Raw genomic sequence first — 43,317 nt, forward strand, 5'->3', positions numbered from 1 at the left:
CTGCATCAATGCGTGCAGCAAGACCGGCGCTGTGTCCGTATTGTCCATGGCAAGGGTTTGGGGTCGCGGAACAAGGAGCCGGTGCTAAAGAACAAGTTGCGCAACTGGCTGGCGCAGCGGGACGAAGTATTGGCCTTCTGCCAGGCACGACCTGTCGATGGTGGTGCCGGTGCCGCCCTGGTACTGCTGCGTGGCCCGCGCCGCTGAGACACGCGGTCACGACTCGGGCTTGGTGCAGCCATCCCTTCGCGCCGTTACCTACTATGGGCTGGCGACTTGCGGGCACGTTCATAACAGACCTGAACCAGCCCGGTATCAAAGGTCTGAACCGAGCTCAGTGTCAGGCGTCGGCTCGATTCCGTGGTGGGAAAGAGCGGAATGCCGCCGCCAAGTATCAGTGGATGAATGGAGACGATCAGTTCATCGATCAGGTCATGCTCCAGGCAGGTCTTGATCAATGCCGCACCGCCGACCAGCCACAGCTTGCCGCCCTCCCCGTGTTTGAGCTGGTTGATGAACTCCCCTACCGGTTCGGCCACGGCCTTCACATCCGGTGTTGCCCATGCCAGCGGGCGGCTGGAAAACACATAGGCGCACTTGCCTGGGTACGGGTAGTCACCAAAGCTGAGTGCCTGATCATAGGTTCTGCGCCCCATCAGTATGCAATCGATCGAATCATAGAAAGCCTGGTAGCCGTAATCCTGGTCGGTGAACAACCAGTCAACGCCACCGTCCGGCCTAGCGATATAGCCGTCGAGACTGGAAGCGATAAAGAGTACGAGCTTGCGCATGGGGGAGTCCTTTCGGTGGGGGGGAGGCCGGCCGCGCGCTGAAATTCGCTATCGCCGAGCTTGTCGACCTGCGAACGAGTGCGGACAATATGCGCCGCGCCAAATAACAATGCCACACAGGGAGAATTGCAGCCATGCTGCTTGCGCTCAGAATCGAAGTCGACAGCCTTTCCGCCGCGCGAGACGCCACACCCAAGCTGGTGGAGCTGCTGCAAGCCTCGGGCGCCAATGCCAGTTTCTTCTTCAATATGGGGCCGGACCGCAGCGCCTGCGCGCGCGGTCCCTTGTTCCAGGTAGGAGAGCATCGCCGGCAGATCCGCCGCAACCATGCCATTAGCCGGCCCCATGGCGCTGCGCGTTTCTACGGCTGCCTGCTACCCGCCCCCGAGCTGGCCAAGCAGGCTGCGGCCGCTATCCAGCTGGCGCAGCAGGCTGGCTTTGAAGTGGGTCTGCGTGGCTGGGACCGGGTGAACTGGATCAAGCGGATTGCTACGGCCGATCAGCAGTGGGTTCGGGAACAGATCGAATCGGCCCAGGGAGCCTTCGAAGGCTTGCTGGGTGCGCCGGCCCGCGCCATCGCCTTGCCGGGCTGGCGGACCAATCGCGCGGCACTTCGTCTGGAGCAGCAGATGGGTTTCGACTACGGCAGCGATACCCGTGGTACCCACCCCTTCTTGCCCGTCGTGGATGGGGAACCCATCCGCGTCGCCCAATTGCCGACAACGTTGCCTACCCTTTCCGAGCTGATCGGCTCGGGTAGCTTTGACGAGATGGCTTCGGTTGAGGCGCTTCTGGCAAAAACCGAGCGTATCCCGCTCACCGGTCATGTCTTTACCATCAATGCGGCAAGTGATGCCGGCAAGCGTTTGCCGTTGCTGCAGCGATTGATTGCCGGTTGGCAAGAGCAGGGGCATGAGTTGGCGTCGCTGGCACGCCTGCACGGCTTGCTCCAGTTGGGCAAGCTACCCTGGCATACGGTCGAGCAGCGCGGATGGCCGGGCTATAGCGGCTTGCTGGCGGTACAGGGCGAGGCTTTCCCGGGCTGAGGCTGGCGGAGCATCATCAGGTGGCCTGAAGCTTGCTTTGTTACTGGTATTACCAGTCGGAGCTGTGCCATGACCACCGCCTACGCTTTCCATGAGCCGCTATCGGTTTTCCTGCAGCCGGCGCCATCACGCTTGCACAAACGCTTGCCTGGCCCGCTTCCGCTAGGCTTTCCCGAAGCCTTTCGCGCCCGGCTGGTGCAATTGGCGAGCGATGCCGATGTGTCTGACGAAACCTTCCAGCGTGTTTACTTCGACCTGATCGTCTGTCCGCAGCTGCACGCCAGCATGCGTCGCATGTACCCCCATAGCAAAGCCTGTGCGGATCAGCCATCCAGTGAGGCGGTGTTCCTTGACCCTGCCTTCTCCTGGGCAGTACATCTGGACGAGCGTTTGGCACGTCGCTGGCGCGAGTGTCTGCTTCGCCATGGCGAAGGTGTCTGGCTGGATGAGGCGCTTGCGCTACTGTCCAGTTTCCGGGTGCTGGCCGAGCACTTGCACTGATTCAGCATCGGCTTGGTACAAAAATGCCCGCGGTGATCGCGGGCTTTGTCATTTGTACGAATGGTCGTGCAAGGCTTGCCGGGATCAGTGCAAGACTCTGGGTACGGAGAGTACGAACTCACTGATGGTGGCGTCGAACGGCGAACCGTCCTCGGCGACGAAATGATAGCTGCCGCGCATGGTGCCTACCGGCGAGCTCAAGGCCACTCCGCTATGGTATTCGAAGCTCTCGCCGGGTTGCAGCCGCGGCTGCTCCCCCACGACGCCCTGCCCCCTAACTTCCTGGGTCTTGCCACCGGCCTCGTTGATGATCCAGTGCCGCGTCAGCAGCTGGGCCGGCTCGGTGCCGGTGTTGATGATGCTGACGTGATAGGCAAAGACATAGCGGCTGGCGGCTTCATCGGATTGGTCGGCCAGATATTGCGGCTGGACTGTCACGGTGATGTCGTACTTGCGGGATTCGCCCATGGATGACCAAGCTTCGGTAGAGAGGTTTGATTACACGCGAAAATGCCTTCGCTCACAAGGCATAGCGTGCTTTACGTTAAAATCGATACTTCCCCGATCTGTGAGTGTGACCGCCATGGCCAAGCCGACCTTCCGCATTGCCCCCTCCATTCTGTCTGCCAACTTCGCCAAGCTGGGTGAAGAGGTGCAGAACGTGATCGCGGCCGGTGCCGACATCATTCACTTTGACGTCATGGACAATCACTATGTCCCCAATCTGACCATTGGCCCGCTGGTCTGCGAAGCGATTCGCCCCTGTACCGATGCCCTGATCGACGTCCACCTGATGGTCAAGCCGGTTGATGCCATCGTGCCCATGTTTGCCAAGGCAGGGGCCAACCTCATTACCTTCCACCCGGAAGCCAGCGAGCATGTCGACCGTACGCTGGGGCTGATCCGTGAGCAAGGCTGCAAGGCCGGACTGGTGTTCAATCCGGCGACGCCGCTCTCCTACCTCGATTACGTCATGGACAAGGTCGACATGGTGCTCCTGATGTCGGTCAACCCCGGCTTTGGTGGGCAGAAATTCATCCCTGCCACGCTGGACAAACTGCGCGAAGCGCGTCGTCGTATTGACGAATACACGGCGAAGTCCGGCAAGGAAATCTGGCTGGAGATCGACGGGGGCGTGAAGGTCGACAATATTGCCGAGATCGCCCGGGCAGGCGCTGATACCTTTGTCGCGGGGTCCGCCATCTACAACACGCCGGATTACAAGGCGACGATCGATGCCATGCGTGCCGAACTGGCCAAGGTCTGAGCATGCGCAGCTATATCGTTACCGGTGCAGCCCGTGGCCTGGGTCTTGGTTTTGCGAAGGCGATTGCCGCGGAAGGCAGCCAGCTCGTCGCACTTGCCCGGCATGAATCGGCTGAGCTGGCAGCATTGGGCGCGGCGCTGCCAGGCTACCGTTTTGTGGGGCTGGACCTCGCGGATACCGCTGCTGTCGGTGATGTTGCCGAGGAGGTATTCGGCTCGCTGGCAAGGTTGTCCTCCGATGGCGTCTACCTGATCAACAACGCTGGCGTCGTCGATCCCATCGCTGCTGCCGGGCACTATGCCGATGAAGCGCTTGCCCGCTGCCTGACGATCAATCTGACCTCGGCACTCCAGCTTTGCAACGCCTTTGTCCGTCATTTCCAGCATCGCAGCGGTGATCGCCGGATACTCAACATCAGCTCGGGCGCTGGCCGCAATCCCTACCCAAGCTGGAGTGCCTATTGCGCCAGCAAGGCTGGTCTGGACATGTATAGCCGTTGCGTTGGGCTGGAACAGGCGGCCTTGCCGGCAGGCATACGCATCGCCTCGATTGCGCCAGGCATTATCGATACTGGCATGCAGGCCACCATACGCGGCACCTCACCCGCCGACTTCCCCCTGGTCGAGCAGTTCCAGACCTATCAGGCAGAAGGTGCACTGGTCGATCCAATGCGTTGCGCAGAAGAGCTGCTCAAGTTGCTGCATACCGACCATATCGGTTTTGGCGACCTGCTCAGCATTCGTGACTTTCGTTAATCAGTCCTTGCCCACTTCTACCCGGATTTCAGATCGCTCCATGCCCATCAAAGCCATCGCCTTCGACCTTGACGGCACCCTGCTCGACACGATTGCCGATCTTGCGTCAGCGGCCAATGCCATGCGCGCCGATTTTTCCCTCCCTGCGCTGGAGCAGGCGCGGCTGGAGAGCTTTGTGGGTGGTGGCATGCAGCAACTGGTACACCGTGCGTTGACGGACCACCATCACGGCGAGGCATCTCCTGAACTGCATGCGGCGGGTGTCGAGTCGTTCAGCCGTCACTATGATCGTCTGCTGGCTGTGCAAACCCACCCCTATGCAGGCGTTGTGCCGGCACTGGCCATGTTTCGTGACATGGGGCTGAAGATGGCGGTGGTGACCAACAAGCCGTATCGCTTCTCGGTGCCGCTGCTGGAGCGTACCGGCCTGGCCGGCTATTTCCTTCTGGTGCTTGGTGGTGACAGCCTGCCGGAAAAGAAGCCCAGCCCACTCCCCTTGCGCCATGTCTGTGCACAGTTCGCTTGCGAACCAGCGGAACTGCTGATGATCGGCGACTCCCATTTCGATCGCGATGCCGCGGTCAATGCGGGCAGCCCCTGCCTCCTGATGACCTATGGCTATGACGACGTGAGTGGCTTGGCATGTGACGGGCATTTGAGCAGCCTTGTCGAGGCGGTCAATTTCGTGAAGAATGCAGCCTCCATTTCGTAGTTCTCCAATACCCTACCGACACTATGACGATTCTGACAATGCATGGCGGGCTGACTTGGCGATGGCGCTGAACGCGTCCTCCCGGTTTTTTATTCCACCTCTTTGCCAGGAAAGCTCGTCATGACCGAACTCGAATTCGACGCACTCGCGCGTCAAGGCTACAACCGTATTCCCGTTGTCCAGGAAGGCCTGGCCGACCTCTACACCCCCCTCTCTGTCTACCTGCGCCTGGCGGATGCACCGTATTCCTATCTGCTGGAATCAGTGGTCGGTGGCGAGCGCTTTGGACGCTACAGCTTTATCGGTCTGCCTGCGCGCACCGTCTTGACCGTGCGCGGTACCCGTACGGAAGTCACCGTCAACGGCGAGGTGGTCGAAGAGCATGAAGGTGACCCGCTCTCCTTCATTGGCGAGTACGAAGCGCGTTTCAAGGTGCCGCAACGTCTGGATCTACCGCGGTTTGCCGGTGGTCTGGTGGGCTACTTTGGCTATGACACAATCCGCCTGATTGAAAAGAAACTGGCCAAGTGCGAGAAGCCTGATCCGATTGGCGCGCCGGATATCCAATTGCTGCTGAGCGAAGAAATTGCCATCTTCGACAATCTCAGCGGCAAGCTCTATCTCGTGGTTTACGCCGACCCCAGCCAGCCGCATGCCTACACGCGTGCACACAGCCGCCTGCATGAGCTGCGCATGCAATTGCGTGATCCAGCCAGAGTACCGAGGACCGAGCCGACACCGACAACCACGGCGAAATCCGAGTTCGGTGAGGCACCGTTCAAGGCTGCGGTCGAGAAGGCCAAGCAATACATCCTGGATGGCGACATCATGCAGGTGGTCCTGTCGCAGCGGATGTCGATGCGCTTCGAGCAGTCGCCCATCACGCTATACCGCGCGCTCCGGTCGCTGAACCCCTCCCCTTACATGTTCTACTACCAGCTGGGCGATACCCATATCGTCGGGGCCTCGCCAGAGATCCTGGTGCGGCACGAACGAGGTACGGTTACCGTGCGGCCGATTGCAGGTACACGGCCGCGTGGCAAGAACCGCGAGGAAGACCTGGCGCTTGAGGAAGAGCTGCTGGCGGATCCGAAGGAGGTGGCAGAGCACGTCATGCTGATGGATCTGGGTCGCAATGATATTGGTCGGGTTGCCAAGACAGGTTCGGTGAAGGTGACCGACAACCGTATCGTCGAACGCTATTCCCATGTGATGCATATCGTGTCCAGCGTGGAGGCCAGCCTCAAGCCTGGCATGAGTAATCTGGACATCCTGCGCGCCACCTTCCCAGCCGGCACGGTATCGGGTGCGCCCAAGGTGCGTGCCATGCAGATCATTGACGAGCTGGAACCAACCAAGCGGGGCATCTACTCCGGCGCGGTAGGTTATTTGGGCTTCAATGGCGATATGGACGTGGCCATTGCCCTGCGCACTGCGGTGATCAAAGACAAGACGCTTTATGTGCAGGCGGGCGCCGGCATCGTTGCCGACTCCGTGCCCCAGTCGGAGTGGCAGGAAACCCAGAACAAGGCACGCGCGGTATTGCGTGCCGCTGAACTGGCGCAAAAAGGTCTGGACGCCTGAGCGAGCTGGGGACTTGCCAACTCGCTACGGCTTGTTGGCCACCAGCTTGCAGTTCCGCAGGGATAGTTCCCCCATGTCCAGCATCGCTTCCGGCCCCTTACCCTGGAAGCGCAGGCCCGGTGCTTCATAGATGACGCCCGAGGCACTCGTCGTTTGTGCAGCCCGAACATATCGGCCATCAAATTCGATCGCGACATCCGGTCCCGGCAGTTCTGTCAGGCTGAACTTCAACCCGCCCTGGCAGACGTATCGATTCTGCTTGAGCGGGGCAAAGCGCATGACGGCGGTCTCTGCCGGCAGGCTCAGCAGCAAGTCAGTATCGGCGGTGGTAGCCTGTACCGCCCGGCCCAGGTCAGCCGTAAATCGGCTTCCCTGCCCGCCTGGTGGGCAGGCCATGCGTGTGGTGGCCACCTGGCCCATGGTCAGCTTCTTGCCATCCAGCGCGTACTTGGCGCTACCCCGATTGCAGTCCGCCGTTACCCTCACATAGCCATCGCCTGCGAAATCCAGCAGGTACAGACCGGTGCGTGGCGCCACCAGCCGGCCACTGGGTGTCGTTGTCTCGGCCCAGGCCCAACGCGTACCGACCAGCTTGGGGCCGCCGCTCAGTGCGCCCAGCAAGGTGGTTTGGCCGCTGTTGGTGGTGCTACTACTACCCCCGCCACCGGTTGACGTGGCGCAGCCTGCAATCACGAGCATGGTGAGCAGAAGCAGGTATTTCATAAGGGCTTTCCTTCCTCTGTTGGGCGCCGTAGGTACGTCTACCAGTCTCGCATCGCAGGGTGAACCTGGACTGAATGCATCGGGAGGCCGGGCAAAAAATTACGGCACCCGAAGGTGCCGTAATTGATTCGAAAGAGCGCGTACTCGCCAGTGTGTTTATTTCCGGGCTTGGCGACGACGGAACCCCAGTGCGCCTACCATGGCCAATCCTACCAATGCCAGGGAACCTGGTTCCGGTACTTGCGACGGTGGTGGCGGTGGCACAACCACGCCAGTTACCGAGGAAAGCTTGATGTAATCATAGCCAGTGCCGGTGACGCTACCGCCGTTGGGGTTGGCAAGCGGGTTGTAGGCACCGATTAACCAGTAGGAGGACACCACACCACCTGCGTTGATGGCCTTTGAGTTAGTGCCCAGATCCGAGTAATTGCCGATGGAGGTCCAGCCGCCTGCCCCAGCCAGTTGACTGTAGGTCTTCCCGGTCAGTGTTGGTGTACCAGCTCCTGTGTAAGCCATGACGGTAACGTCGGAGTCGGTCTGCCACCATCCAAGCAGCATGTCAGTCAACTTGACTGCGCTGGTAAACGTCAACAGCAGCATGTCGTAGCGTTGTTCATTGTCGACCGCATGTTCAGGCGAGGTGCCCTCATTCAGGTCGCAGTACTGCGTCTGGCCGCTAGGGCAGACATCTGCATTGGTAACACCCAAACCGCCGTTGTACCAGACGGTAGTCGCAGATTGTATGGTCTGCAGTGCACCATTGTTAGCCGCATTGGCTGCATTATTGGTCCCACCCGTATTGGCATAGCCCGCAATGGTTACGCCAGCAGTCGGCGTCGGCCCAAGGGTCCAAGTCGTCCCGGCGGATGCCTGTCCAGCCAAAGCCAGCGCAAACATGCCGCATAAAAACTTCATCTGGGTTCTCACGATCAACACCTTTGGGTTAAGCAACATAGTTGGTTCGTATAAAGCAATAATGAAGCCAGCTTGTTAATATCAATGTAAATCAAATGGTTACGAGTGAATTTCTATTGCTGTAAATTGCTGTTGTAAAGTAATTCGACAGTTTGTGTGAGCCTGGACAGCATGAGAGGCTGCGGTGCAGCTTGCTTTTTTTGGTCGACAAACACGACACCATGCATCAATGATCTCTTCTCATTACAACAGTCCCAACTCGCGTTGCAGTGTGATGACAGCTTCCGAGCGATCAATCTTGCCACTGACAGATAGCGCCGCACCAATCTCATCCTTGGCCTCGGCCTTGCGGCCGGTCTTGGACAGTGCATAGGCAAGGTGGTACCGGATCTCGCCATTCTCCGGGCTGCGCAAACGGGCTTCCCGCAGGTAGCGGAGGCCCGCTTCATACTGCCCTTGTTGAACCAGTATCCACCCTAACGTATCGGCGTAAGAGGCATTGTTGGGCGCGAGCTTCAAGGCCTTCTCCGCCTGGGATTGAGCCGCAGGGTCCCTCAGCTTCAGCAATAAGTTGGCGTAATTATTCAGGCTGACGGCGTCATCGGGCTCCAGAACCAGCGCTTTTGCATAGCTTTGCCGTGCTGCAGGCAGTTGGCCAGCGCGGAACTGCGCTTCTGCGAGGGCTTTCAATGTCTGGGCTTCTCCCGGATGCTGCTTTTGCCACGTCTCCAGGAAGCTCACTGCCTTGGCCCCCTCCCCGGCGGAGAGATAGGCCTGGGCCAGCTTGAGCGCATTACCGGTACTCGGCTCACGAGACAGCGCATTGTTGTAGGCGATGGCCGCGGCGGAGAACTGACCTCGCATCATGGCCAGCTCTGCCGTGGCGAGGGCACTCAATACATGCTCAGGATGCTTACTGCGCAGCAGGGCCAGCGCTTCGTCCGCCTTGGCTGCCGAACCCCGGCGGGCCTCGATCTCAACTAGCAGCGCCAATGCTGCCGGATCATCCGGCTTGCCCTGCAGGGCCTTCTGGATGTTGTAGAACGCCCCTTCCGGGTTGCTTGCCGCCAGTTGAAGGCGAGCAATCCCGACCTGCTGTTCAGGATCGAACTCTGCCTGTCGTGTGGCTGCCAGGAAGATATTCCTAGCGCTGGCGGGGTCGCCCACAAGCAGGTAGGCCCGCCCCAGAGCCAGTTGAACGGGCAGGTTTTCCGGGAACCGCGACAACAGCGCCTTGGCAGTGCTTAAAGCCAGCGCCGGTTGTTTCTGGGCCAGATAGATATCGATCAGTACCAGTCCGGCCCGCGTGTCACGGCGCTGTACTTCAGTCGCTTTCTGGAGTGCCCGCAGGGCGTCCGGTATACGACCGGCCTGATACTCAAGCAAACCAAGCTCAAACAAGGCTTCCGGCGCATCCCGACGCTTGGTGAGGTAACTGTTGAGCCGATTGCGAGCGTCGTCGTAGCGCTTCTCGCTCGCGTCGAGCTTCGCCAGGTTCAGTATGGCAGGGGCATAGGCCGGATCCTTGCTTAGGACCTGAGTGAAGGTCATCCGTGCGCCGGCCCTGTCGCCGGCCGCACTCTTTACGGTTCCCAGGAAATTAAGGGCAGTCAGGTTGCCAGGATCCTGCTTCGCGATGCTGTCTGCCGTTTGTACCGCTTTGCGCACATCACCATTACGCATCTGTATGGTCGCCAGGGCCATTGCAGTGTGGGTATCACCTGGATTGGCCGCGAAGGCCTTCTCAAGGTTTTGACGTGCAAGTTCATTCTGGCCAAGCCCCAACTGGCTCAATGCCAGGCTTCGGTTCACCCTGGCAGTAGGTGTGCGCGCAGCTGCGCGCTCGAGCAATTCGCTAGCGTACTGGTAATGGCGCAAGGCCATGTGTACAGAACCCAGCAGGTAGAGTACCTGTGGGTCGTTGCCAATATCCTTCTGTAGCGCCTCCAGCGTGCTCATGGCACGCGGGTAGTCGCGTTTCTCGAAATACAGCGTGGCCAGCAGCTTGCGGGCACCAATATGCCGGCTGTTCTGCTTGATGATGATGTCGAGGTATTCGCGTGCCTTTTCTCCATTACCGAGGCCGTGATGTGCCAGTGCACCCACCATCAGGAGTTGCTCGCGGCGCGCCAGCCATGGTGATGGCAGGCTGTCGATTTCCTTTGCTGCCTCGTTCAGCGCAGCCGCGCTGGCCTTCGCATCGCCTGCCTGACTGGCGATAACCGCTCTTAAATAGGCTGCGCGCGGTTCCTGAGGGGCCTGACTGGCTAGATAGCTAAGATCCTTGCCTGCATCGGCATTGCGCTTCAAATCCATCAATAGCCCAACCCTGGCGATGCGGGCATCGACCAGTTTGGGCTCAAGGGTAAGCGCCTTGTCATAGGCGGTCAACGCGCCCACCAGATCGAGTCTGGCATGGAGCACTGACGCGTACATATTCCAGGCATAAGCATTGCGTGGCGCCACCTCGGTTGCCTGCACGGCAAGTAGCTTGGCCTGCTCGTCCTGCCCGGAACTTAACAATACCGGCACTTCGGCAATCAGCGGTACCGGCGATTTTGGATCAAGGGCTTTTGCCTGGGCAAAGCTCTGTCGGGCGAGCGCAAGCTTGCCGAGCTCCGCATAAGCCGTACCGCGCATGGTGAGCACATCAACCTGCACAGGTGTCACCAGTCCTGAGGCCGGCAGCCGTTCAATCACCAACTGAGGTTTGCCCAGGGCCAGGTAAAGTTGCCCAAGGGTTTCCGCCACCTCCCCGATATTGACCCCCTGTTGCAGCGACTCCTCTAGCGCGGCCTCCGCACTCTTGAGATCCCCTTTCTTGAGCAGTGCCTTGCCCAGCAGCAGGCGTGCGGCCAGCATGCTGTTGTCTTCCTGCAGCGTGTTCTTCAACTGGATGATGGTGCCGGCGATATCACCACGCTCATACCTGCCCAGCGCATCCTCGTAATAACGTCCCGCTTTTTCGACAGTAGCCAGCGCTGGCGTGGCGGAGGCGTAGACAATAAACAAGGCACCGAACAGGGCGGGACGCCAATCCTTGTCTGGCAGTGCAGCCAGTATCTTGCAATTGAGTTTCACGATGACTTGTCTGCTATCAGCGGTCAGGTTGGATCAGGGATTCGATTTCGCTCACACGCTGTTGAACCAGCGCGGGATTTCCCCTGCTTTCGACATTCAGGCGCAGCAATGGCTCGGTATTGGACGCCCGTAGGTTGAGGCGCCAATCCGCAAAGGTCAGGCTCAAACCGTCCACGCGCTCCTCAAGTGGCTGCAATGCGGCGTAGTGTTGTCGGACGCCTTCGATGGCGGTGGCCGCATCCCGTACCTGGTAGTTGATTTCACCACTACATGGGTAGGCATCGATACGAGCCTGCAACAGTTGGGACAAGGGCTGTCCTCGCCGGGAAAGCAGCTCGGTCACCAGCAGCCAGGGAATCATGCCGCTGTCGCAGTAGGCAAAATCCCGGAAGTAGTGATGGGCGCTCATTTCTCCGCCGTAGATGGCGTTCTCCGCCCGCATGCGTTCCTTGATGAAGGCATGGCCTGTCTTGGACTGTACGGGTACGCCCTTCGCCTGTTCGACGACATCGATCGTGTTCCAGGTGAGTCTCGGATCATGAATGATCTTCTCACCCGGGTGCTTGGCCAGGAACACCTCTGCCAGCAGGCCGACGATGTAGTAGCCCTCGACAAAGTTGCCCTGCTCGTCGAACAGGAAGCAGCGATCGAAATCACCATCCCAGGCGATACCCATGTCCGCCTGATGCGCTCGCACCGCCTCCGCCGTTACTCCCCGGTTCTCTGGCAGCAGGGGATTGGGAATGCCGTTGGGAAATGTACCGTCAGGCGCGTGATGCAGCTTGATGAAACGGATCGGTATGCCTTGCTGGACCAGCCTGGCTTCGAGCGCATCGATCACATGTCCCGCCGCACCATTGCCTGCGTTCACGACCAACTGCGTGGGCTTGATTGCGCGCAGGTCGACATAGCCCAGCAGGTGCTCGACATAGGCATCCAGGATGGATTGGTACATGTAGACGCCGCGATGGGACACTGCCGGGAAGTCACCCGCCTCCGCCAGTGCCTGGATGGCCTTCAGACCGGTATCGCCACTGATGGGCTCTGCATTGCGCCTGACCAGCTTCATCCCGTTGTAATCGATAGGATTGTGACTGGCGGTGACTTCGATGCCGCCATCGCATTCCAGGTGGAACGCTGCGAAATAGATTTCCTCGGTGCCGACCATGCCAATGTCGACGACATCGGCGCCGCCATCACGCAAGCCTTCGGCCAGTGCGGCCTTCAAGGATTCGCTGCTGAGCCGGATATCTCCACCGATGATCACTCGCCTGGCTTGCAGGTACAGGGCATATGCACGACCGATCCGGTAGGCAACGTCCTCGTTCAGTTCGGTGCCGAGCTTGCCACGTATGTCATAGGCTTTGAAGCAACTGAGTGTCATCAATCTCTACCGGAATGAATCAAACGTGATTGCCGGCGAGCAGGAAACGCTCGCCGGACGACGCCCTAGCGTCCATAAACATCTTCGAAACGAATGATATCGTCCTCGCCCAGGTAGGAACCTGACTGCACCTCGATCATTTCGAGCGGCACGCGACCGGGGTTTTCCAGGCGATGCTTGGTCCCGAGCGGGATGAAGGTGGATTCGTTCTCCGAAACCAGGAAATCACTCTCGCCGCGGGTGACACGGGCCGTACCGCGCACCACCACCCAGTGCTCCGCGCGATGGTGATGCATCTGCAATGACAATGTTCCGCCCGGCTTCACCACAATCCGTTTGACCTGGAATCGTTCGCCTGCGTCCACACTGTCATACCAGCCCCAGGGGCGGAATACCTTGCGATGCGACAAGCCTTCCGCCCTGCCCGTCTTTTTCAGGTGTTCGACGACGGCCTTCACATCCTGCGTCTTGTCCTTGTGGGCAACCAGTACGGCATCGGCCGTTTCCACGACGACGAGGTCCGCGACGCCGACGCAGGCGAGCAAACGGCCTTCCGAGATCGCGAGGGTGTTGCTGCTGTTGTGTAGAAAGACGTCGCCACGGCTGACATTGCCCTGCTCGTCCTTGGGCAATACCTGCCAGAGTGCATCCCAGGCGCCGACATCGGACCAGCCGCCCGAGAAGGGAATCACGACGGCCGGAGGCAATGCTTCCTGTCCGGTGGCGATCCGCTCCATGACGGCATAGTCGATGGAGTCGCTGGGGCACTGCGTGAACGCAGGCTTGTCCACCCGGATAAAGTCGCCATCCGGGGTCAACTCGGACCAGGCGGCCTGGCAGGCTGCCAGGATATCCGGCCGACATTTGCCGAGTGCAGCCAGCCAGACGGAGGCCTGCATCATGAACAGGCCGCTGTTCCACAGGAAATTGCCAGCATCCAGATAGGATTGCGCCGTGGCCTGATCTGGTTTCTCGACAAAGCGCGAAATCAGGCAAGCCCCGCCCGTACCATGGGCTACACCCGTCTGGATATAGCCGTAGCCGGTCTCGGGACTGTCGGGGGTGATGCCAAAGGTGACGACATATCCACGCGCCGCCATTTCCGTACCCGCTTGCACCACCTGCTGAAAGGCAACCGTATCGGTGATGACGTGATCGGACGGCATGACGAGCAGTACCGGGTCCTGGCCATCCCGTACCGCCGCCAGGGCCGCCAGTGTCAGGGCGGGTGCCGTATTACGACCGGCGGGTTCCAGAACGATGCTGCCGGTCTTGTTAAGCAGGCGCAGCTGCTCCGCAATGACAAATCGGTACTCTTCATTGCAGACGACAATGGGCTTGGCAAGCGTGACGCCACTGATGCCGTCCACGCGTCGCAGCGTTGCCTGCAGCAGGGAGTCCTCCCCGATGAGGGGGAGAAGCTGCTTGGGGTATTTCTCTCTCGACAGTGGCCAGAGCCGTGTTCCTGAGCCACCTGAGAGTACAACCGGAACCAGGGTCTGCATGGTCTCAAATCCCAAGGGTAGGGCGCTCCTAGCGCAAGGCGGCTTCGAAATGGGCTTTGTACCAAGGCATTGCCTCCCGTACGCCATCGCTCAGGCGGTGGCTGGGCACATAGCCCAGTAAGCGCTGTGCCTTGCCGATGTCTGCCTGCGAGTGACGTACGTCCCCAGCCCGGAAATCCTGATAGACCGGTTGCAGCGATGCCAGATCAGGCAGCGACTCTGCCAGTGAATCCCGGAGTATCTGGAACAACTGGTTCAACGAGGTCCGGTCATTGACGGCGATGTTGTAGACCTGGTTGATGGCGGCCTCGTCGGTACTGGTGGCGGCCAGGATATTGGCTTGCACCGCATTGTCGACGTAGCAGAAATCACGGCTGGTCTCGCCGTCACCGTTGATGGCGACTTTCTCGCCCAGCAGCATGGCCCTCACCCAGCAAGGGATCACCGCCGCATAGGCCCCTTCAGGGTCCTGGCGGGCACCGAAGATATTGAAGTAGCGCAGACCGATGGAGCCGAAGCCGTAGCAACGACCGAATACATCGGCATACAGCTCGTTCACGAGCTTGGTCACGGCGTAGGGCGACAAGGGCTTGCCAATGGCGTCTTCGACCTTGGGCAGGCCGGGATGATCGCCGTAAGTCGAGCTTGAAGCCGCATAGACAAAGCGCCGCACGCCGGCATCCCTGGCGGCTACCAGCATGTTCAGGAAGCCGTCGATATTGGACGCGTTGCTGATGAGGGGATCTTCGATGGAACGGGTTACCGATCCGAGCGCCGCCTGGTGCAGCACATAGTCCGCGCCGCGCGCAGCCTCGCGGCAGGCATCAAGATCGCGGATGTCGGCCTCGATAAACTGGAAGCGTGCCCACTGCCCCGGCGTGAGTCGCTGTCGGACTTCATCCAGATTGCGCTGATAACCGGTCGAGAAGTTATCAAGCCCAACCACGGTTTGATCGAGCTTCAGCAAGGTTTCGATCAGGTGGGAACCGATGAAGCCCGCGCTGCCGGTCACCAGCCAGCAAGCCGGTTGCGTACGCAAGCGGTCGCTGACCTGGCCAAAAGTCGAAGCCGAGCCGATTACAGACGCCATACCGTTACTCCCTGCGCAGTCAGCTGGGCGACATCGAACACGCTCTTCACATCCGTGAACACGCCATGCTCCTGCAGTTTGCCAATGTAGTCAGCAAGCGGCCGGGCCTTGAATTGCTTGTGCGAAACCGCGGCAACAATGGCAGCGGCCTTGGGCAGTTCCTCCCAGGGCGTCAGCGGGATGCCGTACTCATGAATAGCTTCCTCCGGATCTGCCACCGGATCGTGCACGATGACCTGGGTGCCATAGGATTGCAGCTCGCGAATTACGTCGATCACTCGCGAGTTACGCAGGTCCGGGCAGTCTTCCTTGAACGTCAGGCCGAAGACAATCACCGGCGCGTTCCTGACCTGCCAGCCATTGCGCACTAGATGCTTGATCGTCTGTTCGGCGATGTACTTACCCATGCCGTCATTGATTCGACGGCCTGCAGTAATCACTTCCGGGTGGTAACCCAGCATCTCCGCCTTGTGGGTCAGATAATAAGGGTCGACACCAATGCAGTGCCCGCCCACCAGACCCGGCCGGAACGGCAGGAAGTTCCATTTGCTGCCTGCAGCCTGCAGTACCTCAAGGGTATCGATACCGACGCGATCGAAGATGATGGCCAGTTCGTTCATCAATGCGATGTTCAGGTCGCGCTGAGTGTTCTCGATTACCTTGGCCGCTTCGGCAACCTTGATACTGGAGGCACGGTAAACGCCTGCGGTTACTACGCTGCTATATACCTCGGCGACGCGTTCCAGCGTCTCCGGTGTGTCGCCGGAGACGACCTTGACGATCTTGGTCAGCGTCCGTTCCTTGTCGCCCGGATTGATGCGCTCGGGCGAATAGCCGACGAAGAAATCCTGCTTCCACTTCAGGCCCGAATTCTTCTCGATGATCGGGATACAGATTTCTTCGGTGGCCCCAGGATAGACGGTGGATTCAAAGACCACGGTTGCACCGCGCTTCAGGTGCTTGCCAACCGATTGGGATGCCCCGATCAGCGGTTTGAAATCAGGCTGGTGCGCCTCGTCCACCGGGGTTGGTACGGCGACGATGATGAAGTCCGCCTGCCCCAGTGCTTCCGGGTCGCTACCCACTTCAAGATAGGCTGCTGCCTTCAGCTCTTCGGTGCTGACTTCCCCGGTGGGGTCGACGAATTGTCGATACTGCGCAATTTTCTGCGCCGACAGATCGAAGCCGATCGTGCGAGCTTTTTTGCCGAATTCGACTGCCAGGGGCAGACCCACGTATCCCAAACCTACGACTGCAACTGTTGTCATGAAACCCTCTTCTCTTTTCTCAGTTTTTGTATCCAACGCAGCGAGGCCTACAGGCTCTTTTGCAGCTGCGCTACTTCAGCCTGGTACGGTGATTTGTCACCCAGCTTGGCCAAGGTATCCAGTTCCTTCTTTGCCTCATCCCGCTGCCCTGCCTGTATGAGTGCCTTGGCAAGATTCAGGCGCAGCTGCGGTGCTTGCGGAGCCAGTGACACGGCTTTGCGCAAGAGTTCCAGGCCTCGCTTCATATCACCCTTGTCGGAGAGCAATACGCCAAGCGTGTCGAGTACGGCCGGTTGTTCCGGGGCCAGCTTGTAGGCCTTTTCTGCGTACTCCAGCGCCTTGGGGTCCTTGGCCTGTGCAGCTGCCCAGGCCAGGTTGTTCAGCAACAGGGCGTTTTCCGGTTGTGTTTCGAGCAGAGTGCGGTAGTACTTGACCGAGCCGACATAGTCTTTCTGCTTGGTCGCAGCTTCTGCGAGGTAAAGCTTGAACTGGCCATCCTTGGGATGATCCTTGATCCAGCTTTCGGCAAACTTGTTCGCTTCCGCCGGCACGCTGCTTTGCAGGGTCGAGTGAAGGCGTACCGCCAGGTCCGTGCTGGCTACCTGCTTGAGCCCTGCCCGGTAGGCCGCTGCGGCTTCCGGCCAAGCCTTCCTCAGTACATGAACGTCCCCCTCCAGCATGTAGCCGACGGATTCCTTGGGTCGTTGCTGCTGCACCTTGCGGGCTTCCTCGAATGCCTTGTCGGCACGGCCGGTATCCAGCTCGAGCAGGATCACGCCACGCTGGGCGTCGACAAGATCGGGCTGGATCGTCAAGGCCTTGCGCAGGCTTTGCAGTGCGCCTTCCTTGTTCTTGTCGGCCAGTTGTACCTCGGCCATGTGCAGATAGGGCTGCGGAGACTTGGGTTGCAAGCTGGCCAGTTTGTTGTAGCTCGATAGCGCCTGGTTCCTGTCGCCTGCGGCAAGCTGGGCCCGGCCTGCTGCATCCAGCAATTCAGGGCGGTCCGGTTGAACTGCGAGTGCGTCCTGTGCAGCCGACAAGGCTTTCTTCGAGTCCTTGAGGCGCAGGTAATAGCCGATCAGCGCAAGACGTGGCGGAAGTGCCGCAGGGTCGGCCACGATGGCTTTGCCGATCAGCCCGGTAATGTCCTCTGGTTTGCCGCCAAAACGGGCACTCAGCTCTGCCGTCGCAAGCAGGGCCTGGACGTTCTTGGGGTCTTTGGCGGTGATGCTCTCGAAGCGCTTGCGCGCGTCGTCCGGCTTCTTGTCGGCAATATCCAGATTGGCGAGATTGGCTGCAGCAGGGAAGTACAGGGGGTCAAGCTTGAGAGCCTCCTCGAAACTGGCGCGTGCTGCCGCTCGGTCCCGCATCCCAAGCTGCACGGTTCCGCGCAGGTTCTTGGCAATGGCGCTGCCGGGTTGCTTCTTTTCGAGTCCGGCAACCGCCTTCAGTGCCTTTTCAAACTCCTTGCGGCGCAGGTGGGCATTGATCAAAGCGAGGTCTGCATTGGTGCCCTGGTCCGCTTCAGCGACCTGCTCCAGCTCCCGGAAGGCCGCATCGCTATTGCCCTGGGCAATCTTCGATACCGCGACCGAGGTACGTTTTTCCTTGCTGTTTGGGTCCAGTGCCGCAGCCTTGGCAAAATAGCTCTCGGCCTTGTCGGCATTGCCATTCTGCATGAAGACCTGGCCTGCCAGGGCGAGCATATTGGAGTTGTTCTCGATCTTGCCAAGCATGGGCTCAAGCGCTTCTGCGGCCTTGGCTGCCTGGCCACTTTGCAGGTAGCTCATGATCAGCATGCCGCGTGCCATATCGAGGTCCGGCAGGACTGCGAGCGCCTTCAAAAGATTGGCTTCGGCCTGAGGGTAGGCCTTGAGCTTGTATTCGATCGCGCCTGCCAGTTGCAAGGCCAGCGGGTTCTCCGGCGTCAGCTTGAGTACCTGCTGTATCGAATCCCGTGCAGCCGGGTAGTTCTTCTTCTGGTAGGCCAGTGATGCCTCCAGGTACAGGGTCTGCGGGTGTTTGGCTGCTGTCTTCTTCAGCGTCTCCAGCTGCTTTTCCGCCTCGGCGATCTTCCCGTTTTCCATCAGGCGCAGAATCAGCGCCGCATTGGCAGGCAGGGAGTCGGGCCTGGCTTCCAGTGCCTTGCGATAGATCGCAATCGCGTCGTCCATCTTGCCCTGGGCGACCAAGATGTCCCCCTTTAGCTGCCAGGCTTCCTGCAACTTGGCGTTACCTTCAATGGCCTTGTCCACCAAGCCCATTGCGGTGGGGAAGTCCTTATTCGATGCAGCGAGCCGAGCCTGGCTGACCAGGGCAATTGGAAAGCCTGGCTTGGTTGCCAATGCGTTATCAAAGGACTGCCTGGCGCCGTCGAGATTGCCCTGCAGGAAATAGGCCTGGCCTACGGAGACCTGCAGGTCAGCCTTGCTCTCCGGGGTGCTCAAGACGACCGGGGCCATGTCGTCGATCACCTTCTTGGCTTCACCCTTGGCCAGCAAGGCGCGTGCTAGCAGCGGAACAACCTGGTCAGGCGGATACTTCAGGTCCTGGGCCTTGCGCAGCTCCACCTCTGCGGTAGCGGCATCTCCCCCTTCCAGCAGGGCCTTGCCCAGCAGGAATCTTGCTTCGGCTAGATCGGGGCTGGTTTGCAAGGCATTCTTAAGCTGGATCACGGCAGCCTTGCTGTCATTCTTCGCCAGGTAGTCCTTGGCCGAAGCGAGCAGGACCTCTGGTTTCTCGCCACTGCAACCTTGCAGCAGCAGGACGGCAAGCAATGCAGATACGGCTACGTGTTTTACATTATTCGAATTAGTCACGGTTATCCCAGGTCTAGAAATGACGGCAGTCAGGTCGTTTACTTACTTCAAGCCAAAGCGATGCATCAGGTCATATAGGGTGGGGCGGCTCACGCCGAGCAACTCTGCGGCCTTGACGATATTTCCATCCACGCGTCCCAACGCAGTGATCACGACGCGCTTTTCGGCGTCATCCCTTGCTTGCCGCAGGTCCAGCAGGGCAGTCTCGTCGGACTCCGGTACCGCAAGGCCGATGTCTTCCACCGTGATCTGGTTGCCGTCGGCCATGATCACTGCACGTTTGATACAGTTTTCCAGCTCCCGGACATTGCCGGGCCAGGGATAGGCCTCGATAGAGCGTACGGCGTCTTCACGCAGGCTCATCGCACCGCGTTTTTGCTCGGTCGCGAAGCGTCGGACAAAGGCATGCGCCAACAAGGTCGCATCACCCTGGCGGGCGCGTAGCGGCGGAATGTTCACCACGATCTCGGCCAGGCGGTAGTAAAGGTCTTCCCGGAAGCGCCCCTCCTTGATCAGTACTTTCAGATCCTGGTGGGTTGCACAGACAATACGGACATCGACAGGAATCTCCTGCCGCCCCCCTACGCGTTCGATCACCCGCTCCTGCAGGAACCGCAGCAGCTTCGCTTGCAGCCCGTGCGGCAAGTCACCGATTTCATCAAGCATCAGCGTACCGCGATGGGCGGTTTCTATCTTGCCCGGGGTCGTCTTGGCCGCGCCGGTAAACGCCCCCTTTTCATAGCCGAACAACTCGCTTTCCAGCAGGTTGTCCGGAATGGCGGCGCAGTTGATGGCGACAAAGCGTTCCGCACTGCGCGAGGAAGCATCGTGTGCAGCTCGTGCCAGCAATTCCTTACCGGTGCCACTCTCGCCCAATAGCAGGACTGTCGCATTGCTGACCGAGACTTTTTCGATCGTCCGACATACGCGCAGCAGTTCAGGATCCTTGGTGATCAAACCGGATAGCACATCCGGCTGCTGCATCTGCTGCAGGCGACGGTTTTCCTGTTGCAGGTCGTAAAGCCGGAAAGCGCGCTCGATCGTGAGCGCCAGCAATTCCACTTCAAAAGGCTTGGCAAAAAAATCGTAGGCGCCCAGCCCGATGGCCCGCAAGGCGTTCGCACGGTCGTTCTGGCCCGTCAGGACAATGACCTTGGTATCCGGAGATATGGACAGGATCTGCTCAAGCAGCTTGAAACCCTCCGAGACCGAGTCGGCATCCGGCGGCAGCCCAAGGTCCATGGTCACGACGGGGGGCATGTTCCGCTTAACCTGAGCAAGCGCACTCTCCCTGTCGTTGGCAGTCAGTGTTTCATACTGGTCAAACGCCCAACGGATTTGCTTCTGTAGCGACGGATCGTCTTCCACTATCAGCAAAGAACGTAGTTTTTCGGCACTCACTCCAACTCCCCATTCACTGCATATTTGAGTTCAGGCCTGCATCCATATCAAACAAGGGCAACAGCAGGCTGACCTGGGTGCCAACGTTGATGGCGCTATCGACGGACACCTTGCCGCCTAGCTCTTGAACATATTGAAAACTCTCGTAGGCACCGATGCCCATGCCTGCTGGCTTGGTCGTCTGGAAGGGACGGAACAAGCGTTCGCGGACAAATTCAGGTGTCATGCCGTGTCCGCTGTCACCGACTTCGATCAACGCCTGGTCGGCCTGCTTGTCCAGCTTGACCCAGACCCGCCCGCCATTCTCCGTCGCATCCAGCGCATTCTGGACAATATGCCCGATAACCCGCTCGACCCGGTCTTCATGACCCTTTGCGACGACCTTGTCGCGCAGTTCGACCTCAACTTCACGACCCTGCCCCGCCTTGGCGGTCTGTATACGACGGATCACGTCACCCAGATCAATCCCTCTGGCACTATCAACCGGGGTGGCGCCATCTCTCAGTTGCATCATCAACTGCCGCATGCGCTCCACGGAGTGCTGGACCGTCATGAGCATGTCCTGCTGGAACTCTGGGTTTTCCCGGTGCCGTTCCGCGTTCTTCAGCATCAAGGACAACTGCGCCACCACATTCTTCAGGTCATGTACGACGAAGGCCGACATGCGGTTGAAGGCGTCAAATTTCCGGACCTCCAGCAGCGCTTCCGTCGCCTGCATCTGGCCCAGGAAGGCACCCGCCTGCCTACCTGCCGTCTTCAACAGATCGTTGACTTCCCAGTTCACGTCAATCTGGGTGCGCGCGGTAGTCAGTACCACGAACCCGATCAGTTCACTCCCGGTCGCCAGAGGTACTACCAGCCAGGCATTTGGCACCTCGACCAACCAGCTTGGCAGGTCCAGCTGTTCATAGCGGCGCGGTACCGAGCGATATTCTTCCAGGTTGATGACCCAGCCACTGTCCATCAGGAACTGGCACAAGGAGCTGTCGGCGTCCTCGGTAGAGGGCGAGACCGCCATGTTCCAGCAAGCCGCTTGCGCAAAGAACCTCCCGGAGGGGTCCTTCAACCACAAGGCTCCTGCCGGGCTTTCGACCATGTCTGCCAGGCCGCGGACGACATGTCGGCCCATCTCCGAAAAGCCGTCCTGGGACGACAGCGTCTGGGTAAACCGGAGCCACTCCTCCCTGTAGTCATAACGGTAGCTGAAGAAATGCTTGCCAACCTGTACTCGCAGCTTTGCGCGCATGGAGCCAGAAAAGGTCAGTACACCCAGGATCAGGAGCGCCGAAAACAGCAAAGCCAGTTGCAGTGCCCGTCCCCAGTCCCCACCAAAGTAGCGTACGTAGTAACCGGCGGCCGCCATCAGCAGCAGGTAGACCCCCACTGCAAGCAGGGTCACAGACTGCAGGGCCGCGCGTTGCGAGAGGACGACCCTGGCCTTCCAGTTATGGCTGCGTATGGTGGAGATGGCGAGCAGCGGCACGACCAGGGCGTGGACGAATCCCCGAATGCTGAACGCATCCCAGTCCAGCCGGTTGAACAGCAGCGCATCAGAGTAAAGATATAGATCGAATAGCAAGGCCCCGCCAAGACCCACGCAGAGCGGTTTGATGCTCCAGCGACGATCAGCCGGCACGTTGCGAAACAGCTGCTCGACCAGTGTCAGTGCGAATACCGTCATGACCAGGGAGTCGAACAGTGCCAGCCGTTGCGGCGATACTAGGAGCTGCCTGTTGAGCAACACCATGGCCTGGGCAGCCACGCCGATGGCGACCAGTACAACGGCCGTGACCGCCATCCATTTCAGTCTGGGAGAGGTGCTGGCTCCTGCAATGGGCTCGGGTTTGAGCAGGGTCAGCAGAAATAGGAACCAGGCGCCAAATCGGAATACGTCTGCGAGCAGGCTGCCTGCGAGAAAAATGACCTGGCCGGTGGCGACAAAGGCCAGGCTGACGATGCCCCATAACGCGCACATACCCACGGCGAGGGTGAGCGTGCCGCTACGTGAACCGGTGCGTCCGACGGCGATAAGATAAACCAGGAAGACGGTGTATACGATACCCGTCAGCCCGTAGCTCCAAGCCGCAATCATTGCCATGCTGGCTGTCATCGAGGAATAAGCGCCCTATCCGGCAGGACGCCACAGCTGCCACTCATGTTACTGAGCGCCCTTCCCCGTCAGGACCACACCCACGGTCTTGATCAGCACATTCAGATCAAGCAGCAGCGTATGGTTCTTGACGTAGTACAAGTCGTACTGGAGCTTCTGGACGGAGTCGTCCACCGAGGCTCCGTAGTGGTAATTGACCTGTGCCCAGCCGGTTACACCAGGCTTGACGCTGTGGCGCACCGCATAGAACGGAATGTCGCGAGTCAGCTGATCAACAAAATAAGGGCGCTCGGGGCGTGGGCCAACCAGGCTCATATGACCGGCCAGTACGCTGAATAGCTGGGGCAGTTCATCGATCCGCAACTTGCGGATTACACGGCCTACGCGGGTAACCCGATCATCGTTGGCAGTCGCCCAGCGGGGGCGCCCATCCCGTTCAGCATCCGTGCGCATGCTGCGAAACTTGATGACATTGAACAGGCGGCCACCGAGGCCGACCCGCTCCTGCCGATACAGAATGGGCATGCCATCCTCAAGCAGGATCAGCAAGGCGGTGATCAGCATGATAGGTAGTGACAGGGCCAGCAGAATGCAGGAGGCGACGATATCAAAGGTGCGCTTGACGAAGGTACGCGCCCAACCTTGGCGGAAACCATCACCGAAAATCAGCCAGCCTGCCTTCAGCGAGTCCATGCGAATTTGCCCAAGGGAGCGCTCGAAATAGCTGGCGAGGTCCAGGACGCGCATGCCGGATAGCTTGCAATCGAGCAATTCCCGCAAGGGCAGGATGCCGCCACGCCGTTCGCGCACCGCGACGATGATCTCGTTCACCTTGAGCGCATGGGCCGTATCGGAGAGCGACATTTCGCGCGACAGCGTATTTTGCGAAGGTATGCGGATGTCGGTACAGGTGGGGCTTGGGTAGTACCCGACGATCTGTACGCCGGAATCGGATTTCCGAAGCACTTTGCCGACGGATTCTGCCTCTGCCCCGGCCCCGAAGATCATGACCCGGTGCGAGAGCAGGCCGCGCGAGGGCTGCTGGGCCGGTGTCGTGTCGGCAGTATGCTGACGACCATATTGTTTTGGACGAGTCTTTGCTGCCGGAGACAGAAAGCTCACATTGCCACGGCTCAAGGATGAAGCAGCGAGCCTTGCATGTACCTTCTCCGGCGACGAAGTTGTTTGACGTGAGACAGAGTCAAGATTTCCCATCACGGCCACAATCATTGTTGGCTAATAATCTAAAATACCCGGCTTTTAAAAAGCGAGCGATTTATCCCTGATTATTAGCTGAATTACCATCCCCCATATGGGGTAAGAGCAAGACGAAAAACCCAAACTGATAATTTGTGCCTTGTCTTGCTGCTCTCTACTGCCAACTGGATGCTGCACTGGTTTCTTGCGCCATCATCCAGTGATTTCCTAGCGATGATAGCCATCAAGTGTTATCCGTCAAAGCTCATTTCTTGTTAAGAATTACCTAAGCGGTGCGTCAGTAAGTATCTGAACGCAGGGTCATTATGACATAGTCATTGTTTCCGGTGAATTCTACGTGTAAGCATTAATTAATTAGATAAATCTAATGAAACAAGTCATTGATATGCTTCGATGCCAGAGATTATTGGCGAGATATGTAGATAATATTAAAACGTTAGCCATCTCTAACATTCTGTGGGTAACTTGGTTAAAGAAAGCCTGTCGAGCGGTTTGCGCTCAATGAATAAAGTTTTGTGAAAATTCCCGAAACCCCTAAATGGGCAGGATGGGCTGAAGCGCAACGGCCCTGAACCACCCTCCCCTGCCATTCCCCCTCGTCCGCTCCCTTGGTGATGAGTAGAGGGGGGGCTCGGGATGGCGGGAGGTGGATCGGTGCATTGTCTATACATCCAACTGCCGGGCTCAGGCTTGGTTGGGGCGCTTTCCTGGTAGAAAGAGCCCGAGGATCAGCAGGACATAGAACAAGAATGCCAGGCGGGGTACATCCAGCAGGCTGTCGAAGGCGCCAACCACCATGAACGCAACAAGCGCTGCGCCAAGATAGGGGGCGATGGGATTGGTCTGCGCTGCGCCTGCCAGCAGACGCCAGAGGGCGGCGGTCAGGACCGCCAGGAACAGCAAGAGACCAAGCAGGCCCTGGTCGAACAGCACATTGAGCAGCAGGTTCTTTATGTGCCATGGCAGATGCTGGCGATCGCTGGTGAAGAACCAGCGCTTCATACCGCTGCTGAAGTCGCCATTGGCCAGCAAGGAGCGCCCGCGGGCATCTTGCAACTGGATGTTATCGATTTCCATGACTTTGCCGCGGGTATCGACGGCGATCGAGAAAAAGCCGAGCCGAGGGGCATACCATTCGCCGCCCGATAGATTCTGGGTGTCGAGGCGTAGCGATAAGGGCTGCCAGGTGTTCTCCGCTGCCTTGAGGGCAATGGACTGCAAGGCGCAGCCAGCGTTGTAAAGCAGGTGCTTCTCGCACACCTCCAGGTGCAAGGTGGCGTCTTCCTTGAGGCGAACATCAAGCGCGACGCTATAGGCGCCGTCATGAATGATGGGCACGCGCTGCGAGATCCGGAATAGCTCGCCAAAGCCCAGTACATGACGTGGGCCGGCGAGAACCAGATAGGCGTTGCCAGCCTGCTCGGCGACCCGATAGCTGCCAGGAAAGGCGTTGTCGTCGGCGCCGTACAGGTAGTTGGTCGGGAATCGTCCGAATCCCTTGCCGAGTGCCCAGTCGGCATTGCCATGCAGCAAACTGAGCCCGGTGCTCCAGTGCTGCAGCCGACCACCCATATCCCGCTCGCTGGTGGAGAAGCGTCCTGCCATATATCCGCCGCCACTCAATACCGCGATCGTGCCTGATATCAGCATCACCACCCCGAACAAGGCCCCCTGGGCCTGCAAGGTTGCCGGCCAGGCTGTCGTGACTGAACGTGCTTGCCAGAGCAGTAGCAGGCAGATGGAGCCGAGTATGATGCCGCTGTGCTGCAAGGCCGTATTGCCGCCCCAGTGCCATGCAACGCCCGCTGCCTGTAGCACCAGCCAAAGATAGATGGCCATGGCCATGATCAGGCTGCGCTTGCCGTCGGCGCGCCAGCACGCCAGCGTGCTGCCCAGGCTGAGCAGGAACACTATGCCGAACAGTAGATAGGGGCCCTTGCTGATGAAGCCGCTCAGTGTGATGCCCATTGCTGCGAGCGGGATGGCCAGGGCTGATGCAGAGAGCCAATGTCGCAGGCTTGCCCCGGTCGCCAGACGCCCGAGCGGCAAGGTGATCATCACGACAGCAAGAACGGCGAGCATCGCCCTGTAGCCGCCGCTTTGAAATACCAGTTGCATGGCGGCCACCATGAGCAAGAGCAGTAGTGCGCCAGCGATCAGATGCGGCGATGAAAGGCTGGGTCTGTTTCCGGTTCGCTGTTTGAGATGGCAGAACGCAATCACACCAAGGGTCACGGCCACCGCCAGGTACACACCGCGTGAGAAGGTGGTCAGGCAAACATAGGTCGCAAGTAACAGTACTGCGGCCAGCGCCAGCCAGCGCAAGCGTCCACGGACAGCCAGCAAGGCGCCAATCGCGAAAGGTAAGGTAAGCGCAAGAAAGCCATCAAGCGCCGCACCGCCGACATGCATTTCCCAGAACAGTGCGGTAGTCCGATAGTCGCTGGAGAAGTCCAGTACGCCGGGAAACGCTGCGCGCTCCCATAGCGCAGCCAGGCAGGCCGCAGTGAGCCCGACTACCAGCCCCCCTGACAGCAGCTTGAGCGTTGTTGGTCCGTCTTGTGTTACTTGGCGCTTGAGTAACGGGCTAACGAGCAAGGCCAGCAGAAAGCATTTGCCGAGTCGCAGGCTGTTGAGCGGTTCGTCATAGCCCTGATGCCAGCCAAAACGCCAGCCACCCGCATCGATAACCCCACGGTACAGCGCGATAGCGCCGCTTAGCAGCAATAGTCCCAGCAGAATCTTTGACCGCAATGCGATGCGTGGGGTCCTGAATGCAGAGCTTGTCCCGTTGCCCGCTGTCTTTGCGCAAGCAAGCCGCAGGTAGCCCCCGGCCGCCGCCCCGAGTACCAGTAGGTCGACCTCTTCGAAAGTCAGCCATCCCGTCCAGGGGGCGAAGCCGATCAAGGGCAGCAGGCCGGGTATCACGACTAACCAGCTTCTGGGCTGCAGTAGTGATAGGCATGACCAGCCTAGGAAGAGCGCCAATATCCAAAAGGGTGCTATGGGATAGTGATAAGCGAGAAAAGCGCCCAGACCCAGGCTCGGCAAGGCCAACGCGACATGCAGGATTCGGCTGGCCATTGAAACCTGTTCTTGCGTACTTTTTGGCATGGACTGGATGGTCACTGGGTACGGTTGCAGATCACTTGCCCGCCACATCCCCTCCTTGATCAGAAGGAGGGGGCTACTGAGGCTGGGCTTGAGGTTGTGCGGGCTCGGGCGATGTCTTTCCCGTGCTATCGATCACGTCGGACGGCGCCTGGGTGGCAGTGTCGGTGCTTGGCTTCACAGGCTCCGGGTCGCGCCATTTGCCGGCTTTTTGCAGCTTTGTCCGCAGTCCGGGCAGGCCAAACCCGAGTTGGTAGGCGCGATGCGCGTTGGCGAGCGCCTTGTCAAACTCGCCGAGCTCGAAATAGGCGAGACCCAGGTTGTACAACATATTGACCGTGGCACTTTCACCTGCAGTTTCCTTGGCGGCCTCGAGCTGCTTCAGTGCTTCGGCCTTTTGTCCGTGCTTGCTGAGGTAATTGGCTTGGATCAGGCGCGGCATGGCGTCGTCCGGGCGGAACCTCAGGGCACGATCTATATAGCAGCGAATGGTGTAGTTGGTACCGGGAGGGCGTTCGGTCTTGAGCTTCTCTCCCCACTTGACCATCGCGATCAACGCACGATGATGATTGGGCGATGCGCGGAGCGTGTAGTCCAGATCGGCGCCAATGACACCTGTGGCACCGCGTTTGAGTGTCTCGACGCCGGGGGTGAAGTGGTACTGTTCGACCACGGCTATCTTGTCCTGCTCGGTACGATAATCAAATGGGCCGTACGCATTCGCCAGCGGGCCGCACTCTTCATATGCGAAAGCCGGGCTGCCCAGCGCCCCTATTACGACCAAAAACTGCCAAAGTCTTCCCACTTCATACGCCTTTCGAAAAGCAGAATCCGTTGAACAAGGCCGGTAGATCCCCATCATCCCTGCCCTTCGCTATGGCACCCTGGATGGATAGGGTGGCCGGTAGATAAGGCGTGTTTGCATCAGGCATCGTGCAGCGTTGTAACTTGATGCTGGCGACTGTCCATTGCTGGCTTGATGGTGCGGCAGGCGTTATAAATAACATAGAGCCGTGCTTGCCGTTACCTCAAACTGCAATTTGGTGTAACTATCGGTAGCAAGTGTGTCGATAGCCGGATTTGATCTGTCGGCTTTTCTTACACTTGCCCTTTTTAAGGGCTGGCCTACAAGATGTAATAAACCATTTATTCAAGTTTAATCAATGAGTTGCATTATTTTTTTGAGTTGAGGTATGGATCGTGCTTGATCGGGGTAATGGCGTGCGTTTCAGATCAGTGCCCAACGACTTAATCATTTGAATGTATCGTGTCGAACACGACTTGGATTGCTGGTAAGTAAGCTGGCAGTTTGGCAGTGACCGATAGATGCGGCTTCAAACAAGGTAGAACTCCATGAGCATCAACCATACCGATGAGAATCCCAGTAAGCCCGAGCGCAAGGGATTGCCTGAGTCATCGGCTCCGGCTGAATCGCGTCGTCGCTTCCTCAAAGGAGGCTTGGCAGTTGGGGTCCCGGCAGTACTGACACTGTCCAGTCCTTCCGTGCTGGCATGCCACTGCAAATCACCTTCTGCGCACGGCTCGCTTACCGGCAGCCAGCTTAATCGCAATGCCTTCGCGTTCAGTACGTCGAAGTCCTACGATGACTGGATGTTGCCTTCGACCACGATGCCGCTCAATTGCAGCAAGACCATGAAGTTCTGGAAGTTGTTCCCAGGCGGTGTGGATGTGCAGATCAATCAGGTGACCAGCCAGTTCCAGAAAGATTTGGTCGCTGCGGCGTTGAACATTAAGGCGAATTACGTACCGGCAGCCTGCCTGACCTTGACCGACCTGCAGTCCATGGCGAAACTGACTTACAAGCCATTTGGTAGCAGTTCCACCTGGACCCAGACGCAGATCCAGCAGTATCTGGATGCAACCTGGATGCTTGGTACGCCAAAGAACCTGAGCAAAGCCTATCAAAAATGAGGCGGGAGTCTCATTGTCTTGCTCATGCTTGCCGTCGCGATTGAGTGTGCCGCAAGCTGGTGTGTATCATCGGTTCCAATGTCCATGCCTGACTTGATGAACTGATGGCGCTTTTCTCTCTGGATTCCTCTGGACGCTTCCTCCTGCATGCGTGGGAGGAAGACGCGCTCGCGTTCGATACGTATTCTGGTGACACCCACTTGCTTGAACCTTTGGCAGCGGCTTTGGTGCGCTATCTTGGGCAGTCAGAGTGCGATCTGGAAAGCCTGTTGGCCCAGTTGAATCAGGAGTTCATCTTCCCTGAAGATCAGTCCCCTGCCCTGGCTGTCGATACTGCCTTGCTGAATATGCGTGGCATTGGCCTCGTTCGCGTGACCGAACTTGAAGCTCGCTGATCTCCCCCTTGCCGATCTTGCATTGCGCCTGCGCCAGGGGGCCTTGCGCTTGCAACTCACCCCCTTTGTGGTTCGGATAGGTTCGCCCTTCCCATGGGTCGCCACCGAGCTGTCCCGAATGTACGCCGAGTTTCCCATTCTGGAGCAGGATGGCTTTGCCGATTTTCATATCGATGTTCAGCCTGGCGTCGGTTTGCACCGCTGGATCAGGCCGCAGGTCATCTTCCACTTCGATGGCAAGCCCGCCTTCAAGCCGCTGCCACAGAATCAGGCCTACCCCATGCTGGAATGGGGGCTGAACTGGTGCATCGCGTCGCACGCGCATCAGTTTCTGATCATTCACGCCGCCGTGATCGAGCGTCAGGGGCAGGCCATCATCATGCCGGCACCACCGGGTTCGGGAAAAAGCACGCTGTGTGCGGCATTGGTCAGTAGAGGCTGGCGGTTATTGTCCGATGAGCTAACGCTTCTGAATATGGAAACGGGCCTGGTGCAAGGTATGGCTAGGCCGATCAACCTCAAGAACCAATCTATCGACGTCATGAATGCGTTCCAGCCCGACGCGACCATGACGACACCCGTCAAGGACACCCTCAAGGGGACGGTGGCGCTGTTGCGCCCCCCGGCCGAAAGCGTACGGCGGGTGCACGAGCCGGCGATCCCGGCCCGGATCGTATTTCCTCGCTATAAAGCCGGAGAACCCGCAGCCTTTACGCCGGTGGCTAAGGCCCACGCCGCCTTGCGCGTGGCCGACGAGGCATTCAACTATGGCATACACGGCAGCCGGGGCTTCATTGCCCTGACCGGCCTGGTGGATCGCTGTGATTGCAGTGAGTTTGCCTATGGCAACCTGGAGGAAGCGATGGCCGCATTCGATACCTTGATACCCACCCACCATGCCGACCCCGTCTGATCTTGTCCCGCAGAGTTTCCTTGCGCCCGAATCCCTGGGTACGCTTGCACCCGCACAATGGGACTTGCTGATACGCCAAGCCCGCCGTGCCAACGTGTTGGCCAAGCTGGCTTATCTGCTGGAAAGAAGGGGCGGTTCGACGCAGGTATTGCCCGCTGCGGCGCCGCATCTGGCATCTGCTGCAACTATCGCCTTGCAGCAGGGAACGGCCATTCGCTGGGAAGTGTCCTGTATTCGCGCAGCGCTCGCACAAACAGGTGTGCCGCTGGTATTGCTCAAAGGTGCGGCCTATGTTGCGGCGGGCCTGCCTGCGGCCGATGGTCGCGTCTTCAATGATGTCGATATCCTGGTACCCAAGGCGGCAATCGCCGATGTGGAGTCGGCACTGATGCTGCATGGCTGGATCAGCAGCCACCATGATGCCTATGACCAGCGCTACTATCGGCAATGGATGCATGAAATACCGCCCATGCAGCATGTGCGGCGTGGCACGGTGATTGATGTCCACCACGCCATCCTGCCGGAGACGGCACGCATACGTGCCGACTCGCAGGCCATGCTGGCCGCTGTGGTGCCGGTCGAGGGCTGGGATGATGTTTTCGTCTTTGCGCCTGCAGATATGATCCTGCACAGTGCCACGCATCTTTTCCACGAAGGTGAGCTGGATAACGGCCTGCGCGACCTGCTGGACATGGATAGCCTGCTACGTCACTTTGCCGCCGACGATGCCTTCTGGCCAGGCCTAGTGCCGCGTGCCAAGGTACTGGGACTGACACGACCGTTGTTCTACGCCTTGCGCTATGCCGTCGAGACACTGGCGACCCCGGTGCCACCGGCGGTGATGCAGGCGTTGGCCGAGTGCGGTCGGCCACCTGCCTGGCAACTGCTGGTCATGGACGCCTGCTTTCGGCGGGCCTTACGGCCGAATCACCCCAGCTGCGCTGATCGTTGGACGCCGCTGGCAAGATGGTGGCTATACGTGCGCTCACACTGGCTGCGCATGCCCCTACCGCTTCTGCTCTATCACTTGACCCGCAAGGCCTTGATGTCCGAGCCGCCGGTAAAGGACGAGCGCGCCGATACGAATGAGAAAGCCCCGGCCCACTGATTTCGGCTACTTGTCCGGCAGCGCTCAGCGCGCGCTTTGCAATAGTTCATCCACATACTGGGCAGGTACGGCAAAACTGATGCCGGAAGGCTGGGACAGCGCGGCTTCCTTCGTGCTCTTGACGAACACCATGTTGATGATCCCGATGACATCGCCGCTTTCCAGGTCAAACAAGGGGCCGCCGCTGTTGCCAGGATAGGCTGTGGCGTCTAGCTGGTATACGGAGAAGCTGCCTGTCTTGATCCTGCGTATCATCTTTTCGTTCAACTGCTGCGCTGTCGGGCTCGGCAGAACGATGGGGGTGATGGCGGAGATGATGCCGCGATGCGTGACCGGGCTTAGCCCTAGCGCTGCACCAATGGGGAAGCCGATGAACCCGATAGCCTGCCCTTCCCGGACATTGCTGCCCTTTTCCATCAGTTTCAGTGCCGGCAGACCTTCTCCTTCGATCTTTATCAGGGCAAGGTCACGGGGCTCATCCAGTACCTCGGTCTTGCCTATCCTGATCTGTTGCCCCGCATAGCCAGAAACGAGCTGTATGGCCAGGGTTTCCCCATTGGCGATATCCAGCAGTGGCGGCACGACGTGCACATTGGTGACAACCTGCTTGCCGTTACCCACAACGAAACCCGTGCCTCGCATGATGAAGGCGGGGCTTCGCGTCTTCTGGTAGGTGCCAACCACGACGATGGAGGGTTTTATCCTGTCGATGAGGTCCGGTAATGTTTCTGCCGCACGACATAGCGGTGCAAGTGCTACCAGCAGCAGGACGCCGATGATGTGCATGAGATGCCTGTACAAGATGCATGGGCTGATTGGCATTCGACCTCCTGAAGCGTTCAAGGTTATAGGTTCTTGTCCTGCCGGAAGCGCGGCAGTTCGGGGGAAGGTGCGGTCACGCCGGCGTCGTAAGGGTGTGCCCCTTGCCGGTAGAGGCTGATGATGCGCTTTACGTAACCTTGGGTTTCGGGATAAGGCGGCACGCCCTTGAATCGCTCGACGGCGCCTTCCCCTGCGTTATAGGCCGCTGCGACCAGTGCTACGTCGCCCTGAAAGTAGGCCAGCAACCAGCGTAGGTAGGATAGTCCGCCACGCAGATTCTGCTCGGGGTCAAAGGGTTTGGTGACATTGAAACGTGCGGCTGTGTCCGGGATCAATTGCATCAGACCCTGCGCATTCTTGTCGGAGATGGCGACTGGGTCGAAATTGGACTCCGCCTTGATCACTGCGATCGCCAGTCGGGGGCTTACGCCATACTCGGGGGCGAGTCGCTGGACAAGGACGATGATTTTCTTTTGTGGCTCGGTGCTGGCAAGCAGGATATCCAGCACATCGTCGTTCACTTCATTATTGTCTTGGGGAGGCATGACCGGGCGCATGCATTCCGGCTGTCTGGGTTCCACATGCCCAAGAAAGCGCAGCATTCTCAAGGCTTGCTGGTGGCCCTGCCCTGCAGCGAGGCCAAAATAGTAGGCAGCCAGCTCATCATCCCGCGGCAGCCCCCGCCCATTGGCATACATCCAGCCCAGGCTGAACTGGGCTTCCGAGTCCCCCAGCTTTGCCGCATCGCAATAAAGCTCCGCGGCGCGCTTGCTGTCCTTGGGCACGCCTTCACCGTGCTCCAGCGCTTGCGCAGCACTGCGTATCTTCTCCATCTGGGCCAGGCGTTCGATGTCCTGTCCCAGAACGCTGACGCTACATAGGCAGCAGAGCAAGCCGTAGAGGCCGACGCGGACAAAAACCATCACCCTGGCCTCCTGCGATTGACCTTGTGGCTACAGCGGTAAGTCTTTGCCGGGTGTAGGTGCATCGCCAGCGGTCCTTTTCGGCGTACTGCAGCATTCTGCGATAGCACAAACCTGCAAGTGTCAGGTGGCGGCGCCGAATGCCTGCTATCAAAGTATATGTGACTCTCCCCGCTTGGTGCGCCAGTAGGGGGTGGAGATGATTGTGGGGTATTTACGCTCGATTCATGAGGTCGCCGATGGATTTGACGGACTATCGAAATAGCGAAGTTGAGCAACGTCGCGTAGCGGATCTGATGGCGCTGTTGCCAGAGACGATCGATACGGTGCTGGATGTCGGTGCTCGCGACGGCTTTATTGCACGGCTGCTGGCCGAGCGTAGCGAACGGGTTACCGCGCTGGACCTTACGCTGCCAGACATTGTCCATGAACGTATCGAGTGCGTGGAGGGAGATGCCACCGCGCTGACCTACCCGGATGAGCATTTTGAGGTGGTATTTTGTGCGGAAGTACTTGAGCACATTCCGTCGACTCTGCTTGAGAAGGCCTGTAGCGAACTGGCCCGGGTCGCGCGGCGCAGCGTGGTAATCGGTGTTCCTTTCAAGCAGGATATCCGTGTTGCTCAAACGACTTGCTACAGCTGCGGCCGCATCAATCCGCCCTGGGGGCATGTGAACAGTTTTGATGAGAAAAAGCTTAAGCAGCTTTTTCCTGGCTTCGATATTGCGAAGCGTTCGTTTGTTGGTGTAACACGCGTCCGTACCAACGCGGTCTCGTCCTACCTGATGACGATGGCTGGCAATCCTTACGGTACCTATTCTCAGCAGGAGCCCTGTGTTCATTGCGGTGCCGTGCTGAAGCAGCCTCCGACAAGGATGTTGTGGCAGAAGGTGCTTACTCGAGCGGCCTTTCTGGCGCACAAGGCACAGCAGCCATTCGTCCGGCCACATGCCAACTGGATTCATCTTTGCCTGGTCAGACGGTAAGCCGAACAAGCCCATTCCCTGTCCTCAGCCTTTTGCCCGCTGCAGCAGGCGGTGCGCCATGAGCTTGTTCAGGCAGAACGACTCGGCGCCAGCCGGCTTCCCCGCGAGTTGCCACAAGCCCAGTGCCAGACCTATGTACAACAGGGCACCTAAAGCCGACTCGATCAATAGGCGGCCCCAGGCGCCATAGTGCGGCAAGGCCATGTCGAATGCCCGGACGCAGAAGTACATTGCACTGACCGCGACCAATGGCCGCCAAAGTACCGAAATGAGGGCTGACCAGCGAAAGCCCAGCATGCGTTTGGTCATCTGCATGGCGACAGGCACGGTGGGGGCGTGGGAAATCAGGTAGGCGTAGCCCGCGCCGATGATGCCGTAGCGACCCAGGAAAAAGTAAAGCGATGGCCCGAGGATCAGCAGGAATAGTGCCGTCATGGCGGTGACTTCGCGGGTGCGTCCCATCACCATCCAGACCACGCTATTGTTGGTTTGGGTGGCGGTAATCGCACCGTAGATTGCCAGCAACTGAATCAAGGGCACCGCATCTATCCATTTCGCACCGAGCAGCGCCTCGACCAAGGGACCGGCAACCGCCGCGATGCCCAGCCCGACCGGCAGGATCAACAGGCCGATCATGCCCATCAATTGCAGATAGGAGGCCGATATGGCTTCGGCGTTCTCCATCTTGGAGAAGCCTGGAAAGGTCGCTCGATTGATGGGAGCGACCAGCTCGGTGGAGGGAAGGTTGGATATCTCATAGGCCACCGAAAAGATGCCCACGCCCGTTGCACCATACAGCTTGGCAATAATGAAATTGCAGCCGTTCGTTTGCAGGAACTGGAAGGTGTTGTTCAGGAATAACCACTTTGAAAAATGGAACAGCTCGCGTGCTGCGGCGAGTGAAAGCCGTGGCCGATAGTCACTCATCTGGAAGCTGGCGATAACGCCGACCACTCTCCCTACGATGATCCCTGCCACCAGGGCCCAATAGGACTGGAACCATAATGCGCCGCCAATGGTGGCGACGAAGGTCACTACCCGGCGCAGGAAGATCAGCTTGAACTCATCCCGAAAGTTCAGTTCCTTGCGGAAATTGACGACACCGACATTCGCGAGCCCGCCGGCCAGGTAGGCCAGTGCCAGGGCGCACATCACGGCAGCGAGCCTCGGCTCGTGATAGAAGGCCGCGGCGGGCCATGCCAGGCCAACCAGCGCCAACCCGCAGAACACGCCGAACAGGACATTGAACGTCCAGACCGTGTCGTACTCTGCGCGTCCGGCGCGCTGATTCTGGATCAAGGCCAGCTCGAAGCTGAATGCCCCCAGGAGATCCAGTACGCCACCAATCGCGGTAGCCATCGCAACCAGGCCGAAGTCGCCAGGTACAAGCAGGCGCGCCAGGATAAGGGTGCTGATCACCCCGATGCTGCGATCCATCAGCCGTGCGGCCACCATCCAGACGATCCCTCTGGCCATCTTTTGCTGCACATCACCCATCGAGGGGCCATCCTTTACGATTCAATTTGAGCCAACAGCTGGGCAAAGGATTCGGAGCGTCCCCTGCGGGATGCCTGTCGGATTACCTCGGCGGTGGGCAACTGGGCTTGTCCGGCCCGGATTGCGGCAAGAAATGGCAGGAGCAGGTTTGCGATTTCGTCGGCGCTGTCGAGTCGGGCTATCGCGTTCAACCCTGCACCTTGCAATACGCCGGCGGTGTCCCCTGCCGGATCGGTCAATGCCATGATCGGCCTGCCGGCACGCAGGTATTCATAGATCTTGGCGGGAATCTGGGCATTACAGTTGGCTGCCTGCATGACCAGCAGGCCGTCCACCGCCATCATCTCCGTAAGTGCTTCCCGGTAGGCGATGCTTGGGCTCAGCTCGATCATGTCGGCGACGCCATGCTTTTCCGCCAGCGTACGCAACAGATCATCATGCACGGCGGCCCGAAAGCGGATGCGCAGGTCGGTACGCTGCAGGGCGCCAGTGCCTACCAGCTTTTCGAGGGCGACGAACAGTTGGGACGGATCCCGCTCCGACGGGTAGATGATGCCGCTGTGCAGCAGGACGACCGGTTTGTCCGCATCAGGCACGGCAGGTTGCGTAACGGTGGGCGGTGCGGGAAAACTCTCTTCATCGAAGCCGTTTTCCAGAACCACGACTCGCTTGGCCGCCGCCGGGTAACGGTCGCGGTATATCTTTGCCGCGCCTGGCGTGGTGAAGACGGCGAGGCTGGCCCGCTGGATCGCCTCCTCCTCGATTTCCTTGTAGCTTTGCCAGGTTTTTGGATCGGTAGGGTAGTCGTCCTGGGCCATCGGGTCACGGAAATCGGCGACCCAGGGGATGCCGCTGTGTCGTTGCAGTGCCGCAGCAATGATGTGCGCGGTAGCGATGGGATAGGTTGACCAGATGACATCCGGTTTGTACTGATCGATCAGGCGCTTTCCCTCCCGGATCGCGGCAAACTTCCAGCTGATCCAGCGATCAGGCCGAGCCATCCAGCCCAGGTAGCGCCCCTTGAAGGTAAGGTGCCGACCGGTATCGAGCGCAAAGGCGCGCTTGACGACGGTTTCAGGCGGAACATCCCGCAGCAGGTCTTCGCTGGTTTTTTCGTAGGCGCGTGGATCTGCGCTGAGAACGATGGGTTGCCAGCCAAGTTCGGGAAGGTGCTGGACAAAGCGCAAGGTTCGCTGGATGCCACTGCTCCCGGCCAATGGCGGGAAGTGATAGGCAATCATCAGGATGCGTTTCATGCCGTTTCCATCAGGGTGTGTAGCCAGTTCAGGGTGAGTTGTTCCACTTCGGCTCGTCCTGCTGCGGTAGAGAAAGTGTGGTCTGCTCCCAGGAGGTCATGCCGAGATACCTTGTGCTGGTCGAGCAAACCAGACCAGGCAGCTTCGCTATTGGCACACTCAAGGAATTCTTTGGCGGTGTAGTCCTGGCCGCTCAGTATCAGGAGCAACTTGCCGGGATAGCTGCGCCATCCCTCGGCCATACGCCTAGGGAAAGGCAAGTTCGGGGTGTTGCACGGCGCTTTGCTTCTGGCCCGGTGCATGGCGGATACCAGGCCAGCCAGAGCGCGAATGACACCCACTTCACCCCGCAGAAGCTTGCGCCAGAACGCGGGTTGCAGCAGACGCTGGCCATAGTAGTGTTTGACCTGGGCGCGAGCCTGTGTGGCCTCGCCCCTTACCCAGGGGTTCAGCAGGCAAAGGCCTATCAGTCGTTGATCCTGCCTTTCATGCCAGTAAAGCAGCGCTGCGGAGGCGGCATCGCAAAGACCCCAAAGGACGATGCGCTTAAGATCCGGGCGGGTTTGCTGAAAGGCCTTGATGGCCGCAGCGATGTCGCTGCTGACGCTCTCGAAATCACGACCATCGCCCTCGCTGTCGCCCATCCCCCGATAGTCGAAACGCATGCAGGGGTAGCCCGCCTCGGCTAGCCGACGGGACAGATGCAGGAACTGACGATGGCTGCCAACGCGATATTGCGGGCCGCCGACGATAATCACTACCCCGCAGTCGCGGGCTTGCAAGGGCGAGGAGGCAATGATGCCGAGCAGCTCGCTGCCTTCGCAGTCGAACACAATGGCGTCTTCTTGAATGCTCATGCGTACGCCTCCGTCACCAGGGCTTGCAGGCTGGCATCACGCAGTGCGGGACAGGTTTCTATCTCGGTGGTTTGCCAGAACGCCGGGCCAGTAACCACCTTGCTGCGAACAGCGGCATTGCTGGCCTGCCATTTCTCCAGCCGCAGAGCGGCGGCTGGTGAAAGGCCGCTATCGGCTCGAGGGCTTAGTTCTAGCCACTCGACGCGGACGACATTACCCGGCAACGCGATATCCGCGAGTTCCAGCTCTGCAGCCATTGCCGGCGAGAGGCCATAACCAGCCACTTCTATGGACTGGCCCTGACGTAGCTGCTCGCGCAACCCGTCTGTTTTGCCCTTCCCTTCGCCGCTCAACATTTCTCCCGCCATCTTCAGGCGAAGGAATTGCTGCAGGAACTGTTTACCGGAAAGCGTGGGCTGCCAAAGCAGCAGATTCACCGGGGTGCTTAGTCTGCCCGCGACCGTGGTTGCCAGCAGGCCGCCGGTACGCAGCCCCCAGAGCCAGCGCTCACCCTCAGGTACGGTTTGTTCCAACCAGCGACAGGCCAATAGCAGGTCTTCCTGCCAGTTGCCCCAAGTGGCGTCGCCAAAGTCACCCTCGCTATCGCCCGTACCAAGCAGGTCCATTTGCAGCACGGCATAGCCTTGCTCGGCAAATGCCCTTGCCTGGTCAGCCGCCATGCGGCGGGATTTGTTCATCTCTTCGGCGAACGGTGGAACATAGAGAATGGTGCCGCGGACTGGGCCTGCAAGCCGCGAACCCATGAAAAGACAGAAGCGACGCCCCTTTGGGGTGTCGAGATAGAACGCACGCAATGCCATGGCGGGCCGGGTTCAGGCGGCCAGTTTGCCGTGGATGAAGTCGACCATGGTGCCGACAGTGCCGAATACCGCACCATCGATCTCGTCATCGTCCACGGCAATGCCGAACCGGTCTTCCATGCTGGTGATCAGGGCGACGACTGCCATGGAGTCGAGTTCGGGAATCGCCCCGAGCAAGGGTGTGTCCACGGTGAATGTCGCTGCTCGGCCCTTTAGGCTAAGCACTTCGTCCAGAATGGCCAGCAATTCCTGCTTTATATCCATAAGTCCCCCATTAATAAGAATATTCAAATATTGCCGGATGCTTTGTGGCAAAAATCGAGATGGCGATTATACGGGCTCTTTGGGTTAAATTTCGTGAGATACTTTTATTGTCCTTAAGAATTAACAATTGCTAATGATTAATCAAACTGAGTATGTGGGCAAGACAATGGGTTTGCCGGCATGAGCGTGGCTGGGGGGGCTGCTCGAGCCATGGCGGTGCTGAAAGATGCGTTTGGACGCATGGGGCCGGTCAATGGGGGCTTGTACCTGCTGAGTCGCTTGCTTGATCGGCTGGGTGGGGGGCGGATTCGCTTGGTCAAGTACTACATCGTCGCCCAGCCGGTCGGGCTGGATGAGGTTGCCAAGGTACGGCCGGATGCCTCGACGCAGATTGATCCTGCGCTGCCGGGCAGTCCGGTAGTTCGTGACTTCCCTCGGCCTGAGGCCGTTATACAACAACGATTCCAGCGCGGTGCGGAATGTCATGTCGCCATGGTGAAAGGCGTATTTGCCGGTTTTCTCTGGCTATGCCGTGGTGCCTATGACGAGGATGAGGTGCGCTGCCGGTTTGTGCTGATGGATGCGGCCAGAAGTGCCTGGGATTTTGATGTCTATGTCGAGCCACGTTTTCGTTTGGGGCGGACCATGGCGCGGCTCTGGCAGGCAGCGGATCAGCGACTTGCGGATCAAGGTGTTGCATGGACGTTCAGCCGTATATCGGCTTTTAATCCCGATTCGCTGGCCGCGCATGGCCGGCTCGGGATAGTGAAATGTCATAGTGTGCTTTTTATGGTTTTCGGCCGTCTTCAATTGTCCTTGTTACCACAGTGGCCCTATGTCCACCTGAGCACTTCTGACTTATCCCCACCCGAAATACGGCTTTCATTGCCTGGCGTTCATCGGATGTGAGCGGATTAGCGAAATAGTATGGAATTATTCACATTCATAACTTTATCAACTCGATAGAATGAATCGGGCTGGCGACATTTCTGGAAAACCTATTTCCCGATTTGCAGCCTTTGTACGTGCTTATCACGATCACGTTACGCCAACTCACTAACCTCGAAACCCATGACCGCGAAGAACGCTTCTCTCTTGCCTGAACTGATTGCCCTTTCCGCTGAGCGGGATGGGGACAGCCTGGCCTTGACCTACGGTAAGCAATCGCTGAGTTATCAGGATCTGCAGCTGTCGATTACCCGTTTTGCCAATGGCCTGCTGGAGCTCGGCCTCAAGCGTGGCGAGCGGGTGGCCATCTACCTGGAAAAGCGTTTCGAAACCGTCATCGCCAGCTTTGGCACTACGGCAGCGGGTTGTGTTTTCGTGCCGCTCAATCCACTCCTCAAGCCGGAGCAGATTGCCTACATCCTGCAAGATTGCAATGTCAGGACGCTGATCACATCGAGTGAGCGGCTCGCCTTGCTGGCGCCCGTGCTGGCGGCCTGCTCGGATTTGCGTCATATCGTCACGGTCAACGCCGCGCAGGCGGATTCCGCACCAGGTTCCCTGGTCGTGCAGGATTGGGAGCCCTTCATGGCTGCGCCGTCCCGAGCCGGACATCGCCTCATCGACGTCGACATGGCAGCCATTCTGTATACCTCGGGTAGTACTGGCCGACCCAAGGGCGTGGTCTTGTCGCATCGCAATATGGTCGCCGGTGCGAAGAGCGTTGCCAGCTATCTGGAAAATCAGGCAGATGACACCTTGCTGGCCGCCCTGCCCCTGTCGTTCGATGCGGGCTTCAGTCAGCTCACGACGGCTTTTCATACCGGTGCCAGGGTGGTCCTGCTCAATTATCTACTGCCGCGGGATGTGCTGAAGGCGCTGGAAAACGAGCGGGTTACCGGACTGACTGCCGTCCCCCCCCTGTATATCCAGCTGTCCCAGCTTGAGTGGTCCCCCGCTATCACCGAGCACTTGCGCTACTTTGCCAACACCGGCGGCCGTATGCCCAAGGAAACGCTGGCAGCATTGCGTGGACATATGCCGAAGACCAAGCCCTACCTGATGTATGGCCTGACCGAGGCGTTCCGTTCCACCTACTTGCCACCCGAGGAAGTAGATCGCCGGCCTGATTCGATCGGCAAGGCCATACCCAATGCCGAGATACTGGTACTGCATGAAGATGGTACGCCTTGCGCACCGAATGAACCGGGTGAGCTGGTGCACCGTGGGGCGTTGGTGGGAATGGGATATTGGAACGATCCCGAGAAAACGGCTGAGCGTTACAAGCCATTACCTGCCAGCACACCTGGGCGGGAGCCTGGCTTGGTATTGCAGGAACTGGCGGTATTTTCCGGCGACACCGTACGCATGGACGAGGAAGGTTTTCTGTACTTCATCGGCCGGCGTGACGAGATGATGAAAACGTCTGGTTATCGGGTCAGCCCGACTGAGGTAGAGGAGATTCTGTACGCGACCAAACTGGTTGGAGAGTGCGTTGCCTTTGGCGTGCCCCATGACACATTGGGTCACGCTATCTGCATCATCGCGACGCGCGCGACGCAAGAGGTGGACCAGGCGGCGCTGCTGGCGGAATGCCGCACCCGTATGCCCGCCTATATGGTGCCTGCCCGTATCGAGTTCCGGGAAGGCCCGCTGCCGCGCAACCCCAACGGCAAGATTGATCGCAAAACCTTATCTACCGAATTTCAGTTCAGCCCTGCCTAGCATAGGTTTGCTGGTTGATGGAGGGCAGTGCCATGACGCCGTATCAAGACCACAGCGCCGCTGATGTGAGAGGCCGGGCCATCTCGCGCGCAGATGGTGTAAGCCGCAGAGGCGGATTCTCCCTGCCCGCACTATGCCGCGGCCTGGGGCAGGCATGTGCTGCATTGGCACTGGTTTGCTCGTTTCAATCGGTATCGGCCCAGAATGCCACCTTGCCCAATCTGCGGGCGCAGCTTGATTCGGTGCCTGAGGGCGGTTGGGTCAAGGTCAACCTGAACCTGTTTTCCGATGCCTGGGCGCCAGCCGAACTGCGCCCCCTCTATGGTCAGTCCAATCCGCCGCCGTTTACCATCATCAATGCCTGGAGCGGCTTTGCCTGGGATACCTTGCGGGGTGATCTGATCATCTACGGGGGCGGACATGCCAACTCACCGGGTAACGATGTCTACCGTTGGCATGGCAGCACGCAGCAATGGGAGCGTGCATCCCTGCCTAGTGAAGTGATCTACAACTCGCTTGGCTTTCACCAGACGATAGATGGTCCCTTCAACTCGCCGATTGCAGCGCATACCTACGACAATAATATCTATCTGCCCATTGCGGATCGGTTCATGGCGGTAGGTGGTGCTTCCTTCAATACTGGCGGGCCTTATATGGTCGAGGATCCGGTAGGTACCGCCAGGCGGACCGGCCCCTACTTCTTTGATCCTTCCCGGGCGGATCCCAACAAGGTTGGCGGCATTACCGGCTCGCATGTCCAGCGTGAAGGCGCGCACCCCGAAATCGTGGGTGGGCTGATGTGGAGCAACCGCGACATTTTCAGCCGCTACCCTGCAGCGTCTACGCCTGGTTCTTTCGTCAATGGCGTGACCGGTTACAAGCAGGAAAACGGCCACGATGTGGTGTATGTCGGCGGCTACGGCAGTGGCGGGGGCACGGATACCAACCTGTTCAAATACACGGTGGTAGACGTCAATGACGCCAGCAAGGACACCATCGAGAAAGTAGGCACCTATTGGGTCACCCCTGGGCCTGGTGCCGGTACCTATGATCCGGTACGTAACATCTTCCTGGCGACCGGGGTGGGCACTACCTCCCCGTTCACCTTCTGGGACCTGGCGACTGCCGGCCCGGCCAACAAGGACCAACGGCTGGTACCGACCGACCTGACCGGCGGTTTCCTGATGAACTCCAATTACGGGCTGGACTACGATCCGGTCCGCGACCAGTTCCTGCTGTGGCAGGGCGGCTCGGAGGTCTGGATACTGAAGGGGCCGCAAACGATGGCGCTGACAGGCTGGACCTTGCAGCGCGCGATCACGCCGACCTCACCGGCCGTCCCACCTGCCCTGCTGACCTCGGGCGGGGTGCGGGGCAAATGGAAGTACGTGCCGAATCTGGATGTATTCATCGGTCTGGAAGATGCCAACCAGGGCAATATCTGGCTCTATAAGCCAGTGGGTTGGGCGCCAGTATCCAGCAACAGCTCGCCGACGGTCAGCCTGACCGCCCCGCTGGCTGGCAACAGCTATAACGCCCCAGCCACCATCACCGTCTCGGCCAATGCCAGCGACAGTGACGGCAGCATCGCC

At 59.1% G+C, this 43,317-nt stretch carries 37 protein-coding genes (1 of these 37 cut by a window edge); 15 read left to right on the forward strand and 22 right to left on the reverse strand.

Annotation, left to right across the window (positions count from 1 at the left end; all coding sequences use genetic code 11):
* Positions 1–207: the end of a Smr/MutS family protein gene (locus ACYVHK_RS22900; RefSeq protein WP_460536995.1), read on the forward strand. Its footprint begins 426 nt before the window's first position; only the last 207 of its 633 coding nucleotides appear in the window; the start codon falls outside the window, past its left edge; the stop codon is at positions 205–207.
* A 47-nt stretch (positions 208–254) separates the two neighbouring features.
* Here the strand turns inward: ACYVHK_RS22900 and ACYVHK_RS22905 are convergent, their stop codons facing one another.
* On the reverse strand, positions 255–791 hold the full coding sequence (locus tag ACYVHK_RS22905; RefSeq protein WP_460536998.1) for a dihydrofolate reductase family protein: 537 nt from the start codon (positions 789–791) through the stop codon (positions 255–257).
* 134 nt (positions 792–925) lie between these two features.
* On the opposite strand from ACYVHK_RS22905, the gene ACYVHK_RS22910 reads away from it, so the two are divergent.
* Complete coding sequence (locus ACYVHK_RS22910; RefSeq protein WP_460537000.1) at positions 926–1,837, forward strand: polysaccharide deacetylase family protein; 912 nt, start codon at positions 926–928, stop codon at positions 1,835–1,837.
* Between the two features lie 69 nt (positions 1,838–1,906).
* Positions 1,907–2,338, forward strand: coding sequence for a hypothetical protein (locus ACYVHK_RS22915; protein ID WP_460537002.1), 432 nt, complete (start codon positions 1,907–1,909; stop codon positions 2,336–2,338).
* An 84-nt stretch (positions 2,339–2,422) separates the two neighbouring features.
* Here the strand turns inward: ACYVHK_RS22915 and apaG are convergent, their stop codons facing one another.
* Entirely contained in the window at positions 2,423–2,806 is a 384-nt protein-coding gene (gene apaG / locus ACYVHK_RS22920; protein WP_460537005.1) for a Co(2+)/Mg(2+) efflux protein ApaG, read from the reverse strand.
* A gap of 115 nt (positions 2,807–2,921) precedes the next feature.
* On the opposite strand from apaG, the gene rpe reads away from it, so the two are divergent.
* From rpe to trpE, 4 genes are all read left to right on the forward strand, one after another.
* A complete protein-coding gene (gene rpe / locus ACYVHK_RS22925; protein ID WP_460537007.1) occupies positions 2,922–3,605 on the forward strand; it encodes a ribulose-phosphate 3-epimerase in 684 nt (227 codons plus the stop codon).
* 2 nt (positions 3,606–3,607) lie between these two features.
* Positions 3,608–4,360: a Rossmann-fold NAD(P)-binding domain-containing protein gene (locus tag ACYVHK_RS22930; protein ID WP_460537009.1), complete on the forward strand. Its 753-nt coding sequence runs from the start codon at positions 3,608–3,610 to the stop codon at positions 4,358–4,360.
* A gap of 40 nt (positions 4,361–4,400) precedes the next feature.
* A complete protein-coding gene (locus ACYVHK_RS22935; RefSeq protein WP_460537012.1) occupies positions 4,401–5,072 on the forward strand; it encodes an HAD family hydrolase in 672 nt (223 codons plus the stop codon).
* 120 nt (positions 5,073–5,192) lie between these two features.
* Complete coding sequence (gene trpE / locus ACYVHK_RS22940) at positions 5,193–6,656, forward strand: anthranilate synthase component I family protein (protein WP_460537014.1); 1,464 nt, start codon at positions 5,193–5,195, stop codon at positions 6,654–6,656.
* Positions 6,657–6,680: 24 nt separating this feature from the next.
* On the opposite strand, the gene ACYVHK_RS22945 is transcribed toward trpE, so the two are convergent.
* The 13 genes from ACYVHK_RS22945 to ACYVHK_RS23005 all read right to left on the reverse strand — a co-directional run bounded on the left by ACYVHK_RS22945 (position 6,681) and on the right by ACYVHK_RS23005 (position 28,143).
* Positions 6,681–7,379: an META domain-containing protein gene (locus tag ACYVHK_RS22945; protein WP_460537016.1), complete on the reverse strand. Its 699-nt coding sequence runs from the start codon at positions 7,377–7,379 to the stop codon at positions 6,681–6,683.
* Positions 7,380–7,535: 156 nt separating this feature from the next.
* The gene (gene xdp1, locus ACYVHK_RS22950) at positions 7,536–8,306 is read right to left on the reverse strand and encodes an exosortase-dependent surface protein XDP1 (RefSeq protein WP_460537018.1); all 771 of its coding nucleotides are present in this window, start codon (positions 8,304–8,306) and stop codon (positions 7,536–7,538) included.
* 231 nt (positions 8,307–8,537) lie between these two features.
* On the reverse strand, positions 8,538–11,375 hold the full coding sequence (gene prsT, locus ACYVHK_RS22955) for a tetratricopeptide repeat protein (RefSeq protein ID WP_460537020.1): 2,838 nt from the start codon (positions 11,373–11,375) through the stop codon (positions 8,538–8,540).
* A 16-nt stretch (positions 11,376–11,391) separates the two neighbouring features.
* The gene (locus ACYVHK_RS22960; RefSeq protein ID WP_460537023.1) at positions 11,392–12,759 is read right to left on the reverse strand and encodes a phosphohexomutase domain-containing protein; all 1,368 of its coding nucleotides are present in this window, start codon (positions 12,757–12,759) and stop codon (positions 11,392–11,394) included.
* A 65-nt stretch (positions 12,760–12,824) separates the two neighbouring features.
* Positions 12,825–14,264: a mannose-1-phosphate guanylyltransferase/mannose-6-phosphate isomerase gene (locus ACYVHK_RS22965; protein WP_460537025.1), complete on the reverse strand. Its 1,440-nt coding sequence runs from the start codon at positions 14,262–14,264 to the stop codon at positions 12,825–12,827.
* Between the two features lie 28 nt (positions 14,265–14,292).
* The gene (locus tag ACYVHK_RS22970) at positions 14,293–15,354 is read right to left on the reverse strand and encodes an SDR family oxidoreductase (RefSeq protein ID WP_460537027.1); all 1,062 of its coding nucleotides are present in this window, start codon (positions 15,352–15,354) and stop codon (positions 14,293–14,295) included.
* On the reverse strand, positions 15,342–16,622 hold the full coding sequence (locus ACYVHK_RS22975; protein ID WP_460537029.1) for a nucleotide sugar dehydrogenase: 1,281 nt from the start codon (positions 16,620–16,622) through the stop codon (positions 15,342–15,344). The genes ACYVHK_RS22970 and ACYVHK_RS22975 overlap by 13 nt, the downstream gene beginning before the upstream one ends.
* 47 nt (positions 16,623–16,669) lie before the next feature.
* The gene (gene prsT / locus ACYVHK_RS22980; protein ID WP_460537031.1) at positions 16,670–19,399 is read right to left on the reverse strand and encodes a tetratricopeptide repeat protein; all 2,730 of its coding nucleotides are present in this window, start codon (positions 19,397–19,399) and stop codon (positions 16,670–16,672) included.
* An 84-nt stretch (positions 19,400–19,483) separates the two neighbouring features.
* Positions 19,484–20,842 carry a PEP-CTERM-box response regulator transcription factor gene (gene prsR / locus ACYVHK_RS22985; protein WP_460537033.1) on the reverse strand — a complete coding sequence of 453 codons (1,359 nt, stop codon included), beginning with the start codon at positions 20,840–20,842 and terminating at the stop codon, positions 19,484–19,486.
* 13 nt (positions 20,843–20,855) lie between these two features.
* Positions 20,856–22,940, reverse strand: coding sequence for an XrtA/PEP-CTERM system histidine kinase PrsK (prsK, locus tag ACYVHK_RS22990; protein WP_460537035.1), 2,085 nt, complete (start codon positions 22,938–22,940; stop codon positions 20,856–20,858).
* Between the two features lie 60 nt (positions 22,941–23,000).
* Positions 23,001–24,074: a TIGR03013 family XrtA/PEP-CTERM system glycosyltransferase gene (locus tag ACYVHK_RS22995; RefSeq protein ID WP_460537037.1), complete on the reverse strand. Its 1,074-nt coding sequence runs from the start codon at positions 24,072–24,074 to the stop codon at positions 23,001–23,003.
* A gap of 780 nt (positions 24,075–24,854) precedes the next feature.
* Positions 24,855–26,924, reverse strand: a complete 2,070-nt coding sequence (locus ACYVHK_RS23000; protein WP_460537040.1) for a hypothetical protein — start codon at positions 26,922–26,924, stop codon at positions 24,855–24,857.
* Positions 26,925–27,357: 433 nt separating this feature from the next.
* Positions 27,358–28,143 (reverse strand): hypothetical protein, encoded by a 786-nt coding sequence (locus tag ACYVHK_RS23005; protein WP_460537042.1) that lies wholly within the window; start codon positions 28,141–28,143, stop codon positions 27,358–27,360.
* A 491-nt stretch (positions 28,144–28,634) separates the two neighbouring features.
* On the opposite strand from ACYVHK_RS23005, the gene ACYVHK_RS23010 reads away from it, so the two are divergent.
* From ACYVHK_RS23010 to ACYVHK_RS23025, 4 genes are all read left to right on the forward strand, one after another.
* Entirely contained in the window at positions 28,635–29,213 is a 579-nt protein-coding gene (locus ACYVHK_RS23010; RefSeq protein WP_460537044.1) for a hypothetical protein, read from the forward strand.
* Between the two features lie 104 nt (positions 29,214–29,317).
* Positions 29,318–29,608: an HPr-rel-A system PqqD family peptide chaperone gene (locus tag ACYVHK_RS23015; RefSeq protein WP_460537045.1), complete on the forward strand. Its 291-nt coding sequence runs from the start codon at positions 29,318–29,320 to the stop codon at positions 29,606–29,608.
* Positions 29,595–30,521: an HprK-related kinase A gene (locus ACYVHK_RS23020; protein ID WP_460537047.1), complete on the forward strand. Its 927-nt coding sequence runs from the start codon at positions 29,595–29,597 to the stop codon at positions 30,519–30,521. The genes ACYVHK_RS23015 and ACYVHK_RS23020 overlap by 14 nt, the downstream gene beginning before the upstream one ends.
* Positions 30,505–31,629 (forward strand): nucleotidyltransferase domain-containing protein, encoded by a 1,125-nt coding sequence (locus ACYVHK_RS23025; RefSeq protein ID WP_460537050.1) that lies wholly within the window; start codon positions 30,505–30,507, stop codon positions 31,627–31,629. The genes ACYVHK_RS23020 and ACYVHK_RS23025 overlap by 17 nt, the downstream gene beginning before the upstream one ends.
* Positions 31,630–31,653: 24 nt before the next feature.
* Here the strand turns inward: ACYVHK_RS23025 and ACYVHK_RS23030 are convergent, their stop codons facing one another.
* Positions 31,654–32,415 (reverse strand): S1C family serine protease, encoded by a 762-nt coding sequence (locus ACYVHK_RS23030; RefSeq protein ID WP_460537052.1) that lies wholly within the window; start codon positions 32,413–32,415, stop codon positions 31,654–31,656.
* A 59-nt stretch (positions 32,416–32,474) separates the two neighbouring features.
* Complete coding sequence (locus ACYVHK_RS23035; protein WP_460537055.1) at positions 32,475–33,374, reverse strand: transglycosylase SLT domain-containing protein; 900 nt, start codon at positions 33,372–33,374, stop codon at positions 32,475–32,477.
* A gap of 239 nt (positions 33,375–33,613) precedes the next feature.
* On the opposite strand from ACYVHK_RS23035, the gene ACYVHK_RS23040 reads away from it, so the two are divergent.
* Entirely contained in the window at positions 33,614–34,360 is a 747-nt protein-coding gene (locus ACYVHK_RS23040) for a class I SAM-dependent methyltransferase (protein WP_460537057.1), read from the forward strand.
* 24 nt (positions 34,361–34,384) lie between these two features.
* Here the strand turns inward: ACYVHK_RS23040 and ACYVHK_RS23045 are convergent, their stop codons facing one another.
* The 5 genes from ACYVHK_RS23045 to ACYVHK_RS23065 are packed head-to-tail and all read right to left on the reverse strand — an operon-like array spanning position 34,385 to position 39,055.
* Positions 34,385–35,857 carry a lipopolysaccharide biosynthesis protein gene (locus ACYVHK_RS23045; RefSeq protein ID WP_460537059.1) on the reverse strand — a complete coding sequence of 491 codons (1,473 nt, stop codon included), beginning with the start codon at positions 35,855–35,857 and terminating at the stop codon, positions 34,385–34,387.
* Positions 35,858–35,871: 14 nt separating this feature from the next.
* Positions 35,872–37,113, reverse strand: coding sequence for a glycosyltransferase family protein (locus ACYVHK_RS23050; protein ID WP_460537061.1), 1,242 nt, complete (start codon positions 37,111–37,113; stop codon positions 35,872–35,874).
* A complete protein-coding gene (locus ACYVHK_RS23055) occupies positions 37,110–37,970 on the reverse strand; it encodes an alpha/beta hydrolase family protein (RefSeq protein WP_460537063.1) in 861 nt (286 codons plus the stop codon). The genes ACYVHK_RS23050 and ACYVHK_RS23055 overlap by 4 nt, the downstream gene beginning before the upstream one ends.
* Positions 37,967–38,791, reverse strand: a complete 825-nt coding sequence (locus ACYVHK_RS23060) for an alpha/beta hydrolase family protein (protein ID WP_460537065.1) — start codon at positions 38,789–38,791, stop codon at positions 37,967–37,969. The genes ACYVHK_RS23055 and ACYVHK_RS23060 overlap by 4 nt, the downstream gene beginning before the upstream one ends.
* A 12-nt stretch (positions 38,792–38,803) precedes the next feature.
* Positions 38,804–39,055, reverse strand: coding sequence for an acyl carrier protein (locus ACYVHK_RS23065; protein WP_460537067.1), 252 nt, complete (start codon positions 39,053–39,055; stop codon positions 38,804–38,806).
* Positions 39,056–39,265: 210 nt separating this feature from the next.
* On the opposite strand from ACYVHK_RS23065, the gene ACYVHK_RS23070 reads away from it, so the two are divergent.
* From ACYVHK_RS23070 to ACYVHK_RS23080, 3 genes are all read left to right on the forward strand, one after another.
* The gene (locus ACYVHK_RS23070; RefSeq protein WP_460537070.1) at positions 39,266–39,964 is read left to right on the forward strand and encodes a GNAT family N-acetyltransferase; all 699 of its coding nucleotides are present in this window, start codon (positions 39,266–39,268) and stop codon (positions 39,962–39,964) included.
* Between the two features lie 162 nt (positions 39,965–40,126).
* A complete protein-coding gene (locus ACYVHK_RS23075) occupies positions 40,127–41,725 on the forward strand; it encodes an acyl-CoA ligase (AMP-forming), exosortase A system-associated (protein WP_460537072.1) in 1,599 nt (532 codons plus the stop codon).
* A 32-nt stretch (positions 41,726–41,757) separates the two neighbouring features.
* On the forward strand, positions 41,758–43,317 hold a 1,560-nt coding region (locus tag ACYVHK_RS23080), incomplete at its 3' end, for an Ig-like domain-containing protein (protein ID WP_460537075.1).

The organism is Chitinimonas naiadis, assembly GCF_054780835.1.

What these genes read in the sequence shown, in the direction of transcription:
- ACYVHK_RS22905 (WP_460536998.1), bottom strand. Translation starts at nt 791, where the DNA reads ATGCGCAAGCTCGTACTCTTTATCGCTTCCAGTCTCGACGGCTATATC.
- ACYVHK_RS22910 (WP_460537000.1), top strand. Translation starts at nt 926, where the DNA reads ATGCTGCTTGCGCTCAGAATCGAAGTCGACAGCCTTTCCGCCGCGCGA.
- ACYVHK_RS22915 (WP_460537002.1), top strand. Translation starts at nt 1,907, where the DNA reads ATGACCACCGCCTACGCTTTCCATGAGCCGCTATCGGTTTTCCTGCAG.
- apaG (WP_460537005.1), bottom strand. Translation starts at nt 2,806, where the DNA reads ATGGGCGAATCCCGCAAGTACGACATCACCGTGACAGTCCAGCCGCAA.
- rpe (WP_460537007.1), top strand. Translation starts at nt 2,922, where the DNA reads ATGGCCAAGCCGACCTTCCGCATTGCCCCCTCCATTCTGTCTGCCAAC.
- ACYVHK_RS22930 (WP_460537009.1), top strand. Translation starts at nt 3,608, where the DNA reads ATGCGCAGCTATATCGTTACCGGTGCAGCCCGTGGCCTGGGTCTTGGT.
- ACYVHK_RS22935 (WP_460537012.1), top strand. Translation starts at nt 4,401, where the DNA reads ATGCCCATCAAAGCCATCGCCTTCGACCTTGACGGCACCCTGCTCGAC.
- trpE (WP_460537014.1), top strand. Translation starts at nt 5,193, where the DNA reads ATGACCGAACTCGAATTCGACGCACTCGCGCGTCAAGGCTACAACCGT.
- ACYVHK_RS22945 (WP_460537016.1), bottom strand. Translation starts at nt 7,379, where the DNA reads ATGAAATACCTGCTTCTGCTCACCATGCTCGTGATTGCAGGCTGCGCC.
- ACYVHK_RS22960 (WP_460537023.1), bottom strand. Translation starts at nt 12,759, where the DNA reads ATGACACTCAGTTGCTTCAAAGCCTATGACATACGTGGCAAGCTCGGC.
- ACYVHK_RS22965 (WP_460537025.1), bottom strand. Translation starts at nt 14,264, where the DNA reads ATGCAGACCCTGGTTCCGGTTGTACTCTCAGGTGGCTCAGGAACACGG.
- ACYVHK_RS22970 (WP_460537027.1), bottom strand. Translation starts at nt 15,354, where the DNA reads ATGGCGTCTGTAATCGGCTCGGCTTCGACTTTTGGCCAGGTCAGCGAC.
- ACYVHK_RS22975 (WP_460537029.1), bottom strand. Translation starts at nt 16,622, where the DNA reads ATGACAACAGTTGCAGTCGTAGGTTTGGGATACGTGGGTCTGCCCCTG.
- prsK (WP_460537035.1), bottom strand. Translation starts at nt 22,940, where the DNA reads ATGGCAATGATTGCGGCTTGGAGCTACGGGCTGACGGGTATCGTATAC.
- ACYVHK_RS23005 (WP_460537042.1), bottom strand. Translation starts at nt 28,143, where the DNA reads ATGATGGGGATCTACCGGCCTTGTTCAACGGATTCTGCTTTTCGAAAG.
- ACYVHK_RS23010 (WP_460537044.1), top strand. Translation starts at nt 28,635, where the DNA reads ATGAGCATCAACCATACCGATGAGAATCCCAGTAAGCCCGAGCGCAAG.
- ACYVHK_RS23015 (WP_460537045.1), top strand. Translation starts at nt 29,318, where the DNA reads ATGGCGCTTTTCTCTCTGGATTCCTCTGGACGCTTCCTCCTGCATGCG.
- ACYVHK_RS23025 (WP_460537050.1), top strand. Translation starts at nt 30,505, where the DNA reads ATGCCGACCCCGTCTGATCTTGTCCCGCAGAGTTTCCTTGCGCCCGAA.
- ACYVHK_RS23030 (WP_460537052.1), bottom strand. Translation starts at nt 32,415, where the DNA reads ATGCACATCATCGGCGTCCTGCTGCTGGTAGCACTTGCACCGCTATGT.
- ACYVHK_RS23035 (WP_460537055.1), bottom strand. Translation starts at nt 33,374, where the DNA reads ATGGTTTTTGTCCGCGTCGGCCTCTACGGCTTGCTCTGCTGCCTATGT.
- ACYVHK_RS23040 (WP_460537057.1), top strand. Translation starts at nt 33,614, where the DNA reads ATGGATTTGACGGACTATCGAAATAGCGAAGTTGAGCAACGTCGCGTA.
- ACYVHK_RS23045 (WP_460537059.1), bottom strand. Translation starts at nt 35,857, where the DNA reads ATGGGTGATGTGCAGCAAAAGATGGCCAGAGGGATCGTCTGGATGGTG.
- ACYVHK_RS23050 (WP_460537061.1), bottom strand. Translation starts at nt 37,113, where the DNA reads ATGAAACGCATCCTGATGATTGCCTATCACTTCCCGCCATTGGCCGGG.
- ACYVHK_RS23055 (WP_460537063.1), bottom strand. Translation starts at nt 37,970, where the DNA reads ATGAGCATTCAAGAAGACGCCATTGTGTTCGACTGCGAAGGCAGCGAG.
- ACYVHK_RS23060 (WP_460537065.1), bottom strand. Translation starts at nt 38,791, where the DNA reads ATGGCATTGCGTGCGTTCTATCTCGACACCCCAAAGGGGCGTCGCTTC.
- ACYVHK_RS23065 (WP_460537067.1), bottom strand. Translation starts at nt 39,055, where the DNA reads ATGGATATAAAGCAGGAATTGCTGGCCATTCTGGACGAAGTGCTTAGC.
- ACYVHK_RS23070 (WP_460537070.1), top strand. Translation starts at nt 39,266, where the DNA reads ATGGCGGTGCTGAAAGATGCGTTTGGACGCATGGGGCCGGTCAATGGG.
- ACYVHK_RS23075 (WP_460537072.1), top strand. Translation starts at nt 40,127, where the DNA reads ATGACCGCGAAGAACGCTTCTCTCTTGCCTGAACTGATTGCCCTTTCC.